Consider the following 54817-nt stretch of genomic DNA (forward strand, 5'->3'; position numbering starts at 1 on the left):
ATGCCGGCACTTAAAGAAGCAGTAGAAACTATTAAAGCTAGTGGATTAACTGGATTTAAAGTTATCGTTGGTGGTGCACCTGTAACTCCTGAATATGCAACTGAAATTGGCGCAGATGGTTATGCTCCTGATGCAGGTAGTGCTGCTGTAAAATCTAAAGAATTAGTAACAGCTTAAAAACCTAAATATAAGGAGGCATCGATATATGTTAACTAAGAGACAAAATTTAATAGAAACAATAAAAGGTGGTAATCCTGATAGATTTGTGAATCAATACGAATTTATGGAGTTGGTATTAGAATCTCGAATAGGAAAAAGTGTTCGACCAGGTCAAAAAATCGTAAATGACTGGGGTGTTACATTTAGCTGGCCAGAAGGCCAACTTGGAGGTTTCCCTGTACATGATAAAGAACATATTGTATTAAAAGATATTACAGAGTGGCGCAAGTATGTTAAAGCACCTCCTGTACCAACTTCTGATGAAGCTTGGGCACCAGCTATCGAACATGCAAATAAGATTGATCGCAATGAAGTATTTGTAGCTGCATTTGTTGCACCTGGTCTATTTGAAATGACCCATCACCTTATGAGTATGGAAGAAGCATTAATGGCATTCTATGAAGAACCTGAATCAATGCATGAACTAATTGATTATCTTGCTGAATATGAATTAGCATATGCTAAAGAAATGATCAATCGTATTCATCCTGATTGCATTTTTCATCACGATGATTGGGGTAGTCAAATTTCTTCATTCCTTTCACCTGAGATGTTTGAAGAATTCTTTGTACCAGCTTATAAAAAAATATATGGCTTCTATAAGGCTAATGGTGTTGAACTCATCGTTCATCATAGTGATACCTATGGAGTCAACCTAGTTCCTTCTATGATCGAAGTAGGCATAGATATTTGGCAGGGAGTTATGACTACTAACAACACTCCTGAACTTATAAAAGAATACGGTAGCCAAATAACATTCATGGGCGAAATTGATAGCGGTAAAGTTGATTTCCCTGAATGGACACCTGAAATAGTAGCTGAGCATGTGGAAAAAGCTTGTAAGTCATGTGGTAAGTTATATTTTATTCCAAACTTAACTCAAGGTTTGAATTTTAGCTCATTCCCAGGAGTATATGAAGAAACAAGTGCTGCAATTGATAGAATGAGTAAAGAAATGTTTTAATTAACACACTTAAATGGCTCTTTGTCAAATGGTGTTGGTGAAGAGAAAAACAAAGATTTATAATGACAGCTTAGGAATCATTTGATGATATGATCCTCCTTAAGTAGACAAGGTAAATAACCAAATCTACTTAAGGAGGTTTTTTATGTATCTGGTAGCACATATGCTGGTGTATATGATACTGTAAATGAAGAAATCTAAAGAGTAAGTAAGGAAATGTTTTGATTGCAATTGCTAATTAAACCTATCTAAAGTAAGCTGCAGTATCTTTAAGAAGTTTTTCTTCTAAGGGTACTGTTTTTTTGTGTTTCTATTTGAATATTAATATCCATATAATAGGGATATAAGGATGGTCAAAAAAATAACATCATAAGTGTATTTGGCTATTATTCAAGATTGAAGAGGGGGATTATAATGAACAAATGCAAGTATCCACGACTATTTACACCTATTACTCTGGGGAACACTTTATTCCGCAACCGTATTTTTGCTTCTCCTACTGGTTACCAGAATGTCAATGGAGATGGTTATCTAAATGATGGAGCTGCTGCGTATTATGAGAGGAAAGCAAGAGGTGGGGCTGCAAGCGTTGCTTCTTTTGAAGGAATTGTAGACGGTGAATTTGGAAAAGGAGGTTCTAGGCATATTTGTCTGGATACTCCAAATATTGATAGCAATCTGTCTAGAATTGCGCATAGCGTAAGTAGCTATGGATCAGTAGCATCTTTAGAACTTACCCATACTGGAATGTTTGCAAACCGAGACCTTGCATTTTTTGGGGCTACATCTCAGGGGATTGCTTATGGACCAGTAGAGTGTGAGTTAGGAGGTAGGATTATCCGCCCTATGGATGAAGATATAATAGATCGTACCATTAGGAAATTTGCAGCAGGGGCAGCCCTGGCTAAGAGATGCGGATTTGGAATGGTTACAGTACATGCAGGTCATGGTTGGTTGCTTCATCAGTTCCTATCCCCAAAGACGAACACAAGAACTGATAAATGGGGTGGTCCAGGCATTGAAAATCGAGCACGTCTTGTAGTAGCAGTATGTGACGCAATACGCAAGGAGGTTGGTCCAGGATTTCCTATTGAAATTCGGATCAGTGGTTCGGAGTGTTATAATGGTGGTTATGATTTAGATGATGGTATTGCTATAGCAAAACAATTAGATGGTCATGTGAATCTAATCCATGTGTCGGCAGGTAATCACGAAATAGAAGAAGTATTTGCAGTTACACATCCAAGTATGTTCCTTAGCGATGGTTGTAATGTTAAGTACGCTGCTGAAATAAAGAAACATGTAAAAACACCAGTAGCAACAATTGGTGCATTAAATGATCCACAATTAATGGAAGAAATAATTGCTTCAGGTAAAGCAGATGTTGTGGAGGTAGCACGTCAGCTTTTAGCAGATCCAGATTTCCCTAATAAGGTACGTAGTGGTAATGAAAATAAGGCTAAAAAGTGTATGCGATGTCTTTCATGTTTCTCAAGTGAATTGACAAATGGTGAACCTTACTGTGCTATCAATCCAGAAACTGGTCGAGAACTAGAAATGAAATACGATATTCCAACTGCTATAAAGAAAAAAGTTCTTGTAGTTGGTGGAGGTGTAGGCGGAATGCAGGCAGCTTTAACTTGTTCGCAAAGAGGTCATGATGTTATTCTTTGCGAAAAAAGCAGTCGTCTAGGGGGAGTTCTTCGATGTGAGGAAGATGTTGTATTTAAGAAACCTTTAGATTATTATCTAAATCAGCAGGCAAAAGCAGTATCCGACTCTAATATTGATTTGCGTCTTAATACAGAAGTAACTCCTGAATATGTAGAAAAACTAAATGTAGATGTTATTTTTGCAGCACTAGGAGCACAAGCTGTAAAACCTAAAATTCCAGGTATCGATGGTGAAAATGTAATGTCAGCACAAGATGCTTATACAGCAATTGATAAAATAGGAAATAAGGTTGTAATACTTGGTGCAGGTCTGGTAGGCATTGAATTAGGTTTACACTTGATTAGCAAGGGGAAGAAAGTTAAGATCATTGAAATGTTAGACCATATTAGTGATGGTGGTAATTTCCTACATATCTTAGGTTTGAAGGTAGAGATTAATAAGCGTGGACTAGATATAGATTTTAATACAAAGGCTAAAGAAATTTTAGAGGATGGAGTTATATGTGAATATGTAGATGGCCATAAGAAATTGGATGCAGATACTGTAATCTATGCAGTAGGCCAGAAACCTTTACGTGAAGAAGCCATATCAATGAATTTTTGTGCTCCAGAATTTTATCAGATTGGTGATTGCATTAATCCAAGAAATATAACAAGTGCCACAAGCGAGGCATTTATGATGTCAAGAAATATCGGTCGCTTTTAAAAATTTATAAATAAGTGATTCAAACTTACAAAAATAGCTCCAATCATTGGATTGGGGCTATTTTTTTACACTACTGTAACTACAAATAGGTAAAAAGTATTATTCATTTACATAATGAATATAAATATCGTTCATAGAGGATATAAGCTCTAAGTCTTTGGGAATTTTTATGTAGAGTAAACTCTCTCCATTAAATCCATGTCCAATATTGTCCATATGTGATTCACTAGTAAATTGGCTTATGGTGAACTCTTTCTTTAGTTTCGAAATTGTAATTTCAACAGTATCAGGCTCTTGTAATATCAAGGTGTTACCAGAAATTTTTGCATCTACAGAAGGGATTGTTTCTGTAAAATCTATATTATCAACGATCGTAGTATTTAAATAATTAGTTAATTCTATTACTTCGTCATTAGTATCTTTTTTTTCAACTACAATTGTAAGACTAAATTCTTCATCTTTATTAGCTGACACTTCAAGAGTATCGTCGGTATAATTAAAAGTAAACTTATCTCCAATTTTTATATTTTTGTCTATCATCCCTTCGTAGATGGCATCAAAAGATGTATTAGGTTGATATGACTCATGATTTTCTTTAAATTCCATATACTCATATTTCTCAGAAGGAATAAAAGCATATAGAATAATACCTACTAGCAGTAAAAAAACGTAACTAAATAAAATTGTATGTAAAATCTTTACTTTAAATATTTTTTTTCTTGGTTTTGCAGTATTGCCTTTAATCAAATGAAATGAAAGAAATAAAATAATGATAAATATAGTGATGTTTAGAAATGCTACCATAGAACTCATAATTATCTTACCTCCAATTTATTTGACATCAATGTAGCACAGGTAAATACAACTGCTACAATGGACAAAATTTTCAGGGTAAAAATAACAAACGAAGGTTCACTAAATAAAAATTCAAATAAATATGTTCTCAAGTCATAAAGACCTAAGGACTCAATAATAAATAATATTCCAAAAAAGCTTGCAGGTATGATAAATGTAAAAGATTTATGTAACTGAACTAATGTTCCAACTACATATCCTAAAGCACAAAAAAGTAAAACATAAAGAATTCCTGAGCCTATACCAATTATAATTTGCTTGGCATAATCAAATAGGCTCATGTCAGCTATAAAGTTAGTGCCACCAATATAATAAAGCACAGATTTTTGTAAAAATGTTGAAAGCATAGCTGTTATTCCAGCTATTATACTAGCCGTTAGTAAAAAAAGACCATTGGATATATTGCTGTTCACTCGATTTGTGACGAAGGAAAAATCGTCATTTCTATAATTTTTAGTTGTTAACTGTATTGCCGTAATAAATCCCCAAATCATCGTAAATACTATGACTATATCTACAGAAAAGTAGGTTATATTAATGTTCATTGTTGGAGTTCCTACTCCCATAGAATTAGCACCTGCAAAGGATAATAAAATTGAAATGACTTGTAATACTACAAGTGAAAAATATACATCGAGATAAGCCTTTGATTTATATTTATATTGTTTTTTAATGACAGATACAGTTGTCGGTTTAGCTAAAAACATCATCGATCCCTCCTTTGGTGTCGCTTGTTAAATATACACATAAGTCACTAGAATTAACTGGTGAAATATCAAGTCCTTCATGACGAGCATTGTCTAACTGTAGCAACACAGCTGAATTATTTTTAACAACAGCATATGTAGTTTCTGCCCCAAGGTCACTTCTATGAATTACTTCCTTGTTACGGATCCATTTTTCTAAAATCGTCCGTTTACCTTTGACACTTGTGGCATATTCTTTTAATTCTGATATAGGTATATGGAGGTGTAGTTGCCCATCCTTCATAAGTAGTACATCTTCAAGCAAATCTTCGACTTCATCCAAATGATGACTGGATAAGAGAATTGTACGTGGATAAGCAATATAATCTTTTAATAAAGCTCGATAAAAATCCTTTCTTACGGCCGCATCCATTCCCGTTGTTGGTTCATCAAAAATAGTTAATTGACATCTTGAAGAAAGTCCTAAAATCATATTAAAAGTACTCTTCATCCCTTTAGAAAGGTTACAGTGATATTGTGATGGATCGAGAGAGAAGTAATTAAATAGACCATCGGCAAGTGCCGTATTCCAATTTTCATAGAAATTACTAGCTGTTTTTAATATTTCTGCTAGAGTCAGTGAAGAAGGAAGAGTCATTTGGTCATCGATATAAATCGAGTTTGCAGATACCATGATATTATTAAAGGGTTTTTCATCAAATATCTTTACTTCACCACTTGTAGCCTCTAAAAAACCAGCGAGGATTTTTAAAATCGTTGTTTTACCTGCACCATTTCTACCAATTATGCCTGTGATTTTTTCGCCTTCTATAGTAAAAGATAAATTATTTAATGCTTTTTTTGAACGATAGTGTTTTGTCACGTCTTTACAGGTTATTACGCTCATATTTAATTTTTCCTCCTTCTTTTATTTGCTGTTTTAATCATGTTAAATAGATCCCACTCATCTACATTTAAACGTCCTGCCTCTAATACAATTTCGTCAATTAATTTTTGTAAGGTATGGGTTTTACGCTTATTAAGTATGAATTCTTGTGCAGTAGTAGATACAAACATACCTAAGCCTCTTTTTTTATATATGATGTTTTCGTCAACTAAAATATTTAGTCCCTTCGCAGCCGTAGCAGGATTAATGTTAAACATTTCGGCTAGTTGGTACTGAGAATATACTTTTTGATCACTATTAAGATCACCACGTAGTATTTCAGTTTCTATCCATTCTGATATTTGTATATAAATGGGTTTTGATCCATCAGTATTAAGAATCATATCCCGCCCCTTTCTTTATTTATAATTTAGATACACAGTGCACTACTCATGTAATGCAGTATACTAGTTTGTATGCAGAATTGCAATAGTTTTTTTAAAAGAATATTTTTTGAGCTGTTTTAAGAACAGTTTATAAAAATGTTTAAGTATATTCATTCTAAATTACATAATAATAATCTTACTATTTTAAATTAGTAAGTGGTAATGAGTATTGAATTTATAGAAAGAACTATAAAAGTGTAAATTCCAATATATGCTTAATAATTCATTTTACAAAAATTATGAAGTAACGATATAATGGATACATAGTATGTTTAGAATGGAGGAGTTTAATTGAAATTAGCGATTTTTGATTTTGACGGTACATTATTTCCTCAAGATACACTACCCTATTTACTGGCACAATGGAATAAACTAAACTATTCAAAAGCTCAATATATAAAGGTCTATGCTTCACTTATTATTTTGTATCTCAAATATAAGTTGGGCTTTAGTTCTAAGCTTTCACGGGAACAAATGAAGTTGATTGCTATGCAAAGATTTAACAATATTTTTGAAGGGATGACAGAAAATGAGTTTATAGAGTACTTTAGACTATGTTCAGATAGACTTAAAGGGCTGTTACATAAAACAGTTGTATCAGAAGTAAACGATGCTCGTATAAATGGATATCATACAGTTCTATTATCTGGTTCGTACGACTGTCTCCTGAAACATATTGGTGATTACCTTAATTTTGATACTGTCATTGGAACTAAAGTTCATTTTAATGATAATTTGTATGATTATAGAAAACAGCTAGAAGTTGTTAGTGGAAAATTAAAACTTAAGAAAATTCAGGAAGAGTTTAAAATAATTGATTGGAAAGATAGTCGAGCTTATGGAGACAGTTTTTCGGATATAGAGATACTTAAATCTGTAGGACAACCTATTGCAGTTAATCCCGACGCTAAATTAAAAACTATAGCAATTGAACTTGATTGGAGAATTATCTTTTAAAAACAAAAAAATTAGCTATTTAATTCGACAAAATAGACTTGTCAATACAGTTAATGTAATATGTAATAAAAAATAATAAAAACTGATAAAATTTATCCCGCATTAACAGGCACTAAGACTTTTAGTTGCTACAAGCCTCTCCAACCCTGATCGGGGAAATATCAATTCTAGTAATAGGGTAGTTGTTACTTAAATTTTATTTTAAAGATATAGGCGATATTACGTTTAATAATTTATGAATGTCTACATAGGGAATAATATATGGGTCAAACTGGAAGCCACTACAACTTTTTAATTCACATATGATAGCTTCAGTACTCAAAGCCTCACGATAAGGTCTAGATGAAATCATTGCATCAATAGCATCACAGATGCTAATAATTCTAGATCCAAGAGGAATTTTGTTTTTATTCAATCCATCAGGGTAACCGTCTCCATCCCATCTTTCATGATGAGATAACACAATTGTTGCAACTTCTTTGAGATCATTAGATTTGCTTAATATGTTATAACCTATGACAGGATGTTCTTTGATCTGCTCCCATTCGTGTTTAGTAAGTTTTCCACGTTTATTTAATATACGATCAGAAATACCAATCTTTCCTATATCATGGAGATGAGCAGCAATATGTATAGTCTCTAGTTCTAATCCTCTAATATTCAAAGTTGTAGATAATGCTAATGACATATCTGCAACTCGACTAGAATGTCCTTGTGTATAATGATCTTTTGCATCAAGTGCAGCTGTTAAGCATTCGATGGCATCGTGCAATATAATTTTTTCACATGGGTTATCCATTTAAAATCTCCTTATAAGTGATATTTACTATTAGATGATAATTGTTATTATATCATATATTGTAGTAAAGGTAATTATTGCCTACTTTATCCTCTGCAGATTATCCTCAACCCTTTGGGGTGACCGTCGTTGGCACTTGCTCATAGAAATCCTCTCATTTTTCGTGTTTGCATGAAAAATGAGAGGATTTCTATGAGCGAAGCATATAAAATGCAAGATGAATGTGGAGAGGGATATATGAAGCCTACGGGGATGGTATTCTGGAGTAAATTACAGTAATGTGATTTTATCCTAGTTTTCTAAATTCATTGGGTGTTAATCCAGTAGTACGTTTGAACAATACGGAAAAGCTAGAATGTTGTTTGTATCCCACTGCATTTGCCACCCTACTAATATCCCAGTCAGAGTTTAAGAGTATTTGCTTTGCCTTTTCAATACGGAGTGTTTGTATGCGCTCAGTAATCGTTATTCCGAAAGCTTGCTTGAATGCTCCTGTCAACTTATTTTGGCTCATACAGGCCATTTTCACTAGAGTATCTAAGGACACATGATTAGTGTAATGTTGGTTTAGATAAGTATAGATCTCATTTAAACTCTCCATTACCCATTCCGGAATATGAATACCCGTGGAATACATGGATTGATTTTCTTCCCATTGCATGATTAGTGAAATAATTTCTAACATTTTGCCTTCGTAATACATCTTGGCGGTCATGGTAGATGGTCGAGATGCACGAATTTGCTTCAGCACCATTTCCACCTCTGGAATCATGTCCACACCGTTTAATTTAGGTAGTATATTTTCTAATTCTTTAAAATTTTTTGAAAATCGATTTGGCAGGAATTTATTATAAAACTCCGGAAGTAAAGAAAGCCCTACGCTGTAAATTGGCGTATCTTTTTGTATTGTTTGATCATACCATTCTTCTTGCCTAGCATAACCAAGAAGGCTTTCTCTTTGTGAATGCAAACCGTCATATATTAGTTTTGAGGAAGCAGAGCTATAACTTCCCAAATTCAGAAATGCTGGATGTTCATATTGAAGTAAAAAATCTTCTTTGAATGTAAATTGATAAACACTTATAGCATACAGTGCCTCAACAGGATAAATCCAATAATAACCCGTTCCGATAGAAGAATCCAATTCATAGTACAGTCCGCAACGCTTGAAACTTGTTGGTGCTGTTGTTTCAAAAAAGCCTAATTTTGACAAATAAGGCAAGTAAAGTTGGTCCAGTATTGTTTGCATCTTTTAGCCTCCCTCTATTGCAAATTCACAAACTTCTTTTGCCATCTGTCATATACCTCGTGAATCAATTGACTGCACCTATAGAAGAATATAAAATCAAGTTAGTTATAACTAACTAATTATAGCATGCTTCTAGAAATTTTTAAAGTCAGTTCTCGCAAATTGTAATATCACAGAAAGGAAGGCTTTATTGATTAAATAATAATATTGATTCGTTGTTTTTATGCTCTACACTACTATATGCTTCAATAAAAAAGTTAATAATATCAAGGAGGAAAAATAATTGAAAAAATCAAAATTGATCCCCCGATTAATGAATCATGCAGGGAAATATAAATTTGCTATGATTCTGTCTTGGGTTTTTCCGGCTTTAGGCGGGATCGCCAGCTTAGGCCCTTATATCTGTATCTATTTTGTAGCACAGGAATTGTTGCTAGCTGGGAAGGATCTTACTTTACTGAATAGTGAGCTAATAACTCGCTATGGCTGGCTGGCAGTTAACCTGACTATGCTTTCGTTTATGTTGTACGGATTGGGATTGGTATTTTCGCATTTAACCGCATTTACTCTTATGGCGAATCTTAGAATTCAGTTGATACGGCATATTGGGGAGCTTCCGTTAGGATTCCATATTTTAAACCCCAGCGGAAAGCTTCGCAAAATTATTGAGAAAAATACTGAAAGTACTGAGAATTTTGTTGCACACCAGTTGCCAGATACGGTGCAAGCGATCATAACACCGATAGCCTTTCTTGTGAGTATGCTCTTTTTTGAATGGCGTCTGGCCTTGATTTGCCTAATCCCAATTGCTATAGGATTTTTTATATTAAGCTCCATGCTCAAGGGGGAGAGCAACGGTTTACTAGAGTATCAAAAAGCTCAGGTTGATATGAGTAATGCGGCTGTCGAATATGTACGGGGTATTTCGGTAGTTAAGGTCTTTGGACAAACTGTACACTCTTTCAAACGCTTTCACGATTCTATTATGGACTACAAAAAATTTGTAACACAATATGCACTGTCTATGGAAAAACCTATGAGCGGTTATATTGCTTCCGTTCATGGAATATTTTTTGTGCTGATTCCAGCCGGAATTGTTTTGTATAATCTGCTTAACAACCTACAAAATTTTATCCTGAGCTTTGTTTTTTTTATTGTATTTACCCCTTTGGTTGCCGTTATGCTGATGAAAATTATGTACAGTTCTTCGAATCAACTAATTACCACACAAGCGTTGGATACCATTGAGAATCTTTTAAATGAGAAGCCAATGTCACAACCTACACATCCACAAAGACCATCTTTCTATGATATTGTGTTTGATTCGGTCTCCTTTCAATACGAAAAGGATAGCGCAAAAGCCATTGATGATCTCTCCTTTACCGCAAAGGCGGGTACCGTCACAGCGTTAGTGGGTGCTTCGGGTGGGGGAAAGAGCACGGTCGCCAATCTAATCACTCGGTTTTGGGATGTGGATAGTGGAAGCATTTGCGTTGGGAGTGTGAATGTAAAGGAAATGAACTACAACGAGTGGATGAGCCAGGTCAGTTTTGTGTTTCAGGATGTAAATCTGTTTAAGATGAGTATTGCCGAGAATGTCGCTTTCAGTAAACCGGAGGCCACGGAGGAAAATATTTTAAATGCACTTCATCTAGCACAATGTGACGATATTCTGGCCAAGTTGCCTAATGGGATGCATACGGCAATTGGAGCAAAAGGAGTTTATCTTTCTGGTGGCGAAATGCAGCGGATCGCTTTGGCAAGGGCAATTTTAAAAGACGCTCCTGTTGTCATTTTGGATGAAGCTACTGCTTTTGCAGACCCGGAAAATGAATATAAAATTCAGAAAGCACTGGATGTTCTGATGCAGGGCAAGACTGTGCTGATGATAGCCCACCGCTTGTCGACCATTACGGGAGCCGATCAGATTTTGGTGATGGATAGTGGTAAGCTCATAGAGCAAGGCTCACATAAAAATTTGATAAAATCTGGTGGCGTTTACGCAGGCATGTATAGAGAATACCAGTCGGGCACGTCATGGAAAATAAGGGGTGAAGCACATGTTTAAAAATACATTTTCATTGACAGATAAGGGCTATGTAAATGTGATAAAGGGGATTTTGCTTACTGCACTGCACAATCTCAGCATTATGTTTCCCGTGGTATTGCTTCTTCTACTTGCATCAGATATGATTCAGAACTATCTTGGAGATAAAAAAGTGAGTATTTCCTTATTCCCATATTGGGGCGTGGCACTATTGTTGTTGCTGCTTATCTATTGGGTTTACCGCTGGACTTACAGGAAAACTTATGTAGCCGCTTATGAAGAAAGTGCGAATACTCGGATCTCACTGGCGGAAAAAATAAGGAGGTTGCCGCTTTCCTACTTTGGAAATAAGGATTTAAGCGATCTGACTAGTACATTAATGGATGACACTACAACTATGGAACATACATTGGCAACCGGAGTTTGCGAACTTTTCGGAGGCATTATTTCAAGTGCTGTCGTTTTACTCACCCTCTTCTTCTATGATTGGCGGATGAGCCTAAGCTTGTTTATTTGCTTGCCAGTGTCGTTGGCAGTACTGGCGATTTCTTACAAAGTCAGTTCCTCCTCCAACTGGAAAAACCGCCATGCCAAGCTAGGTGTAAGCGAAGCTATTCAGGAATATTTGGAAAATATTAAGCTAGTTCAAACCTCGCCCCAGAAGTATTCCTACCGAACGCAGGTAGAAAAGCGAATCAAAAAGGTTGTTCGTACCTCAATGATTTATGAATTGGTCATGGGTGTTTTCGTAAGCATCGCCTATAACATCCTACGCGTGGGTTTGGGACTGGTGGTGGTTACAGGATCCTATTTGATTACCCACGAAAAAATTGATTTAATTGGATTTTTGTTGTTTCTTTTTGTAGCGGCCCGTATCTATGATCCACTTACCACGGTTTTCTTTAAAATGGGAGAATTCTTTTATTCCCTTGTCAGTGCGTCAAGGATCCGAGAAATACAGGATTATCCAGTGCAGATAGGCGATTCGAATATAACACTTAACTCTTATGATATCACCTTTGACCATGTTTACTTTGCCTATAACACAGATACGGTCATTAGTGACGTTTCTTTTGTAGCAAAACAAGGGGAAATCACAGCCCTCGTCGGCCCCTCTGGTTGTGGTAAAAGTACGATGAGTAAGCTTGCATCTCGTTTTTGGGATGTAAGCAAGGGGAGAATTTTGATTGACGGCAAAAATATCAATGATATTGATCCCGAAACATTACTAGGTTATTTTTCTATCGTATTTCAGGATGTGGTACTTTTTAATGATACGATATACAACAATATAAAAATTGGAAAGAAGGATGCCACAGAAGAAGAAATCATCACGGCTGCCCGCATGGCACGGTGCGAGGATTTTATATATAAGCTCCCACATTCCTATGATACAGTCATAGGCGAAAATGGGAAAACCCTGTCCGGAGGAGAAAGGCAACGTATCTCCATCGCCAGAGCTTTTCTCAAGGACGCTCCTATTGTGCTTTTAGACGAAGCCACAGCTTCTCTCGACCCGGAAAATGAAACACTGATACAGGAAGCAATTGGGAAACTTATTCGGAATAAAACTGTGCTTATTATTGCCCATAGACTGCGTTCAATAGAGGATTGTGATAAAATTGTTGTCCTTAAGGCTGGAAAAGTGAAGGAAGTGGGGCGTCATCAAGAACTGATGGAATCAAACGGATTGTATCATCATCTGTTTGAATTGCAGAGGGAAAGCTCCGCATGGGGTGTTGGTAGTGTAAAACAAGTATGAGGAACATGACCTCTTGCAGCGTGGTATTTTCCTTTTTAGATTTTTGCAGATTCACATATTTCTTTTGCAATTTGTCATAAACAGGGCAAATCTATTGACCGATGAATCGTTCTACGTGATAATTAGCAATGCAGGTTAGTGTTGTCTAACTTAGGCGAATTTTGAAGTGGTTATGAAAAGGTTCTTTGATTTTTGCAACCACTTAGGAAGGAAGAGTTTTATTGACTCAACTAAGTAGACAAAGGGATACGACATTTTTAGGATTGTCTCCCAAGCATCAAATGATGATCACTATAACCAAATGGGAGGAATACTACTGTGATGAAAGTTGATACACGATGTGTACCAAGTGTGGCAAAATCTACAGATGCACTTTTAGTTGGTGATAGGCGAACGTTAGAGCCCAGAACAAAGCTTCTTATACTTCTTATTATAAATATAACTAGTTTTGTTCAGAGCAATGTGTTGTGTGAAACGATTTGCATTGCTATGATTATTTTCGCAATGCTGTATCATCGCAGCTATCGTTTGGCAATCAAAAATCTATTGCTTTTTATAGCGATGGCACTTCTGATTCTACTTACGCTACGGGTTGAAAATACGGTTGTGGGGATGCTATCGGTTGTACTGATTATGGCAAGGAAGATATTTCCTACATTTATGTTCGCTGCCCTACTTATGTCAACCACACAGGTAGGAGAGATGACGGCATCTCTCCAAACTATGCACACACCGCGCCAGATAACAATACCCATTGTAGTAATCATGCGTTTTTTCCCAACGATAAAAGAAGAAAGCAGGGGGGTTTTGGATGCGGCAAAGGTAAGGGGAATTCGCTTTACATTTTGGAATTTCCTAAGTGCACCAGGGAAAATGATGGAGTATATTATGGTTCCGCTAATGATGCAGCTTTCTGTTGTAGCTGAGGAATTATCTGCTGCGGCCGTTACAAGAGGAATTGACTCGGACAAGCAGAGGACATCTTTATATCAAACACGCTTTGGTATTGTAGATATTATTTTCATACTATTGTTCTCTGCCAATTTGATATTTGCTTTTATGGGAGGTGGAATATGGTGAGTAGCCCATTCGCTGTAAAAATGGAAAATGTGAACTTTAGATATTCAAGCTGTGCAGCAGAAGGTCTGCGTGACATAAACTTATCTGTGCGTCACGGTGAGTGTATTGTTTTGACTGGAGCAAGTGGTTGTGGTAAAACATCCCTCACTAGAATTGTGAATGGCTTGATTCCACATTTTTATGAAGGAGAGCTACGTGGTGACATCAGTATTGGTGGTAAAAACATCACAAGCTGGAAGCTGGATGAACTCTCTATGAAAGTAGGTTCCGTTTTTCAAAATCCCCGCAGTCAATTTTTTAATTTGGATACTACTAACGAGATTGCCTTTGGCTGTGAAAATTTAGGGATAAGTAGAGAGCAAATATTGCAACGCATCAACAAGACGGTAACAGATCTACATATTGAGAGGCTAATAAATCGTGACGTTTTTTCCCTCTCGGGAGGTGAAAAGCAGATGCTTGCCATCGCTTCTGCATACTCCTTGGGACCGGATATTTTTGTTTTAGATGAGCCGTCAGCAAATCTGGATGCCTTTGCGACCAATCAATTGCGAGAGGTCCTGGAAAAGTTAAAGGGAGAAGGAAAAACGATTCTGATTGCAGAACATCGTCTATATTATCTAGCAGACATCGCAGATCGCATCTTGTATATGGAAAAAGGGCGAATCGTGAAGGAGTGGAGTGTTAAAGAGTTTGGCGAAGTCAGTAAGGAACAGAGGACAGAATTGGGAATTCGCGCATGGAACTTATCACAAGTGAAAATTGAACATCATAGGAGCACAAGCAAGGAAGAAACAGGACTTTCTGTGGAACATCTCAGTGTGGCATATACTCCAAAATTGCCTATTTTGTGCGACATAAGCTGTACTATGCCAAGGAATAAAATAACTGCTGTAATTGGAAGAAACGGGCAGGGGAAATCCACTTTTGCCCGGTGTCTGTGCGGTCTTACCAAAGAAAACTCAGGGAAAGTCTCCTATGAGGGCAAGGAACTACCTTACAAGAAGCGGTGCGGCAAAAATTTTCTTGTCATGCAAAATCCTAGTTATCAGTTGTTCAGTGACAGCGTAATGGGAGAAGTGGAGCTATCCTTAAAAAGTGGGAAAAAAGGGGGGACCACCGAAGCATGGGATATATTGAGACTTTTATCCCTCGATGAATTTGTGGAACAACATCCTATGAGTTTATCAGGTGGACAAAAGCAACGGTTGGCCATTGCAGCTGGTATCGCACAAAATGCAGATGTAATAATTTTAGATGAACCGACCAGTGGATTAGATTATACGAATATGCTTCGTGTACATACACTTTTGGATCAAATTCAAGCAAGAGGAAAAGAAATTATTGTCATCACACATGATTATGAGTTTTTGGTCAATACCTGTGATTGCGTGATAGAGATTGAGGACGGTATCATCACCGATCAATATCAAATAAATACAGAAAATGAGAACAAGCTATTGCGTTTTTTTATGAACATATAAAAATTAAAGGAGAGATTAAGTTATGAATACCGAAGCTAAAAAAAAGGGGCTAGCAAGCAAAGATTTGATTAACATAGCTATTTTTACATTGCTTTATGCTATTTGCATGTTTCTGGTTGCAGGAATTGTGGGAATGATTCCTGCCGGGTTTATTTTCCACGGTGCAATAGCCGCCATACCGTGCGGCATTATTTACATGTACATGAGGGCAAAAACACCAAAAAAAAGCTCTGTCATTGTGCAGTCCATCTTATTTGCTATTATTTACTTTGTTATGGGTAATCCCATAACTGTGCCAATTGCGATTTTATTGGGAGGATTCCTTGCAGAGATCATCACGGCAACAGGAAATTACGTTAGTTTTTGGAGGAATTCCATTGGATTTGCTGTAACAACAGCAATTACTTGGCTAGGATTCATGGTAAATATGATTTTCCAAAAACAATACTATATGGAATACGCGACTGGAAGGGGATCTTCGGCATCATATGTAGAAAGTCTACTTGATCTCGCCAACGGGCCTATATTCTATGTCGCACTAGCCGTAACAATTATTTGTGCATTTTTAGGAGCACTTCTGGGGCGTAAATTACTCAAAAAGCATTTTGAAAAGGCAGGTATGGTTTAATATATTTAATATATTTTCGTATTATACATAGGTATTCTCATACAGCTATTGCCTTTTTAGGAGTAATTTGCTACACTTAAGTTAGAAAGTACTAACATTAAGAGTGAATCTAAATTGGTAGAGGAGTTGAATTCAGAATGATATCGTGCCTTGAAGATAAGGTTTTTTACGGAAATAACGTTGTTGTAATCAAAAGAGAAGAAGATTATGAAGTATACAGAATGGAAGATGAAAGTGGAGAAGGATATATGACTTGTTATCATGTATTGCCTGGTATTGATTTGATCTATAATGATTTTCATATGGAAAATTGCATTTCGCAGCTAAGACCTAATGTAGAGATGATTGGAATTGATCATTGTAGAGAAGGTCGTATTGAATGGGAATTTGAAAATGACTCCTATATGTACTTGCAGGAGGGTGACTTTCAAATTAATTCGAGAGAGCACCATGCTATAGGATTTGGGTTTCCTTTAAGACACTATCATGGGATTACAATTGCCATATACTTAGAAGAAGCATCAGGAATTCTATCTACTATTTTAGATGGTTTTTCTATAGATCTACAAGCTTTACGTACAAAGCTTTGTTCAGGTAAAACACCCTTTATTATACGTGGAGAAGACTCTATCGAACATATTTTTTCTGAGCTTTATACAGTATCTGATAAAATTCGAATGAACTATTTTAAAATAAAAGTGTTAGAACTTCTCTTGTTTCTAAGTGTGATAGATGTCCCTAGTACGTGTATAGAAAAACTGTATTTTTCTAAAGCTCAGGTTGATACCTTAAAGGCCATTATGAAGTACATGAGAGATCATTTAGAACATCATTTTACCTTAGAAGAGTTATCCTGTAAGTTTAAGATACCCTTGACTTCAATGAAAACTTGTTTTAAGTGTATTTATGGCACTTCTATTTATGCATATATGAGGGCATATCGTATGCAAAAAGCCGCCTTACTGCTACGTGAAACCAACGACAATATAATGACGATAGCTGGCAAAATGGGTTATGACAATTCAAGTAAATTTGCTAAAGCGTTTAAAGATGTCATGGGTGTACCTCCTTTTCAATATAGAAAAGTATCTGTATGAACAAATAATCTTTTCACGTACTAGAATAGCGGTATGTATCTAATCAAATCCCTCTTATCAATATTGAAAAAGCATATGTCTGAATGGATCGTATTTCGACTGAATGGAGTGGATTTCATTTTTTGTAAAAGATATACTCATACAATATTAACATGTGTTTATCTGTGTCGAAAGACGCTTTTATTTAGATGAAAATGTTAGAGTTTACTAACAGTATAAAGCAGGCTCTGTTAACGATGCTATGCGTATGCGAGGGGTTGGTTTTGGAACAGGAGTTTTTATGAAAACCCAATGGCTATGGTGGACTTGATTTACGTCATATGATAGAAGTCTCAAGTCATCTAAAACAACTACAAGAACAGAAAAAACTCTGTTCATTATTTCACATGATCTTGAACTAATCATGGCAAGTTGTACATATGTTTTGCATTTTGAAAAAGGTTGTATAATAGACAATTACCCACTTGATGAAGAAGGGGAAAAAAAGATATTATCATTTTTTACTTAGGAGGATTGTATGGATAACAAGTTAAAGACAAAAGATTTAATTAGCGCTGGTATATTTGGTGCCATGTATATCATTGTGATGGTGGCAACAGTAACTGTAGTTGGATTTATACCGATTACCTATATTTTTGCACCATTTTTTGCAGGAATCACATGTGGTACAGTCTATATGCTCTATATAATGAAGGTACCCAAAAGGGGAGCTATATTAATTTTATCTATTTTAGTTGGTTTGGTCATCTTATCAGGGACTTGGATATCTGGTGTATATGCTGTGATTTGTGGAATAATTGCAGAGATTTTGTTTGGAATGGGAAACTATAAATCAATGAAATTTGCTACTGCTAGTTTCTGTGCATTTGCTTGCACAACAGTTGGACCTTTTCTTGCAATCTTGATTGCAAAAGATTCTTTTCTTGCATCAGTTGTACAGTACTATGGTCAAGAATATGCGGATAAGTTGGATGCGCTTACGCCAAGTTGGATTATTCTAGTGCTCATTGCTTTGGGGATTATCGGTGGATTTATCGGTGCAACAATAGGTAAAAAGATATTAAAGAAGCATTTTGAAAAGGCGGGCGTCGTATAGTGGGGGATGCTTCATTTGGTTTTTCCAATAGACCATTCATCTGGATGGATCCTAGAAGCAAAATTGTTTTATTTATTGCTTCTAGCTTTACGTTAATGCGTGGAATATCAAAGGTGGTTTCAGAGATCATATTTTTTGTCTTTATATCGCTATTGCTCTTTAACGGCAAACAAATAAACTATACGATAAAAATGATTGTGACATTTGCTATTATGATGTACGTGGATATCAATGTTGCTTCAATGTTTAGTGGTACACTAGGAGTTTTGTTATTAACAGTAAGCAGAGTGTTCCGTATATTTCTTCCCATTGTAATGTCCTTGACATTAATTGTAAGGACGACAACTGTTAGTGAATTTATTGCAGCATTTGAGAAAATGCATATCACAAAAAAAATAGTGATCCCATTTTCAGTAATGTTTCGATTTTTTCCCACCATAAAGGAACAATGGGTATCGATCCAAAATGCTATGAAGTTCAGAGGAATTCATATATCTATTAGAACAGTAGTTTGTCAGCCTATGTTGACTATGGAATATGTTATGGTGCCACTTCTTATGTCAGCAGTTAAAATTTCAGATGAACTTTCAGCAGCATCTCTTTCTAGAGGCCTTGGGGGAGATAAAAAACGTTCTTGCATAACCAAGGTTGTTTTTGGTTATCTAGATTATTTTGTAGTACTAATTAGTATTGGATTTATGGCTTATTCCATGATGAATTGAGGAGGAAGCAATGATAAAACTAGAAAATGTAATATTTATGTATGGAGAAAAGGGAACGAAAGATAAAGGCGTTGTCGGCGTTAATCTCAATATACAAAAGGGAGAGTGTATTGTTTTATGCGGAAAGAGTGGATGTGGTAAAACTACAATTACACGATTAATCAATGGATTAATACCTCATTTTTACCAAGGAAGGTTAATGGGAAGTATTACTATTGATGGCAAGGATATATCTAATCAGCCTATTTCAAAGACCGCAGAGTTGGTAGGTTCGGTGTTTCAAAATCCAGGTTCTCAGTTCTTTAATGTTGATACCACAAGCGAGTTAGCATTTGGATGTGAAAATCAGGGTATGGTAGTAGAGGACATATTAGAACGGGTAGAAGAGACGAAGCAGTTATTTGATTTAGATCGGTTAATGAATCGCAGCATCTTTGAACTATCCGGTGGAGAAAAACAACGAATAGCCTGTGGGTCAATTTATGCAACGAAACCAGAGATTTTTGTTTTAGATGAACCATCTTCTAATTTAGATTCAAGGTCTATTGAAAACCTTAGAAAAATCATTGCTAAATTAAAACAACAGGGTAAAACCATAATTGTTTCCGAACATCGCTTATATTATCTGAAAGAATTAGCGGATAGGTATATTTATATGGAAGATGGAGTAATCAAGAAGGAAATAAACGCACAGGAGTTGAATGCTTTACATGGTAATGAAATTGCAGCCATGGGACTTAGAACACTTGATTTGAACCAGATTGAAGCTGAAATAAAAATCATACAAAGTACAGGCGACAAATTAGAGATTAAGAAACTGAACTGTAAGCGTGGAAAAAATACCATTCTTGATATTGTAGATTTAACCATATCACATGGAGAGATAATTGCTGTTGTTGGAGACAATGGCGCAGGAAAGTCTACTTTTGCAAACTGCCTTTGTGGGGTGATGAAGCATGAAGGGAATTATTTCATGGGAACTGAGAAGTTAAATAATAAGAAGCGAACGGCCAAAAGCTATATGGTTATGCAGGATGTGAATCATCAGCTATTTACAGAAAGTGTTACTGAGGAGGTTATCCTAAATCAAAACAGGGAAGTTTTAGATCACCTAGACGAACTATTACATAGTTTAAATCTCTTAGACGAAAAAGATACACATCCTATGGCGTTATCAGGTGGTCAAAAGCAAAGAGTGGCAATCGCCAGTGCTATTTGTGCCAATAAGGATATTCTAATTTATGATGAGCCTACTAGTGGACTTGATTACACAAATATGACAAAAATCTGTAAGTTGATTAAAAGAATGTCCCATGATATTTCTGCTACGATAATCATAACCCATGACTTAGAATTTATCTTAGGTTGCTGTACCAGAGTATTACATTTAGCAAAGGGTAAGGTAGAGGATTACTATCCATTAGATAAAGAGGGGATTGAAAAAGTAAAAGAATATTTTATTGAAGGGAGAGGTTAAAATGGAAAAAGTAGACACAAAAACTACGAGGACAAAAAACGGTACAGCAAGGCTTATGGAGCTAGCAGCAACAAAGAAACCACTAATGATTGCCTCAGTTGTATTGTCAGCATTGGCTTCCATTATTTCTTTTGTACCTTATATTTCTATTTATTATATTGTGGGAGAAATAATGAGCGTATATCCAAATTTCCAAAGTTTAGATGTACATAGAACAATAGGCTTTGGTTGGATTGCATTTGGAGGTATTTTAGGAAATGTTTTATTCTATTTTTTTGCTTTGATTTGTTCTCATCTTGCGGCATTTGGAACCCTTTATGAATTAAAGGTAAAGTTTGCATTTCATCTTGCAAAATTACCCCTTGGATTTCATCTAACAATAGGTAGTGGTAAGATGCGTAAAATAATGGATGAGAATATTGAAAAGGTAGAAGGATTTATCGCACATCAACTACCAGATATTGTAGCAGCAATTGTGGCACCAATTGTTATGGTTGCAATTTTGCTCATTTTTGATTGGAGATTTGGATTGGCAGCAATTGTTGGCATACTTGTTGCTTTTGGATTGGAATTTAAAGCATATGGAAATGCTGGTGCCAAAACCATGATGAACCAATATCAAAATGCAATAGAAGATATGAATAATGCCTCAGTAGAGTATATTCGTGGGATCACTGTGGTAAAAGCATTTAGACAGACGGTATATTCTTTTAGAAGATTGCATGAGACGATTAAGAGCTATACGAAATTTGTCATTCCCTATACTTTGAGTTGGGAAAATTATATGTCCGGATTTACCACTATTGTAAATAATATTTACTTGTTTTTAATACCAGTTGGTATATTTTTGGGTCTAAGGACCACAAATTATGAGTCTTTTGCAACAACATTTATATTCTACCTTATTTTTGTTCCCTCTATTTCCTCTGTTATGATGAAAATAATGTACGTATCCAGTAGTGGCATGCAAATAATTGGTGGTGTGGAACGTATGGACGATATACTACGTAATGAACCATTGGCTGAAACAGATACACCCGAAACATGTAAAGGTCACGATATTGTGTTTCAAGATGTTTCGTTTTCCTATGATGTAAATAAAGATGCTTCTGCTTTGACTAATGTATCTTTTCATGCAAATCAAGGAGAAGTGACAGCCATAGTTGGACCCTCAGGAGGAGGGAAAAGTACAATTGCTCATCTAATCCCTCGCTTCTTTGATGTGACAGAGGGCAGTATTCAAATTGACAATGTGGATATACGTAAAATGAATCTGGATTATTTAATGAAAAAGGTAAGTTTTGTATTTCAAGATGTGTTTTTGTTTAAGCAAAGTATTATGGACAATATTAGAATTGGAAATTTGAGTGCTACAGATGAAGAGGTCATAGCGGCAGCAGAGGCTGCTCAGTGCCATGAATTTATTAAAAGGCTTCCTCAAGGATATCATACAGTCATTGGTACGAAGGGGGTTCATCTGTCAGGTGGAGAACAGCAACGCATTGTTATTGCAAGAGCTATTGTAAAAAATGCACCTATTATTGTACTTGATGAAGCAACTGCATTTACAGATCCAGAAAATGAATACTTGATACAAAAGGCATTTGAAAAACTAATGGACAAGAAAACCGTTATTATGATTGCACATCGCCTATCAACAATTAGAAGTGCCAATAAAATAATTGTTATGGATAAAGGAGTACTTGTTGAACAAGGTAGTCACGATGAGTTAATGAAGAAGAAAAGCAAGTATTATGATATGTGGGAAATGTATACCAAATCCCTTGACTGGAAAATTCATAGCAAAGAGGAGGGGCGCATCAATGCTTAACTTAAAAGAAATGCTTTACTTAACACATAAAGGACATTCTGACTTAAAGAAAGCTATTTTTGCTTGTACCATAACCAATTTGTCTTTGATGTTACCTTTTGGTATCACCATTCAGATCTTTCTTGAATTATTAAAACCCCTTATGGGAGAGGAAATATCATGGTCGAGAATGTGGATGTATTTTGGTTTCGGAGTTATAGGAGCAGTTCTTGTTTTCATGGCGAATAAAAATGATTATAAAAAAACCTATGTAACATCTTATATGGAAGCAGAAGCTACTCGGATTCGTATTGCTGAGCATATCAGAAAATTGCCTATGAGTTTTTTTAATTCTAAAGATTTAACAGAATTAACCACCAATATCATGGGAGATTGTGCAACAACGGAGCATGTACTTAGCCATGTCATTCCACAACTTTTTGCTAATGCAATTTCAATTACAGCAATTAGTGTAATGCTTGCCTTTTTTGAGTGGAGATTAGCGCTCACTGTATTTTGTACAGTTCCTATTGCTTTCTTCATTATTTTTGCAAGTAAAAAGATTCAACTGAAATTAGGTGTAAAGCATATAGAGGCAAAATTAAAAGCGTCGGGACAGATACAAGAATACTTAGAGGGAATTAAGGTAATCAAAGCCAATGGTTTAGATGGAGATAAATTTGTTGCCTTAGATGATGCTCTTCGCCGCATGAAGAAATTGGCAATCCAGATGGAATTTACAACAGGTGTTTTTGTTACTGGTGCGCAAATTATTGTGCAAGCAGGTGTGGGACTCACTGTTTTTGTAGGCACATATCTCCTAACTGGAGGCAAAATTGAATTAGTACCACTACTCATGTTTTTTCTTATTGTAGTGAGAATATATGGGCCAATTCTCGTAGAACTTACTCTTCTTCCAGAACTCTTATATTTACGAGAGTCCACAAAGAGGTTGAGAACACTCATTTCAACACCAGTAATGGAGGGAGATGCGGAAATAGAACTAAAAGATTATACAATCGATTTTGAAAATGTAAACTTTAGTTACAATGAAGTAAATTCATTAGAGGAATCCGTAATCAAAAATATATCAGTATCTATTCCTGGAAATGGGATTACTGCTTTAGTAGGACCCTCTGGTTGCGGAAAAAGTACCATATCTAAATTAATCGCTCGTTTCTGGGATGTGAATAAAGGCACGATAAGAATTGGCGGTATTGACATTAAGACTTTAGATCCAGAGCATTTAATGAGTTATATGGCTTTTGTATTTCAAGATGTAGTGCTGTTTAATGATACCATCTTTAACAATATCCGAATTGGAAACATGAATGCTACAGATCATGAGGTTATGGAAGCGGCAAAAGTAGCTTGCTGTGATGAATTTGTCACCAATATGCCTGAGGGATACGGGACAATGCTTGGAGAAAATGGATATACCCTTTCAGGAGGAGAAAGACAGCGGATTTCAATTGCTCGAGCATTGCTAAAGAATGCACCCATTGTTCTACTTGATGAGGCTACATCTTCACTGGATCCGGAAAATGAAGTGCTCATTCAACAAGCAATCTCAAGATTAATTGCTGGAAAAACAGTTATCGTTATCGCCCATAGATTAAGAACAATAGTTGGTGCAGATAAAATTATTGTGTTAAATAATGGAGAGGTAGTTGAAGAGGGTACCCATGACACACTTATAGCCAATTGTGGATTGTATGAAAAGCTTTATTGTATTCAACAGCAAAGCTTAGGATGGAGTGTGTAGGTAGAGACAAAAAGTTTCAATAATCTAAATGTCTGTCTAAATGGAGCCGAAATAAACTTGCTGGAGTAGAAAGGTCATTTAATTGTATTTATAATAAAGGTTGATTAACTTAGGTTAATTGACCTTTATTATTGTTAAGAAGAAATTAGTGAGTTAAGCAGTTGTTGTTAATAAAGCATATGGGAGGAGTATGAAATGAAAGAAAAGAATTGGTTGGCAACGGTTTTGTCTTTTGCCACAGAGTGCAAGGTGAAAATGATTTTGTCAGTATTATGCGCCGTAATAAGCGTTGGAGGTGGTATGGTACCTTATATTGGCGTATACCAAATAATTATTTTGTTTTTTCATGGAACCCAAACAACAAGTAGCATTTTGTTTTGGGGGGGAATATGTATTGGAGGGTATATGGTGAAGATCGTATTTTATGGTATATCTACTACATTAGCCCATGTATCTGCATATAGCATATTAGAGAATATGAGGATAAAGATTGCGGATAAATTGATGAAAGCACCGCTAGGTACGGTGTTAAATCAAACAGTAGGGAAGCTAAAAAGTGTTATGGTAGATCGGGTAGAAACCATTGAATTACCTCTAGCTCATATGATACCAGAAGGCATCTCTAATCTACTTTTGCCTTTAGCTGTATTTGTATACATTATTCTCATAGATTGGCGTATGGCACTTGCGGCAATGGTCACTGTACCCATAGCAGTTGTAGCATATGGAATAATGATGAAAAACTATAATCAACAGTATGCTGAGTATATGGAATCCAGTAATTATGTAAATAGCGTAATTGTAGAATATGTGGAAGGGATTGAAGTGATCAAAGCATTTAACCAGTCCACCTCATCTTACCAAAAGTTTGAAAAAGCTGTAGAATCTTTTAAAGAATTTACGATGAATTGGTTTACGAGCACTTGGAAACTCATGAACTTTGGTGGGGCAGTTTTACCTTCTACCTTACTTGGTACGATGCCTATAGGGATGATCTTGTACATAGATGGATCATTAACTATCGCGGAACTTACTATGTGTATGATATTGTCCATGGGAATTGTAGCACCATTAACTAGCTTTACAGTCTTTGTTAATGATCTCAAATCTATTGAATATGCAGTAAAAGATGCAAATGAATTTTTGCATCTTGAAGAGCTACCTGATAAACATAAACAAGTTCATCTTGAACAATACCATATCGACATTCAGCATGTTTCCTTCTCATATGATACGCAGCATACTCAGAACGTAGAGAAAATGGAAAACATCGTGTTAAGTGATATTAGCCTCAAGCTCAAGCAAGGGACTATCTCAGCTTTGGTTGGCCCCTCAGGGGGAGGCAAATCTACAGTTGCTAGATTGATTGCCCGGTTTTGGGATGTAGGCAGTGGAGCCATTAAAATAGGTGGTTGCAATATTAAAGATATTCCTTTATCACAACTTGCGGATATAGTGAGCTTTGTAACCCAGGATAATTTTCTTTTTAACTGCTCCCTTATGGAAAATATACGACTTGGGAATCCAATGGCATCTGATGAAGAGGTAATAGAAGCAGCAAAGGCCGCTTGCTGTGACGAATTCATTACTGCACTAGATAAGGGATACCATACCAATGCGGGGGAGGCAGGAGGAAGATTATCAGGAGGAGAAAAACAAAGGATTGCCATCGCGCGAGCGATCCTAAAAGATTCACCAATCGTAATACTTGATGAGGCTACTGCTTTTACAGATCCAGAAAATGAAGATAAGATTCAAAAATCTATTGCTGCCTTAACGAAAGGAAAGACTTTGTTGGTTATCGCTCACAGGCTTTCAACTATAAAAAATGCACACCAGATTATCGTTATGGAAAAAGGACATATAGCTCAAACAGGGACCCATGAAGAATTACTAGGGGAGTGCGTGACCTATAAGAATATGTGGGAAGCACATATTGGTGCAAAAAAATGGGCTGCCCATAGCGTGAAAGGAGAGAGGAAACAATATGTTTAAATCATTAAAAAGAATTATCTACTGGACAGGTAAGCGTAAAAAACGTTTATACAAAGGATTTGTCTATTCTTTCTTTCATGCCATGTTTATCGCTATGCCTATTATGGCCACTGCATATGGATTAAATCTAATTTTAGAGGATATGAATGGAATGGGCAAGCTGACAACAGATTATGCCTTCTATATGTTAGGGTTTATGGTGATTGCTGTTTTAGGGAGATTCATCTTTGCCTATCTTCGAGCTGTTGCACAGGATAGTATCGCATATGAAGTAACTGCACAGCAAAGAATATCTATTGGTGATACGTTAAAACGAGTATCGTTAGGATTTTTTACCAAAACCAATACTGGAGAAATTACGTCAGCAGTAACTACGGATTTATCCTTTATTGAGATGCTAGGAATGAGAATGATCGACGTTGTGATAAATGGTTATATTAGCGTATTTACCATGACCATATGTTTACTGTTTTACAATGTATGGGTAGGTTTGATTACCTTAACAGGAATATTCTTATCTGCTATATTTCTGAGATTATTGGGGAAGAAAAGCAATGAAAATGCGCCAATACATCAGGAAGCCCAGGATAATATGGTTGCAGCTACAATTGAATATATAAGAGGTATTGCAGTGGTAAAGGCCTTTAAACAAGACGGGGTTTCAAGGGAAGGCATTCGTAATGCGTATAAAATGAGTAAGGACATTAATGTAAAAATAGAAAAGAATTATGTTTTGTATAACTGTCTACATTTATTTGCCCTTAAGTCCTCATCAATAGGAATCGTTTTGGTATCGGCGATTCTAACGGCAAATGGAAAAATGGACATTCCCACTATGTTAATGATGACTATTTTCTCTTTTGTGATCTTTGGACATATCGAAGCGGTAAATGGAGCAATCCATGTTTTAGAAATCATCGATGTGACAATGGATAAATTAGAGGCTATAGAAAGTGCCCAGTTTATCGATAAGGATAGCGCAGATATAAAATTATCAGCATATGATATTCAGTTTGAGGACGTCACATTTGCATATGATCATCAGGAGGTATTAAAAGATATATCCTTCAAGATTCCAGAGAACACTACCACGGCAATTATCGGCCCCTCAGGAAGTGGCAAGTCCACTATATGTAATCTCATTGCCAGATTCTACGATGTAAATAAGGGGCGTATATCCGTAGGAGGAGTAGATGTTAGAAGTATGACCTGCGATGGTCTTCTTAAGAACGTGAGTATGGTGTTTCAAAAGGTATATTTATTTCACGATACAGTCCTTCAAAACATTCGATTTGGAAAACCAAATGCAAGCTTTGAAGAGGTTGTGGAAACAGCAAAAAAAGCTTGCTGTCACGATTTTATTATGGATCTCCCAAATGGATATGATACGGTTATAGGAGATGGTGGTTCAACCCTATCTGGAGGAGAAAAACAGCGGATTTCTATAGCCAGAGCAATGCTTAAAAATGCACCTATCATTATTTTAGATGAGGCAACAGCTAGTGTAGACCCTGAGAATGAACATGCCATACAACAGGCCATTAGCGAATTGGTACATGGCAAAACAATGATCATTATAGCTCATCGACTTGCCACCATTCAGAATGCAGATCAGATACTTGTAGTAGATCAAGGGCGTATTGTGCAAAGAGGTGGACACGAATCATTACTAAAAGAAGAGGGCATTTACAAGAGGTTCCTTGCTATTCGACAGGTTGCAGAAAAATGGAGTATCTAGTGAAATAATCTTATTGCTATAGAAGTAAATGAATTCTATACATCATAGATTCATTTACTTTTAATTTTGTTCATAAATGACTCCATAGCAGAGATAGAATCACTACTTATTACATGCTCAATGGCACATGCATCTGCATCAGCTATAATGGAATCGATTTTAAGTATTTTTGTAAAAAAATCATGTATGACTTGATGTTTTTTCGAGGTCATTTCAGCTAGTCTTAATCCCTCGGGAGTTAAAAAAATTTCTTTGTATTTTTCATTGGTGATTAGTCCCTTTTCAGCTAGAGTTGACATAGCATTGTTTGTACTTGCTTTGGTAACACCAAGTCTATGTGCAATATCTGAAACTCTTGCACCTGTTCCTGGGCTTGCAAGTTCATAAATAGCTTCTAAATAGTTTTCCATAGTATAAGAGAGTTTTTTTGTCATAATTTCCTCCAATATTATTAAGGTTTTATTATTATATTATATTCTTTTAAGAAAAAAAACAAATAATACATAATAAAATTATATACATTAAATATAATTCTTGTAATACTTGAATTGTTTATAGTCTTATAAACTTATTAGTAAATAGGTTATTTAAAGTAAAGTTCATATCAGTATCACTTTACTTTTTAATTTGTAGTATATGTATGTTAATGTATAATAGAAAAATAAATTTATTTGAGGTGATCATATGGATGTTATAGAAGCCATTAAAACAAGAAGGAGTATTAGAAAATTTGATACAAATAATTATGTAAGTGATGATCTTATTAAGAAGATTATTGAATGTGCAGGATGGGCTCCTTCGGCACATAATCAGCAGCCATGGCATTTTATTGTGTTTAGAGATTCGAATAGAAAGATAAAGATTGCTGAACGCTCAAAGTGGGCAAAATTTTTTGAACATGCGCCAGTAGGAATTGTAGTATTAACTGATTTTAGTTTGGCTAGAGAATCAAAAGGTGATAAATTATTAAAATATTACTGTTTACAAGACTCAGCTGCGGCTGTAGAAAACTTGTTACTTTCCGCGTGGAACTACAACTTGGGAACTTGTTGGATCGGAGACTTTGATGAGGAACAGCTATATGATTTGTTTAATATCTCAAAGAACTGGGTGCCTGTAGGTATTATAGCCATGGGATATCCAGATCAACAATGGAGTGGAAAGGCAAGTCCAAGAAGAAATGTTGAAGAAATAGTGGATTTTGTTGAATAGTTATAAAAAATACTTAATAATGAACGTTTGTTAAGTATTGATTTTTAATAAGATTTTAATATTTACAATGAGGATACTAAAGTATATTCTGATACAAATTGTTAAATTTGTTAAAGGGAGTGTTCTTATGAAAAGTTACATAGAATTTAAAAAAGTAAATAAGGAGTATAAACTGGGTAAGAATAGATTTTTAGCGGTTAATAATATAGATTTTACTATTGGTAAGGGTGAGTTCGTTGTTGTGCTTGGACCTAGTGGCGCAGGAAAAAGTACAGTCTTAAATCTATTAGGTGGAATGGATACTGTTACAAGTGGAACGATTTTAGTGGATGGAAAAGACATCACTAGTTGCAGTGATAGAGAGTTAACTGATTATCGTGCTACTGATGTTGGGTTTATATTTCAATTTTATAATCTTATTCCTAGTCTTACTGTCCGTGAGAATGTTGCACTTGTAAAGGAAATTGTAAAAAGCACTTTAGATGTAGAAAGTGTATTGGAGTCTGTGGGATTAAATGACCATAGATTTCAATTTCCCACGCAGCTATCAGGTGGAGAACAGCAAAGAGTATCTATTGCAAGGGCAATTTTTAAAAATCCGAAATTGCTTCTGTGTGATGAGCCAACTGGTGCATTGGACTCAGATACTGGTGTTGTAATATTATCATTGTTGCAAGATATGAGTAGAATTGAAGGACGTACAGTGATTATTGTAACTCATAATGCTATTTTAGCTGAGGCTGCAGATAAAGTAATTAAACTTAAAAATGGAAAGGTACAAGAAGTGATTTTTAATAATAATCCTATACCAGTAAATGAGGTGAATTGGTAATGTTATTTAGAAAGATGCTAAGAGATCTCAAAAGTAACATTGTTCAATTTACATCCATTTTTATTATGATATTCTTGGGGATATTTATCTTTACAGGTATGCACGCAGTAGGTAATGGTATGGACCAATCTAGCAAGGTGTTTTATAAAGAGACTAACCTTGCTAACGCTACAATATACGGATTAGATTTTACTAAAGAAGACGTAAAACAACTAGAATCTAAAGATGGTGTTGAAAAAGTTGAGAGAAGGTTTCAGACAAATGCTTCACTAGAGAATGATACTAAAACGACTATACAATTAAATATTGTAGAGAGTAATGCTATATCTTCAAATCATCTAGTTGAAGGAGAGGCATTCCAAAGGAGCAAAGACGGGATTTGGTTAAATAGCCTTTTTGCCAAAGCAAATTCCATCAAAGTGGGAGACTCTATCAAATTGTATGTACAGGGACAAATAATGACTAAGAGGGTTAAGGGACTTATTATAAATCCAGAGTATGTCTATGGTGTAAAAGATGAAAATGAAATGATTCCTGATCACAATAACTATGGTTACGCATTTTTATCCTCTCAAGATATAAAATTTGAAATACCATTTAATCAACTGATTATTGTAACTGACTTAGATAAGAAGATATTAGAAGACATCAAATTAAGTCTCTTTAAAGAAAAGCAGAGTGTACTTGTGATGCAGGAAGATTATTCTAGTGTACGAATGTTTCAAAATGAAATAAATCAAATGAAAGCTATGGAAACAATTTTTCCAATTGCATTTCTTTTAATAGCTATTTTAACGACACTTACAACTATGACTAGGATTACGGTAAATCAAAGAACTCTAATCGGTTCATTAAAAGCATTGGGATTTTCTAATGGAAAGATTTTAAGGCATTATACAAGTTATGGTACATTTATTGGTATTCTAGGTGGTGTGTTAGGAATGACTACGGGACCAATCATTTTGCCAGATATAATCTTTAGTTTCCAAAAGGGTTTTTATACACTACCAGAATGGAAAGGAATAATTGAACCAACTGTAGCATTGATTGTATTCTTCTGTATTAGTTGTTGTGGATTAAGTGGTTTTTTTGCTTGTCGTATGGAGCTTCAAGGGGTAGCGGCTGACATTTTAAGGCCCAAAGCGCCTAAAATTAATAAGCATACAAAGCTTGAAAAAAGTAGATGGTGGAATTTAATGAAATTTGACTATCAATGGAATATACGAGATTTGCTAAGAAATAAACTTCGCTGTGCGGTTGCTATTATTGGTATATTTGGTTGTATGTCATTAATCATTTGTGCATTTGGATTAAGGGATACGGTACATGGGATTACAGATACTGCCTATAAGAATATTAACACTTATGATACTAAAGTAGGGCTATCTGAAAAAATAACACAAGAAAAATTTCTAGAGATTGAGAAAAATGGATATCGCCAATTTATACAGGAGTCTGCCATTGAAATTGATGATAATGGAGAAATGGTTAGTTTAGCAATGACAGTAATCGGCGAAGGTGACTATTTGAAGTATAAGGGAATAGATGATAAAAGTATTACTTTACCAAATTCAGGAGTTGCTATAACCAATAAGATCGCCAAACTTTATGATCTAAAAATTAATGATCAGCTTAAATGGAGACTATATGGTACAGATAAATGGTTTACGAGTAAAATCATGCGCATAATCAAAAATCCTGTAGGTCAAGGAATATATATTAGTGAGGATTCTTATAAAAATATGAATCAGATAATGGTTCCAACAGCTATGTTAACTAATGAGGAAACTTCAAAATTCACACAAGAAGAATTTAGCTTTGTACAATCCAAAGACGATCTTATTAATAATATGGATGTAATGATGGAGACAATGAATGCTATGATTGCATTATTGATTTCAGCAGCAGTTATATTAGGTGTAGTTGTCTTATATAATCTCGGAGTATTGTCTTTTAACGAAAGAATTCGGGAGCTAGCCACCTTAAAAGTGTTAGGATTTCAATACACTAAGCTAAGGAAAATTTTACAAATACAGAATATCTGGATTACATTACTTGGAACCCTATTAGGGGTACCAGGAGGGTATCTATTACTCAATTACATGCTAAAATATATGGGTGATAGCTTTGACTTATCAGTTAATATTTCGTACTTTTCATATGCTTTTTCTATTATAGGGACACTGATGTTATCGATTGGAGTTAATAGATTATTGAGTCGGAAATTAAAGAAAATTGATATGGTTTCTGCTTTAAAAGGAGTGGAGTAAACTTTATTTTTTAGGAATGGGCATAGGCATTCCTAGGACCATTACCTTTATATAGGTGATTAATTCATTTTTTCCTTCTTCCATATTTTTTTTATTTTTTCCGATGAATAAAAGTGACGAAAGAAAACCATGAGCGACTGACCTAGCGAGAAATGATTTACCTTCAACATTTAAATGAATAGCTATATGTTCTTGAAAAAGATCTAGAAATGTTTCTCGATATGATTCATATTTAGTACCTTCACATCCTTCCATTAAGATTAAAAGAGAGTTGCTTAGTAAGAGGTCTAGAGGAAAAAAATTAGGCATGTAGGTCATTATTATATCTTGAAAGTTTAATTCCATTTCTTCCTTAGTAATATCAAAAGTTGATATGGCAGATTCATGTTCTTTTATTACATTTAAAATCTTTGTCGGAGTATTACCGATGATGGTGTCTAAAATAGCTTCTTTATCATCAAAATAAGTATATAGATTACCAAGAGTAGTATGAGATTTTTTTGCAATAGTTCTCATAGAGGAGTTTTTAAATCCACGCTTTAAAAACTCTTTTTCAGCAGCAGACAGAATATCTTCTCGAACTGATTCTTTTTTTATTTGCATCTATTATCACCTAACGTTAATTTTTTAAATATGTTCATATAAAAAATTATACCATATTTATTTCTTTTTTATAATCGATTAATTAATAAGCAAGACTTTCATTTACAATAGTATTTACATAAATATTAAACTTCTTTATCAATATAAAGGATAAGAAATAGAAAATAGATTTGTTCAATCTCGATACTTAAGTCGTGTTTACAATACTCCATAATGGGAATATATGAAACTATAAGGATTTAAAATAGGAGGTAAATTAAATGAAGTTAAAAGGAAAAGTTGCAATTGTCACAGGAGCAAGTTCGGGTATGGGAAAAGAAATTGCATATTATTATGCAAAAGAAGGTGCTAAAGTTATGGCTGTGGCACGTCGTATTGAAAAGTTAGATGTACTTGTAGAGGAATCAAAAAATCTTGATGGTAAAATTGTACCACTTGTAGCTGATGTGTCGTATAAAGATCAAATAGAAAAAATGATAGACGAAACTATAAAAGTGTTTGGAACTCTAGATATTTTAGTTAATAATGCCGGTATTATGGATGATTTTAGTCCTGTTGGTGATGTAAATGATGATATGTGGGAAAAGGTGTTAAATGTAAACTTAAATGGTCCATTTTATGCTACTAAAAAAGCAATTAATTATTTTAAAGAAAAAGGTAGTGGTGTTATTATAAATACTGCATCCATTGGTGGACTTCATGGTGGAAGGGCTGGCGCTGCATACACAGTATCAAAACATGGAATTATAGGTTTGACAAAAAATACTGCTATTATGTATGCTAAGCAAAATATAAGATGCAATGCAATTTGTCCAGGAGGTATCGAGACTGATATAGGTAATGGAGCTTTTATGAAAAATATAAATGAAGATGGAATGAATCTAGTAATGGCAGGTTCTGGTACAAATCCTCGTACAGGTAAACCTAATGAAATAGCCACAGTTGCGGTATTCCTAGCAAGTGATGATGCTGGATTCATAAATGGACAATGTATAGCCGTAGATGGTGGATGGACAGCATATTGATAGTTTATGAGTAGTAAGCATATAACAGTTGTAGAAGATTGACTTGTGTTTTAAAATAAGTGATATATACATATTTGTAGAGGTATCCTAGTTTTATTAGTATAATAAGATTTTATCTTTTTTATAAGCTAATATAAACATTTATGGGTACCTTTTTTTCTTTGTTTTGCTTTATCGCGAAATATCAATTTACATTCTATTAATATATTCATATTTAAATATCATGGATATAGTTGAGCTTTACAAAAATTAAATAAAATATTATCAATGTTTGTGACTTAGTCACATATAACGGTTTAGATATCGTTTACAATATAACAGTAAACTAATTTGTATTCCTATAGTGTTAATTAAGGAAAAAAATTAAAAGGAGAATGTAAAATGAAAAAGTATTTATTATTAGTTATTTTAGGGGGGATCATTTTTAGCCTGATAGGGTGTAGTTCACCTACAGCAGGTAGTAGTACAGAGTCTGATGTTAATCTAGAATCAGTAAATGAGTTTCTTAATAATAGTGGTGATTTAGGACCAGGGTCTATTGCAAATAAGGTATCAATTATACCTTTTCAACATATTGATGGTCCTAAAAATGAATCAGACTTCTATGCTTTCGTAAATTTTGAGTATAAAGCACGCGATTATATTAAATATCAAGTTACTTATTTATCTTGTACTTGTCGTTCAGCAGCAGAGAATTATTGGCAAACTGCTTATGTAGAACTTAGTCTACCAAATACGAACAATCCTGATGATGTGGTGATAAAATATCTTTCTTACGATCAAGACCCATCAGAACATTATTTAGGAGGATTTTGGGGTGATAGCAGTCCTACTCCAGCAGGAGTAACCTATGATATTTTTAAAGATCAATACATAGATTACTTTCAAGGAAAAGAAAGTTCATATATTCAAACATTGAGTACTATGTGGGATATTGAAACAAGTGATTATACATTAGGAGAAGGAAGATCAGATTTAACTATTGATACATTTACTGGTTCTTCTGTTTCAGCAAATAATATTATTAGAATTATAAATTCATTATTAGACTATCATTCTCAAAATGAATTTTTCCATGAATAAATATTAAAAATATTAGGGGGATTAAAATGAAAAGAAAATTGTTATTAATTACCGTAGTGTTAATTACATTAAGTATTTTGTTTTTTACAGGATGTTCTTCAAATGAAACTGATCAAGTCGATGGTGAACCAAGTGATGATTTCGTACTACAAGAATTACCAGCACCAATAAATCTTGAAGGGAATTATACAACAGAAGATGGCGATGAAGTAGTTTGTCAAGATGGTGATTATTCAGCAACCTGTTCATCAATCAATGTAAATAATCTAGATCAATATTTAAATAGGAGTGATGTTGTTTATATTGACTTGAGAGACTATGATAACTATGCACAAAAGCATTTTAAAAATTTTGAGGTAGTACCTTATTTTGGATTTATTTTCAACGAGAAAGCACATACAGATGAAACAAACATTCAATTATTTGGAGGTTCACCACAAGAACCTATAGCAGTTTATGCTGAGTCAGAAGCTATTTTAAACTCAATATTTCCAAAAGATAAAACCATCTTTGTAATGTGTCAATCTGGTGCTCGTGTTACATGGATGATGCAAATTCTAGACGCTAATGGATATGATATGAGTAAAATATACAATGTTGGTGGGTTAGGGCAATATACAGATGCAAAATATTCTGCGTATATTACAGATACTGCTGAATTTAAAGTGGAAGTAAACTATAGTATGGACGGTGCAACAAGAAATTAAAATATATCAACAAATGAATATCATGATCTTTTAATAGAACATGATATTCATTTTATAAAAGAGCATAATAAGTACTAATTTTCTATGATATTAAAATATTAAGAAAATTTTTCTAACCCGGTTTCATTGACTATTGTTATTTCTCCTCTAGACAATTTTATCAGGCCTTCTTTAGCGAAATAACTTAACATTCTTGATACTACCTCTCTCGCAGAACTAAGATGTTTTGCAATTTGATCATGGGTAAGATATACAATATTACTATTATTTCTAGAAATTTCATTGAGTAAAAAGAGTGCAAGTCGTTTATCAAACTTCATAAAAAGAATTTGGTCCATAGTCCACATAACATCAGAAAAACGCTTAGCTGCTTCTTTGTACAAGAAATTTTCAGCATAAATATTTTTAGATGCAATTTTTGAAAAAACTTTTGGATTTATAAGTAGAACTTCACTTTCTACTTCAGCAGATAGATTAACGTCAAATGTAATATTTTCAAAGATACATGTGGCAGATAGTACACAGATATCACCTTTTTCAAGGCGAAAGAGTGTTATCTCACGACCATCTTCAGATAGCAAATATATTCTGAAACTACCACTTTTAATAATTAATATTCCAATACAATCATTTTCACCACTATAAAAATTACCTTGTTGGTAAGTAGTATTGATAGTGTGATCCACAATTAAATTTTTGTCTTTAGATTCTAATTTGTCCCAGAATGTTAATACTTGAGATAAAATTGATATATTGTCATCTTGTATCATAATGATAACCCCTCCAAAGATTATTAATATCATAAATTGGGATGGAATTATGTAGGAAGCTACTTAAGTCGTAGCAGATTCACTTCAGCATCTACGCTGAATTCGGTCATTGGCACTTGCAATCTTGAGAAGTGAGAAGTAATCCCCAATTGCATCCAATCTGCTACTTTAGTATATCATAAATTATTGTGAAGGTATGTAGTGTCTGCTTTTATACTGAAGATTAATTCATTAAATTGTAACTTCTTCCACAGTTTTGATAACATCAGTCACGATGACATTGAAAAGCATTAAAATTAATGCTATACTAAGCTTAAGTTAATAACTAAAACGGAGGGTATAAAATAATGACAAGACATATTACAATTAAGCTTGCAGATGAATATCATCAAGAAATTAAAGAAATTTCAGAAAAAACTGGTATTACATTAACTGCAATTATTAAACAGGGCTTGAAACTTAGAGTAGAACAGTTGAAAAAAGAAAAATAAATTGTTTCAAAATAATCTGCATTCTAAATAAGCTACTTCTTGAAAAGAAAGAAGTAGCTTATTTAGTTTTTTGGAAACTGATGATATGAATTATTATTATTGACATTGAGGTTTTGGGCTATCTACAATAGTTGCAATTAGCTTTGAAGAAAAAGCACCTACATTTCCGACAAAACCTCCACCGCCAATTGTAATAACTACAATATAGGTGCAACAATCATTAAGACATAAATCGCAATCACATGTAAAAAATGAAAAATCACTAGTGATAAGTTGAGGGACTGTTACTTCATAAGTGAACTCAGGACTAATAGGTATAGGTCCTTGATTATTACAAGTCCTAAATATTTGGAAATTTAAAGTGCCTGCAAAACCTAAACCAATTATTTGAGTTATATAATCTAATTTAATACAGGGATTGACATAGTTAGATAAATTGATAGTTAAGGCCGCAGCAGTAACGGTAGTTCCTACTGGACCGGCAGGAATAATAACTCGGCTATTCTCTCCACATTTTAGTGCAAATTTATATGATTTATTACTATAATTATTTGTCTTCGGAACTGAAATCAAATTTTTTCCTCCTTTTATAAATAATTGAAATTATTATATTGATCAATAAATCTTTAATACAGTGTATTAAACTATATGAATAATAGTGAAGAGTTTCTTTCGCTATTAAAATATAAATTGCGTATTAATGCAAAGATTAGATAAATTGATTGTCTTTATTAGCTATCAAAAGGATCATTTGTATTTTGTCTTTTAATAAATAAAAATGTCTTATATTTAATTGTTACCCTAAGTAAACTTTTTGGCTGTAACGCATATATTGTAGTAGTTATTTAATATCAATAGAAAATTCAAATGAATTTGAAATTTTAGCCAAAGGAGTTAACCTAAGTGATCGATTATTTTATTAATCTAAATCCAATGTATCAAGCCTTAATAGGCACGTTATTTACGTGGGGGATGACGGCTGTTGGAGCTGCATTGGTATTTACAACTAAGACAATGAATCAACGACTGATGGATGGAATGTTAGGTTTTGCTGGTGGTGTTATGATAGCAGCGAGTTTTTGGTCTTTACTCTCACCTGCCATAGAGATGGCAGAAGGAAATTTTTTACCTAGTTGGTTCCCTGCTGCAATAGGTTTTTCATTAGGGGGTATTTTCTTATGGGGGATTGATAAAATTATTCCTCATTTACATCCAAATGCACAAATTATTGATGCTGAAGGTATGCATCCTACTAGAAAACGTAGGAGTACGCTTCTTGTTCTTGCCATTACTTTACACAATATTCCTGAAGGCCTCGCAATAGGAGTAGCTTTTGGAGCAGTTGCTGCTGGTTTTCCATCTGCTAGCTTAACAGGAGCCATTGCGTTAGCAATTGGTATAGGAATTCAGAACTTTCCTGAAGGTACGGCTGTTTCAATACCCCTACGCAGAGATGGGATGTCTCGTAGAAGAAGTTTCTTTTATGGGCAATTTTCAGGAATGGTTGAACCAATCTCAGCTGTAATCGGAGTTATAGCTGTTACATTAATGCAGCCTCTTCTACCATATGCATTAAGTTTCGCAGCAGGAGCGATGATTTTTGTAGTAGCGGAAGAAGTTATTCCTGGTTCCCAAGAAAATGGAGATAGAGATTTTGCATCTATGATGTTGATGATAGGTTTTACAGTAATGATGATATTAGATGTTGCACTTGGTTGAATTACCATAGGTAAGAAAGAATATACTTAAATATGTGAAACATATGACATTAAATGTATCTTAAATAAGTAAGAATTGTAGAAGCATATGAAAAATCCAGTAAAGACGTTTATAAGTTGTCTTTACTGGATCTTTTTTATAAAATAGGAAAGTTCGAACACCTCTAGATATAAAAAAAACTTTTTATGATTATTTCGAAATAGTCATTTCAACATCTCTTGGTAGCGCTAAATTACACTCAACCTCAATAGCTTTTATAATTGCACTTGGTACTGGGCAAGCTAAGTGTAAGCCACATTTAGAACTTAATTTATATACAAGAGATGTGGAGAAATTGTTAAAACACTCTTCTAATCCATTGACTTCTTTTAATTCTTTAGCAAGTCTTTTGATATTATCCGATTCACTCTCTATGCGGATTTCAACTAAATAACTATCTTGATCATTATCTTTTTTAGTAACTACAATTTTTGATTCTAGACCACAAATCCCAGGTTTTACTATTACTGTCGACAAAATTATTCTCCCCTTTTATACACATAATTTTATTCAGAAATTTATATTGACTGCTAGTAGTTGAAAATCAATTACTATTTTATTCGATGTAAAATATGTACCCATGATAACCAATAAATAAACATAAATACTAAGTGTACTAAGAAACAGTTATTATGAGTAATTCATCTGTTTATAGCCTATATAATACAGAAATTTCTTCTAATCAATTTTGGGACTATTCGTTTTCATGTACATTTGAACTATCAAGAATTTTATTTAGAAAATTCAGCTATTTTGATTCTAATTATGCTAAGGTTATAGTAAAATAGTATATATTTATAAAATATTTATCATACAATTATGTGAAAAATAATTAGGAGGTAAATTACAATGATAAAATCAAAATTAACACCAAAAGAAAATTATATGCGTATCGTAAGAGGTGAAATGCCAGAATGGGTTCCAATACATACTATGGGTATGCCAGGTTATAAAGGTGATACAGCATATAAAATGTGTGGTCCATTTTTGTGGCCCAACCCCCATATACCAACACCAGAACCTAGGTACGACATTTGGGGAGTAAAATATGTAACAAATGAAGAAACAGGTTATGCTGCTATACCTGAACCAAACAATTTTTTATTGGAAGATGTTACAAAATGGTATAAAGCAATAAAAAATCCTGAAATGCCTGATGTTGATTGGGAGCAACAAGCTAAGAAAGATTTTGCATTTGCTGAACTTGACCGTAGTACTACTGCAGCTATGGCGCCTATTGAATTAATGCCTTTTCAGCAATTGATCGCCTTTATGGGTTTTACCAATGGCCTTTGTGCAATGTATGAAGAACCTGAATCAGTAAAAGAATTACTTAATTATTTAGCAGATTTTATTGTTCCTATTGTTGAAAAGACAGTGGAATACTATCAGCCAGATATGGTTTATGTACTTGACGATACTGCTGCTCAAATGAATCCTTTTGTTTCTGTTGAAATGTATAGAGATATTTTAAAACCAATTTACGTGAGGTTAACAAAACCAGCCATCGAAAGAGGTATTCCTGTTCAGTTTCATAATTGTGGAAGATGTGAAGATTTTATTGATGACATGCTTGATTTTGGCGTTAGAATGTGGGATCCTGCTCAGACTACAAATGATCTATTAGGGATTAAAGAGAAATACAAGGGTAAACTCGCTATAGCGGGAGGTTATGACTGGGTAGTACCGATTACATGGCCAGAGGTTGACGAAGAAATGATTAGACAGACAGTAAGAGATTCTATAGATAAATTTGCTCCTGGTGGAGGATTTGCAATATCACCTTTTGCTTTAGGACCCGTTGATGATCCTATTATAAGCAAAGTTAATGAGTGGCTTTTGAATGAGGCTTATTATTACGGTAGGGACTACTATTTATAAATAGTAATTTTTAATAGTAGCAAAGAACCGAGTGACTCATCACATTTGAAATAAAACAACAGCCAATACATAATTGTACTGGCTGTATAGTTTGGTTTTTATTTATGCCTCGTCTGTAACGACTTGTTTAGACATTCTCTCGGCATTTACTCGTGCATATTTAGCTGCATCTTCATCTGTTATTTTGTAACCGAATAACATTATAAGTGCTGCTGAAATATAAAAGACTGCAGGGAAAGCGCCTATTAGCCACATGAATTTAGAGATAAAATCTGGATTAGGTGCCATACCTGGAGTGTATCCAACAAATGCTAGACCGTATCCTCCTAGCGCACCACCAAGTGCCAAGCCTACTTTCATTGGTATATTCATCACACCTATTGCTACAGCACGATTGTCTTTTCCTGTTTTATAGAATCCATATTCACCAATATCGAGCACATAGTTTGCTCCAAAACCCATATAGAAATACATACCTAGTGCATTAAAACAACTTAAAACTATAAAAACTATCAAAGAGGTCCTTGCAAAGAAGGTTATAGCAATGCTACCTACTGCATAAACTAGTAGTCCAACGACCATAGCATTTTTCTTGCCCAACTTTAAACCGAATTTTGGGCCTATTATACTAGCTACTAACCCAAAAACTGTTGTAGAAGTCATAGCTACTGACATCAATATTAGATTCCCTAGTACAAACATAAAGTAATATGCCATAATACCTTGGACAAGCATCATACCTACATAAAAAAGTATACTTGATGATATGTACACTAATAATTGATTATTAGTAAAAACTGAATTTATCATGTCTTTAACTGTTACTGTAGGTGAATTTATATCTGACTCCTTTGATTGTGGAAGATCGTAGGGTGCAGAGGCTCTTGTCAACACTGTAGCGCCAATAAGGTAAACGAGTCCGAATAATATTGAAGCGATTAAATATGAGCTGTTATTACCTACAATAGGTGTTAGAAATTGTATTAAAGGAAGAGCTATAGCAGATGTTATTATCATTGCTGCCGCCATAAATTGAGAAGTTCTAATTGATAGTTTTGCACGGTCTTCCATATTTGTACCTGCCATAGCTGAAAGAGTACCAAATTGAGCTATTTGAAGGAAGTTCATAGACCAATGTAACATAGCATAACCTATGATAGTAATTATCATTTTAGGTATGGTAGAAAGTGCTGAAGTATCAATAAATTGAATAATACAACCGAGAAATACAACAAAACGTAAGATTAAAATCCAAGAACGAAATTTACCCCATTTAAACCTTGATTTTTCGACAACGCCTCCTGAAATTAAACCAATCAAAAAGTCGAAGATACGTGCAATTAATAAGGTGGTTCCCATTAATGCTGCACTATAATATAAATTTTCTGTCATAAAAATTGTGAGATAACTCATAGGTATTGCGATACCTACACTTACTGAAAATCCATAAAATGCATACGAATTAACTTGACCTTTAGTTAAACTAGCCATTTTGTAGCCTCCTATTATTTATGATATGATAGAATATTTATTTGTTATTTATATATTACGATATTTCGATCCCTCCTTTAAATTATAACTGTAGTACTGCAATGTTCGTTTAGAATAATATTACCTATACGATGCATTTCTACATTTTATAAATAAATAACATATTATAATAATATTATAAATATCTATCGTTTTATACAGGCTAATAATACAAAAAATTAATATGTATTTCATATGATTAATACTAAAATTTTATAAAAATAAATTAGGATGATGGTGGATTTATGAAATTAAGTATGTGGATGATTGCAAATTGTTTAGAGGATTATTCAACAGAAATTAACATTAAAGAGAATGCTTTAGCAACATTGAAAAGTGTCAGATTAGTTCCTATTGATCATTGTGTACATTTGATGCAAAAAGATCAAGACGTGGTTTGTACCGGAGAAGGCGATACTATTATTTTATATAAGATGAGTGTTGAAAATGCTTTTGAAATTTTAGCTGAAATTTTTGATTTCTACGATGAGTGGGATGATAAAATGAGGGAGTATGCGGAAAAATTTGATTTTGATACAATAATAGAAGAATGTTGGCACATTATTAACAATCCTATTGCTTTTATAGGTAATAACAAAAAGGTGATAGCAAAAACAAAACAGTATGGTATAAATGATGTAAACGATGAATGGAGATATATTAGTCTACACGGCCATGTTTCAATTGAGTCCCTTAAAAAAGCTGTATTTGAAACTCAAAATATGTATACGTGTCAAACATACCGTTTTGATTCTGATAGTGATTTGGATTTTATGACATGTCCAGTAGTGTACGATAATATTGTATACGCGCGTTTTATTGTTGTACAAAGAGATAGAAGAATAAATTTAGGAGATGAGCAAATCCTAAAACACTTGTCAAAAATTATTGCACATATAATGATGAGATTAGAATCCAATGAAAAAGGTTTACAAGGGCAAGACACTTTATTTAAGATTTTAAAAAACTATTCCGTTAGTAGTGACGAAATAGAAATGTTTTTAAAATATCATTATTGGAATAAAAATGATCCCTTAAGAGTATGTGTATTAACACTTAAGCCAGAAGATACAATGGAAAAGAGCTTGTTGCTAATTCAACAGGATATCAATAAATTGCTTCCTGAGTGTCCTTCTTTAATATTTCAAAATAGAGTGATGATAGTAGTTAATGAGGCTATAACACCAATTTTTAACAAAATCCATTCTTTGGATCTTGAAAATAAGATGATTGCAAGTATTAGTTTGCCATTTATAAATTTAAAGTATTTGAAGATGTACTGGTTACAAGCACTATATGCAATTGAATATGGGAAAATATACAATAAAAAATCAAATTTATACGAATTTTATGATTATGCTATAGATTATATTATCGATTCTGGAGTTGCAGAAGAAAAAGTATGCGCTTGTCATCCAGATATTATGGATATGCATATAAATAAATCAGATTCAATTAAAACTATTGCTACGTATTTAAATAATAACTGTTCATTATTAAATACATCAAAGGAGCTATTTATACACAGAAATACCTTGGTTTACCGTATTAATAAAATTATTGATGGAATGAGATGTGATATTGAAGATAGCTACACTAGAGACTACATGTCCTTATCAATTAGGATACTTGCACTTTATGACCAAAAAATAAAGCAAACAACTCTTGATATTAATGCTGTATTATAATATATAGTAATATTATAATAGCAAAATTTACAATATAATAAAATAATCATTACTCTGTTAGTATTTGGAATATATAAATTATTAGAATTATAGCCATACATGTATTTATGCAATTTCATTTGCAATTTGTACATGTTTTTATATTTATTTTTCTCTTGATAATGTATAATAAATAGTAATGTAATTAAATTGTAGGGGGAATAATTAATGAGAAGAAAACAAATTTTAGTTATGGCATTAATAATTGCTGTTGTTATGTTAGCGGGATGTTCAGGAAGTTCACCTGATGATACTGTTTATAAAATTGCAACAGACACCACATTTGCACCATTTGAATTTCAAGATAGTTCTGGTAATTATGTAGGAATTGATATTGAAATTTTAGAAGCAATTTCTGAAGATCAGGGATTTAAATATGAACTTAATCCTCTTGGCTTTAATGCGGCAGTAGCTGCTCTTGAATCAAATCAGTCTGATGCAGTAATTGCAGGTATGAGTATCACAGAAAAGCGCGAGCTTGTATATGATTTTTCTGCACCTTATTATGATTCTGGTGTTGTAATGGCTGTAAGTGCTTCAAATGAGGCTATTAAAAAATATGAAGATTTAGATGGTAAAAAAGTAGCTGTAAAAGTTGGTACAGAAGGAGCTACATTTGCTGAATCAATACAAGATACATATGATTTTGAATTAGTTTATTTTGATGAGTCACCATTCATGTATGAAGATGTAATTACAGGTAATTCTGTTGCGTGTTTTGAAGATTATCCTGTAATGGGATATGGCATATCTCAAGGTAATGGGCTTAAGATGGTAACAGAAATGGAAAAGGGCTCGTCATATGGTTTTGCAGTACTTAAAGATAAAAATACAGAATTATTAGAAATGTTTAATACAGGACTTGTGAACATAAAAGAAAATGGAAAGTATAAGGAAATTATTGACAAGTATATTTCCGTTGAATAATGAGGTATTAATATGAATTTAGGTAAAGTATTTAGCGAAGTTAGTCCTTTATTATTTAAAGGAGTACAGGTAACATTAGAAGTGACGATATTGTCACTTCTAATAGCATTTATGTTGGGATTAGTTTTGTCTCTAATGGGATTATCAAAGACACCTCTTCGTTGGATTTCTAAAATATACGTTGGAATTATCAGAGGAACACCATTGATGGTACAGGTTTTTTATCTTTATTTTGCAATACCCCAGCTTCTTCAGTTTTTAGGTTTTGATGTACGTTTTACTTCTTTTACTGCTGGTCTTATTACTCTAACGCTTAATGCTAGCGCGTACATGTCAGAAATATTTAGAGGTGCAATATTAGCCGTAAACTCAGGTCAGATGGAAGCAGCTAGAAGTCTAGGTCTGTCAAGAGGACAAGCTATGAGGAAAGTAATTTTGCCACAAGCTATGCGTATATGCTTACCTTCACTGGTAAATCAGTTTATTATTACATTAAAAGACTCTTCCATTATTTCCGTAATAGGTTTTGCTGATATTATGTACCAGGCAAAAATTTATGTAGGTCGATCAATGCAGGCTTTTGCTACATATACTTGGGTAGCGATATTTTATTTAGTCGTAATTACTATTCTGACCCAAATAGCCAAGATTGTGGAGAGGAAGGTGCAAATATGACAGCACAAATAAAAGTAGATAACTTACATAAATACTTTGGTAAATTAGAAGTACTAAAAGGTATTAATATAGAAATTTTCAAAGGAGAAGTTGTCTGTGTTATAGGGCCTAGTGGTTCAGGGAAGTCAACTTTTTTACGGTGTTTAAATCGTCTAGAGGAACCAACAGAAGGTGATATTTCTGTCGATGGAAAGATAATAACAAATAAGGATGCTAACATTAATAAAATCAGAACTAATATCGGAATGGTGTTTCAGCAATTTAACTTATTTCCACATCTTAGTGTTAAGAAAAATATTATGATGGCACCTCTTGAATTAAAATTGAAAACTACAGAGCAAGCTGAAAATAAAGCTCTTGAACTTTTAAAACGAGTTGGTTTATTAGATAAGGCAGATGTAATGCCTAGACAACTTTCAGGTGGACAACAACAACGTGTGGCTATTGCTAGAGCACTTGCAATGGAGCCAGCTATTATGTTGTTTGATGAACCTACTTCAGCTTTAGATCCAGAAATGGTAGGAGAGGTTTTATCAGTAATGAAAGAACTTGCATCAATGGGGATGACAATGGTTGTTGTAACTCATGAGATGGGATTTGCTAAAGACGCAGCTGATAGAGTTTTGTTTATGGATGAAGGTATTATTATGGAGGAGGCTCCTCCATCAGAAATGTTTACAAATCCCAAAAATCCAAGAACTATAGAATTTTTGAACAAGGTTTTATCAGCGTAAAACATGGTAATTAATTGTGGATATTATTATTACATTATGCATTATTAAGTTGGTTAGAAATTAACTGTTAAGGTGCAATTATTGCCATAAAAACATGAATACATTAAGAATAAAAACTTGTAAATGATATGAATATTGGTTTGCTATAATATAAGTGTGGAAGGAATGTAGATCGTCTAATTAAATGATCTATATTCCTTTTCTATTATATAAACGTATACGATGTTATTATATTAAAAATTACATTGAGCATAATTATTTTAGTAAGAATATGGTATTATTATATATATATATATATATATGTAATAGAGAAAGGAAAGACAATAATGAGTGGAATTATTACAACAAAGGATTATTTAGTACATAGTTATGAAGTCGATAATTTTTATAATTTGCTACCAGAAGTTCTATTAAGATATTTACAGGATATTGCAATGGAACAGAGTGAAAGAATAGGTGTTGGATTAGAATATATAAAGGAGCATAGGCTAAATTGGATTATAACTAGATATCATGTAAAGGTACATAGTTATCCTAAATACAACGATAAGATTAGTGTTACCACAAATGCTGTTGGCTTTAATAAAGTATTTGCATACAGAGATTTTAACATCTCAAATAATAGTGGAGAAATTTTAATTACTGCTAATTCCCAGTGGCTACTCATTGACGGTGATACACAAAGGATGTTAAAAATAGGTGATCAATTTTACCAAGCATATGGTATTGATAAGAATAAAAAAATAGTTGTACCATTTAATAAGTTAGTAACACCTCAGAAAAGTTTAATAATAAGAAGTTTCAAATCAGGGCGTTCGGATATAGACTTTAATGGTCATGTAAATAACACAAGATATATTGCATGGACTTTAGACGCTACACCAGAAGAGACACTAAGAGATTATACATTGTGTGAATTTGATATTGTATTTAAGAAAGAAGTGCTATTAAATAATGAAATATCTGTAACCACAGACATTGTAAAGTTAGACGAAAGATTAGCAGGTTACCATGAAATCAAAAATGACCAAAATGAGGTAGTATGCTGTATTAATACTATATGGGATACTAAGTAGTTAGTATGTGACATAATAATAAAGTGATCCATAAAAAACAAGTAAATTACAGAATTTAAATAAAAGGATGTAGTAGATGATTAATTTATTATGGCTTATTTTGCTACCAATTACAGTTTCAGCTTCTTATACGATACTGCCATCAAAAATATCTAAATACATAATGGTGATACTACAGTTAGTTTTGGTAATCATAGCATCAGTGAACTTTGCTTACGTAAGGTTCAATGGGACAGTATTACAAAACATAGGTGAGTGGCCAAGATATGTAGCTATTACATTGAGAGCAGACTTACTTGCGACTGTAATGGTACTATTAACAGTTATCTTATTTTTGGGTATGGTTTTGTATAATGTGAAAGAAAAGTATTGTGATAACTTATTCATGTTTCTATTTATTGTACTAGAAGGTTTAATTATAACTTTGTTTTTATCAAATGACTTGTTTAATATATTCGTGTTAATCGAAGTAGCTACTGTTCTAATTAGTGTGCTTATTATGTTTAAAAAAGACAGTCAGTCAATATACGATGGTATGCTTTATCTACTTATAAATGTTGTTGCTATGTCATTTTTCTTATTAGGGGTAGGTATATTATATAAAGTATTAGGAGTTATCGATTTATATGGTATTGAATCAGCTATAAAGGTCTTAGATAGTCCAGCTAGTATTATACTTCCATATGCTTTTATAATAACTGCTGTAAGTTTGAAAGCAGCTTTGATGCCATTGTTTAGTTGGCTACCTAAAGCTCATGGAACTCCTAGTGCACCTTCTGTAATATCTGCAGTGCTTTCAGGGCTCTATGTGAAGAGTGGAATATATTTATTTATAAGAGTACAGCAGGCATTTTCATCTCAGATAGATACTACAGATTTTTTCTTAGTAATGGGATTTATTACTGCAGTAGTAGGATTTATTCTCGCAATTGCACAAAAAGACATAAAACTTATTTTAGCATACCACACAGTTTCACAGATTGGGCTTATAATGATGGGCCTTAATATGAATCATATCGAGACAAATTGGGGAGCGATTTATCATATTATAAATCATGCATTTTTTAAGTCAGCACTTTTTCTCACTGCTGGAATGATTATAGATGAATACAAAACGAGAGATATATATAAGATAAAAGGTGCTTTTAAGAGAATGCCTTTTGCTTCTATTGCCTCAATATTTGCTATTTTAGGAATAACAGGAGCCCCTCTTTTTAATGGGAGTGTTTCAAAGTACTTGATAGCATATGGGACAAGTGGTAGTTGGGCTGAGTATGGATTGATTCTAGTTAACTTAGGAACTATTATATCATTTGTAAAGTATTCTCAAATGTTTTTTGGTGTAGACACTGGCAAAAAATGCAAAAGTGATATTTTTAGAAATTCTGTTGTATTGGCGCTAGGTATTATATGTTTTATAGGCGGAATATTTGGAGAAGAATTGATAGAATTATTATTTGATGTAAAAATACCGGTTGATCCTTTATTATATGGTTCAAAGGTTATCATGTTTATAATAACTCTTTTTTTCGGTGTTCTCATATATCATGGATGGTTAAAAAAGAGTAATTTCATGAGTAAATTAAATAAATTTGAGTTAAGTTTTAATGGCGTATGTTTAACTATAACTTTATTCTTTTCTTTTACCCTAGTATATTTAAAAATGACACATTAATTTGATCAAATATTAATTATATAAAACCTATAATAAGGAGGAAAAAATGATTACTATTATTGCACGATTTAAAATTAAAGAGGGAAAAATTAAACTAGCTAAAGAAAAATTGTCCGAATTGGCAAATGCCTCTAAGTTTGATAAGGGGTGTGTTTCGTATCAATTATTTGAAGATGTAGGTGATAAGAAGGTATTGGTGTTTATAGAATCTTGGAATACGATTGAGGAGCAAACTGCACATATGGATACGCCACATATAAAAATTTTCAATGATATTGCCAGTGATATTATATTAGATGAACCTACAGTTACAATTTTAAAACCAATATAAGTATGATAATGAGGGAAAATCAAGACAAAAATCAAGACAAAAATCGATTAATAAATGATATGTCCATTAACATTAACATAGGATGTTGATATAAAAAATGGAGGAGATTTAATGAAATACACAATTGAAAAATCAGTTTTTAACCTTAATCAAAATATCAAATTTGGGATAATAATAGGTAAAAATATTAGAAACACTCAGACAACTTTAAAAGATGAACAAAGGTTGAGAAATGCAGAAGATAAAATGCGTGAAATATATAAGGCTGAACAAGTTCGAGAATTAACAAATGTTGCTTCATATAGAGAAGTTATGACAAAGGCAGGAATAAACCCAAATAAATTTCCAGCATCTGTTGAAGCTATGTTTAAAAGAATTTTAAAAGGAAGCCAACTGCCTACAATTAATGCATTAGTTGATTTATGTAATGCTGTATCAATTGAAAATGTTATTTCTTTAGGAGCCCACGATTTAATTGATCTTAAAGATGATCTAGAAGTTAGAATCAGTAGGGATGGAGATGTATTTTTGCCATTTGGTGCCGAAGAATATGAAAATGTCGAAAAAGGGGAACTAGTATTTACAAGCGGAAATAAAGTTCAGACTAGAAAATGGGTGTGGAGGCAGAGTGAGCTAGGGAAGACTACGTTAAATAGTAAAAATGTATTTTTCCAGATAGTTGGGTTTGATGACAAACAAAAATCATCATTATGTAAAACAATGGAGGATATCGAACACCTCGTAATAAATCGTTTTCATGGAACTTGTGAAAAGTATATTGTGGATTTACAGACTCAAACTATAAATTTTTAATCATATCATCTTAATATAGGGAAGTTGTATATGATACTCTGTCATATATATAATTTAAGGAGGAAAAGTATGAGATTAGATGACCCAGGAGGTATTGATATGATCTTGATCGGTGCTAATATTATTAATATATTTATCATATTATTCTTTTTAAGTATATCAATATACGCTTTTATTATTTTTGTCAAATTATCTAGAAGAGGTATTAAAGTGCTAGACATATACATAGAGAAGAACAAAAACAATAATAAGCCCTAAATTAATAAAATACATTTTAAAAATATGATTATGCTTATTACATAACATGAGGTAAGGACATCTTTATGAAAAGCACGTCTATTTTTAACATTATATTTTATTATAAGCTACTGTATAATAGGACTGATACTTAAGTATTTACAGTAAATGTATATGAAAGGAATGAGTAGTATGTATAAATTAAAGCCTGTACCAATAAAAGTTTTAAAAATGCGAGATAAATATCGTAATACAATACCAAAAGTGTGCACTTCAAGGTTAAAAATAGTCACAGATTTTTATCAAAATAATCCTAATATTACAGGTATTTTGAAGAGAGCTATGGTGTTTAAAGAAATCGCAGAAAAGACGCCAATTCTTATCAGTGAAGATGAAGTTGTCGTAGGTAGTATGGCTTCTACATATCGTGGTTCTGCTTTATTTCCAGAAAATGATATTACGTGGATGCAAGCTGATTATGACAATGGAAAGTTATTTAATAGAGAACTTGATCCATATATTATTGATGAAGAAGACTGGGAATACATAAAAAGCGTTATACCATATTGGAAGAAGAATTCTTTAAGTGCTATGGTTGACCAGTATATTCCAGAGGGATATTTTTCTGCAGTTGGCAATCAGGTTACTGTTTATAATAGTGAGGGCATTTGTGCTGCACCTGTAGGCCATTTCTGTTCGAATTATGATAAAGCAATTCGTAAAGGATTTGGTGCGGTAAAAGCAGAGGCTCAAGCTAAGATGGCTGAAATGGAAGGACATATGGAAACTGATACGATTAAACAATACAACTTTTATCGTTCAGTTGTAATCGTTTCAGATGGTATGATTGTTTTATCAAAACGATATGCTGCAGAAGCAGCACGACAAGCTGCAGAATGCACGAATTCTGAAAGAAAAGCAGAGTTAGAAATGATGGCAGACTCCTTAAACTGGATTATGGAAAATCCTGCTCGTACTTTCTATGAAGCTATTCAGGTAATGTTCTTGTATCAAATTGGAATGTGCTTACATAATAATATGCATGGGATTAGCTTTGGACGTGTTGACCAATACCTAGGAAGTTTCTACGAAGCTGATCTGAAAGCTGGACGTACCACACCTGAAAAGGCGCAAGAAATTTTTGATTTATTTGCTTTAAAAGTAGCAGAGATGAATAAGATATGGTTTAGTGGAACAACACTTACAGTTACTGGATATACAGTCGGTCAGCTGATGACACTAGGTGGTGTTGACAAGGAAAATAATGATGCAACTAATGCAGTTACATATATGATGCTTCAGACAGCAGGGCGTTTGATTCTACACGATCCACCAATGGCATTGCGTATCAATAAAAATACACCAAAAGAATTATGGGAAGCGGCTTTAGAAACTACCAAAATATGTGGTGGTGTACCCACTTTTGAAAATGATGATGTCATTATCCCTGCACTAATGAAGAATGGACGGATGAACCTTGAGAGTGCAAGAAATTATTGTTTGATAGGATGTGTTGAACCTGGTGGTACTGGGGATGAGTGGCCAGCTTGTGGTGGTTCAGGTGGAGAGGCTTACTGGAATATGCCTATGGCTATTATCCATGCTATTAACGATGGTAATAATCCTATGACTGACCGTTATGGAAACAAAAGTGATAAAAGAACTGGAGCTCACACAGGTTATCTTTATGAGATGGATACATTTGATGATGTTCTAGAAGCTGTTACAACACAATATAAATACTTTTTAGAGTGGCAGATGACAATGGTTAATATGTTTGAGGTAGTTGCTGCAGAGCATATGGCTCAACCACTTATTTCTTGTATGATGGATGGATGTATGGAGTCTGGGAAAGATGTAATGAATGGTGGCGCAAAGAACAATAGTTGTGGAGTGCCTGGTGTTGGTATTGGAAATGCAATTGATTGCTTGGCTGTAATTAAATATATGGTATATGACCATAAGCTATGTACTGCGAAAGAATTGTATGAGGCTGTTATGAACAACTGGGAAGGAAAAGAAGATTTGCATCAGTTCATATTGAACAAGGTTCCACACTATGGTAATGATAATGAATACTGCGACGAGTGGGCTAAGTGGCTTTTAAATCTATTTGCAGATATAGTTTCTTCATTTACTAACATTCGGGGATGCAAATTTGCACCGGGATTATATCCAGTAGCAACAAATGTCTTATGGGGACTACTTACACCTGCGACACCTGATGGACGAAGAAAGCATGAACCTTTATCTGATGGTATTTCTCCTGTACAACAATTGGATAAAAATGGACCTACTGCTTTACTAAAATCTCTTGCAAATATTCCACAAGAAAAATATTCAAATGGTACACTATTAAATATGAAATTTCACCCTACAGCACTCAGCAATGAAACTGGAATGGCTAAGCTTGAAGCGTTGATGAAAACTTATTTTAGTATGGGCGGTATGGAGATGCAGCTCAATGTAGTTAGTGGAGAAACTCTACGTAAGGCACAAGAAAATCCAGAAGAATATAAGGATTTGGTAGTTCGCGTTGCAGGTTATAGTGCATATTTTGTGGAACTTTTTAAAAATTGCCAAGATGATCTGATTCAACGTACGGAATTAACATTATAAATAAATTTATAGGAGTATTGCTATGAGTGGGATAAATTTAAAAGGCAAAGTATACGATATTCAAGGATTTTCTATTCAAGATGGACCAGGTATAAGAACCACAGTATTTTTGAAGGGATGTCCTCTTAGTTGTCCTTGGTGCCATAGCCCAGAGTCACAGGCTTTTGGCTCACAATTAAGTTGGATGTCAATGAGGTGCATAGGAATAGAACAATGTGGTAAGTGTTTAAATGTGTGTGAAAAGGGAGCTATTACACCGGGAGAAGTAACGAAAAAAAGTGGAACTGATGAGGATATCCAGTATGTTCATATTAATAGAAAAATATGTGATAATTGTGGAAGCTGCACTGAAGTTTGTTATCCAGGCGGATTAAGTATGTGTGGTGAAGAATACACAGTAAATGATTTAGTAGATCGAGTTTCTAAAGATACACCTTTCTATGAACAGTCAGGTGGTGGTGTTACGATTTCTGGTGGAGAAGCACTCTCTCAACCACAGTTTGTATTTGAAGTGCTTAAGAGCCTCAAAGAGATAGAAATACATACTGCTCTTGATACCACAGGATTTACTGATGGTAAGAATATTGATGCTGTATTGCCCTATACAGATTTATTTCTTTATGACTTAAAGCATATGGATAGTGTCCAACATAAGCAGGTAGTTGGAGTAGCAAATGAGAAGATACTAGAAAATGCAAAACGTATAGCAAAAGCAGGTGGAAAAATTCAGGTACGTATTCCAGTAATTCCACACTTCAATGATTCACAAGATAATATTAGGCAAACAGGGGAATTTTGTAAATCATTAGGAGAAGCTGTTGTCCTAGTTCAACTATTGCCTTACCATAATTTGGGAATTACAAAATATCAGAGGATATTTGACGATGTTAAAGTATTAGAAGCAGAGCCACCATCAGATGAGAAGATTCAGAAATTAAAAGAAATTCTTGAAGATTTTGGTTTAACAGTTACTATCCATTAAATGCAATTTAAGTGTATTTTGAAAGGAAAATAGTTTAATTTATATCAGTAAAACTAAAAATATTAGTATAAGTACCCTATAGAAGACAGCAAAGTGCTATATAGGGTACTTTTAGATAGGAAAGTTTGACTAACTCGCGAAACTAACTTATCATTTGAATCAATATAGAGGCATTAGAATTGAGTTGAGTTCCTCCTGCTAAGGTTTGTAAAGTAACTGCAGCACTACTTGTATGGTTTCTTAAAGTCAATACATCACCTGCAGCTGCTGTGATAATTACCATACCTGGATTAGGTTGAGTACCCGCTCCTGAACCATATATAGCACCATCAACGGGAGCACCATTTTGGAACAGAGTAAACTGATTTGGTTCAACACCCGCTACATTAAACCAAACTGCATAGTCTCCTGCATTTACAAGGGAGATAGTAGTTGTACCAGGTGCGTGAATGATACCTGGTGTGATTATACCATTATTACTAAAGGGAATATCTTCTTCTAATGCAATTACGCCAGCATCGGTATTATAAATATAGGCATACTCTGCTAATCCTTGTAAACCAGCAGGTCCAGTAGGGCCAGTATCACCAGTAGGCCCAATAGGGCCAGTATCACCAGTAGGCCCAATAGGTCCAGTATCACCAGCAGGCCCAATAGGTCCAGTGTCACCAGTAGGCCCAATAGGTCCAGTATCACCAGCAGGCCCAATAGGTCCAGT

At 34.0% G+C, this 54817-nt stretch carries 50 protein-coding genes and 1 pseudogene; 37 read left to right on the plus strand and 14 right to left on the minus strand.

Going from position 1 to position 54817, the window contains the following annotated elements:
* The 3 genes and pseudogenes from GC105_RS17260 to GC105_RS11750 form a co-directional block, all read left to right on the plus strand.
* Positions 1–177: pseudogene (locus GC105_RS17260) on the plus strand (cobalamin-binding protein); the annotation flags it as partial.
* A 28-nt stretch (positions 178–205) separates the two neighbouring features.
* Positions 206–1183: a uroporphyrinogen decarboxylase family protein gene (locus GC105_RS11745; RefSeq protein ID WP_152805004.1), complete on the plus strand. Its 978-nt coding sequence runs from the start codon at positions 206–208 to the stop codon at positions 1181–1183.
* Positions 1184–1597: 414 nt separating this feature from the next.
* Positions 1598–3562: an oxidoreductase gene (locus GC105_RS11750; protein ID WP_152805006.1), complete on the plus strand. Its 1965-nt coding sequence runs from the start codon at positions 1598–1600 to the stop codon at positions 3560–3562.
* A 99-nt stretch (positions 3563–3661) separates the two neighbouring features.
* Here GC105_RS11750 and GC105_RS11755 read toward each other — a convergent pair whose 3' ends face one another.
* From GC105_RS11755 to GC105_RS11770, 4 genes are read right to left on the minus strand one after another with little or no spacing between them, the layout of a single operon-like run.
* On the minus strand, positions 3662–4375 hold the full coding sequence (locus GC105_RS11755; RefSeq protein ID WP_152805008.1) for a hypothetical protein: 714 nt from the start codon (positions 4373–4375) through the stop codon (positions 3662–3664).
* A gap of 2 nt (positions 4376–4377) precedes the next feature.
* Positions 4378–5124: a hypothetical protein gene (locus GC105_RS11760; RefSeq protein ID WP_152805010.1), complete on the minus strand. Its 747-nt coding sequence runs from the start codon at positions 5122–5124 to the stop codon at positions 4378–4380.
* Positions 5111–6010 carry an ABC transporter ATP-binding protein gene (locus GC105_RS11765; RefSeq protein ID WP_152805012.1) on the minus strand — a complete coding sequence of 300 codons (900 nt, stop codon included), beginning with the start codon at positions 6008–6010 and terminating at the stop codon, positions 5111–5113. Before GC105_RS11765 ends, GC105_RS11760 begins: the two co-directional genes overlap by 14 nt.
* Positions 6011–6012: 2 nt before the next feature.
* On the minus strand, positions 6013–6393 hold the full coding sequence (locus tag GC105_RS11770; RefSeq protein WP_152805014.1) for a GntR family transcriptional regulator: 381 nt from the start codon (positions 6391–6393) through the stop codon (positions 6013–6015).
* A gap of 333 nt (positions 6394–6726) precedes the next feature.
* Here GC105_RS11770 and GC105_RS11775 point away from each other — a divergent pair, with 333 nt between their 5' ends.
* Complete coding sequence (locus GC105_RS11775; RefSeq protein ID WP_152805016.1) at positions 6727–7392, plus strand: HAD family hydrolase; 666 nt, start codon at positions 6727–6729, stop codon at positions 7390–7392.
* 196 nt (positions 7393–7588) lie between these two features.
* Here GC105_RS11775 and GC105_RS11780 read toward each other — a convergent pair whose 3' ends face one another.
* Both GC105_RS11780 and GC105_RS11785 read right to left on the minus strand, forming a co-directional pair.
* Positions 7589–8191 carry an HD-GYP domain-containing protein gene (locus GC105_RS11780; protein ID WP_152805018.1) on the minus strand — a complete coding sequence of 201 codons (603 nt, stop codon included), beginning with the start codon at positions 8189–8191 and terminating at the stop codon, positions 7589–7591.
* Positions 8192–8477: 286 nt separating this feature from the next.
* Complete coding sequence (locus GC105_RS11785) at positions 8478–9440, minus strand: helix-turn-helix domain-containing protein (protein ID WP_152805020.1); 963 nt, start codon at positions 9438–9440, stop codon at positions 8478–8480.
* A 283-nt stretch (positions 9441–9723) separates the two neighbouring features.
* Between GC105_RS11785 and GC105_RS11790 the strand changes: the two genes are divergently transcribed.
* The 6 genes from GC105_RS11790 to GC105_RS11815 all read left to right on the plus strand — a co-directional run bounded on the left by GC105_RS11790 (position 9724) and on the right by GC105_RS11815 (position 17538).
* On the plus strand, positions 9724–11508 hold the full coding sequence (locus tag GC105_RS11790; protein WP_152805022.1) for an ABC transporter ATP-binding protein: 1785 nt from the start codon (positions 9724–9726) through the stop codon (positions 11506–11508).
* Positions 11501–13249: an ABC transporter ATP-binding protein gene (locus GC105_RS11795; RefSeq protein WP_152805024.1), complete on the plus strand. Its 1749-nt coding sequence runs from the start codon at positions 11501–11503 to the stop codon at positions 13247–13249. The genes GC105_RS11790 and GC105_RS11795 overlap by 8 nt, the downstream gene beginning before the upstream one ends.
* A gap of 321 nt (positions 13250–13570) precedes the next feature.
* Entirely contained in the window at positions 13571–14329 is a 759-nt protein-coding gene (locus GC105_RS11800) for an energy-coupling factor transporter transmembrane component T (RefSeq protein WP_246169829.1), read from the plus strand.
* Entirely contained in the window at positions 14323–15813 is a 1491-nt protein-coding gene (locus GC105_RS11805) for an ABC transporter ATP-binding protein (protein ID WP_152805028.1), read from the plus strand. The genes GC105_RS11800 and GC105_RS11805 overlap by 7 nt, the downstream gene beginning before the upstream one ends.
* Positions 15814–15835: 22 nt before the next feature.
* Positions 15836–16441, plus strand: a complete 606-nt coding sequence (locus tag GC105_RS11810) for an MptD family putative ECF transporter S component (protein ID WP_152805030.1) — start codon at positions 15836–15838, stop codon at positions 16439–16441.
* A gap of 137 nt (positions 16442–16578) precedes the next feature.
* Positions 16579–17538: a helix-turn-helix domain-containing protein gene (locus GC105_RS11815; protein ID WP_152805032.1), complete on the plus strand. Its 960-nt coding sequence runs from the start codon at positions 16579–16581 to the stop codon at positions 17536–17538.
* A gap of 207 nt (positions 17539–17745) precedes the next feature.
* Here the strand turns inward: GC105_RS11815 and GC105_RS11820 are convergent, their stop codons facing one another.
* Positions 17746–17994: a hypothetical protein gene (locus tag GC105_RS11820; RefSeq protein ID WP_152805034.1), complete on the minus strand. Its 249-nt coding sequence runs from the start codon at positions 17992–17994 to the stop codon at positions 17746–17748.
* A 61-nt stretch (positions 17995–18055) separates the two neighbouring features.
* Here GC105_RS11820 and GC105_RS11825 point away from each other — a divergent pair, with 61 nt between their 5' ends.
* From GC105_RS11825 to GC105_RS11855, 7 genes are all read left to right on the plus strand, one after another.
* On the plus strand, positions 18056–18634 hold the full coding sequence (locus GC105_RS11825) for an MptD family putative ECF transporter S component (RefSeq protein ID WP_152805035.1): 579 nt from the start codon (positions 18056–18058) through the stop codon (positions 18632–18634).
* On the plus strand, positions 18634–19356 hold the full coding sequence (locus GC105_RS11830; RefSeq protein WP_152805038.1) for a CbiQ family ECF transporter T component: 723 nt from the start codon (positions 18634–18636) through the stop codon (positions 19354–19356). Before GC105_RS11825 ends, GC105_RS11830 begins: the two co-directional genes overlap by 1 nt.
* A gap of 10 nt (positions 19357–19366) precedes the next feature.
* Positions 19367–20833: an ABC transporter ATP-binding protein gene (locus GC105_RS11835; protein ID WP_152805040.1), complete on the plus strand. Its 1467-nt coding sequence runs from the start codon at positions 19367–19369 to the stop codon at positions 20831–20833.
* A 1-nt stretch (position 20834) separates the two neighbouring features.
* Positions 20835–22664 carry an ABC transporter ATP-binding protein gene (locus GC105_RS11840; protein ID WP_152805042.1) on the plus strand — a complete coding sequence of 610 codons (1830 nt, stop codon included), beginning with the start codon at positions 20835–20837 and terminating at the stop codon, positions 22662–22664.
* Positions 22657–24408 carry an ABC transporter ATP-binding protein gene (locus tag GC105_RS11845; protein WP_152805044.1) on the plus strand — a complete coding sequence of 584 codons (1752 nt, stop codon included), beginning with the start codon at positions 22657–22659 and terminating at the stop codon, positions 24406–24408. The genes GC105_RS11840 and GC105_RS11845 overlap by 8 nt, the downstream gene beginning before the upstream one ends.
* Before the next feature lie 195 nt (positions 24409–24603).
* Entirely contained in the window at positions 24604–26403 is a 1800-nt protein-coding gene (locus GC105_RS11850; protein WP_152805046.1) for an ABC transporter ATP-binding protein, read from the plus strand.
* A complete protein-coding gene (locus GC105_RS11855) occupies positions 26396–28141 on the plus strand; it encodes an ABC transporter ATP-binding protein (RefSeq protein WP_152805047.1) in 1746 nt (581 codons plus the stop codon). Before GC105_RS11850 ends, GC105_RS11855 begins: the two co-directional genes overlap by 8 nt.
* A gap of 50 nt (positions 28142–28191) precedes the next feature.
* Here GC105_RS11855 and GC105_RS11860 read toward each other — a convergent pair whose 3' ends face one another.
* Positions 28192–28575 carry a metal-dependent transcriptional regulator gene (locus GC105_RS11860; RefSeq protein WP_152805050.1) on the minus strand — a complete coding sequence of 128 codons (384 nt, stop codon included), beginning with the start codon at positions 28573–28575 and terminating at the stop codon, positions 28192–28194.
* Positions 28576–28825: 250 nt separating this feature from the next.
* On the opposite strand from GC105_RS11860, the gene GC105_RS11865 reads away from it, so the two are divergent.
* The 3 genes from GC105_RS11865 (at position 28826) to GC105_RS11875 (ending at position 32455) form a co-directional block, all read left to right on the plus strand.
* Positions 28826–29353 (plus strand): nitroreductase family protein, encoded by a 528-nt coding sequence (locus GC105_RS11865; RefSeq protein ID WP_152805052.1) that lies wholly within the window; start codon positions 28826–28828, stop codon positions 29351–29353.
* Between the two features lie 127 nt (positions 29354–29480).
* Entirely contained in the window at positions 29481–30185 is a 705-nt protein-coding gene (locus GC105_RS11870) for an ABC transporter ATP-binding protein (RefSeq protein WP_152805054.1), read from the plus strand.
* Positions 30185–32455 (plus strand): FtsX-like permease family protein, encoded by a 2271-nt coding sequence (locus GC105_RS11875; RefSeq protein WP_152805056.1) that lies wholly within the window; start codon positions 30185–30187, stop codon positions 32453–32455. Before GC105_RS11870 ends, GC105_RS11875 begins: the two co-directional genes overlap by 1 nt.
* Positions 32456–32458: 3 nt before the next feature.
* Here the strand turns inward: GC105_RS11875 and GC105_RS11880 are convergent, their stop codons facing one another.
* Complete coding sequence (locus tag GC105_RS11880; protein ID WP_152805058.1) at positions 32459–33058, minus strand: TetR/AcrR family transcriptional regulator; 600 nt, start codon at positions 33056–33058, stop codon at positions 32459–32461.
* Between the two features lie 260 nt (positions 33059–33318).
* Between GC105_RS11880 and GC105_RS11885 the strand changes: the two genes are divergently transcribed.
* The 3 genes from GC105_RS11885 to GC105_RS11895 all read left to right on the plus strand — a co-directional run bounded on the left by GC105_RS11885 (position 33319) and on the right by GC105_RS11895 (position 35873).
* Positions 33319–34083: a glucose 1-dehydrogenase gene (locus tag GC105_RS11885; RefSeq protein ID WP_152805060.1), complete on the plus strand. Its 765-nt coding sequence runs from the start codon at positions 33319–33321 to the stop codon at positions 34081–34083.
* A 381-nt stretch (positions 34084–34464) separates the two neighbouring features.
* On the plus strand, positions 34465–35166 hold the full coding sequence (locus GC105_RS11890) for a hypothetical protein (protein WP_152805062.1): 702 nt from the start codon (positions 34465–34467) through the stop codon (positions 35164–35166).
* Between the two features lie 26 nt (positions 35167–35192).
* A complete protein-coding gene (locus GC105_RS11895) occupies positions 35193–35873 on the plus strand; it encodes a rhodanese-like domain-containing protein (RefSeq protein WP_152805064.1) in 681 nt (226 codons plus the stop codon).
* Positions 35874–35971: 98 nt separating this feature from the next.
* Here the strand turns inward: GC105_RS11895 and GC105_RS11900 are convergent, their stop codons facing one another.
* Positions 35972–36643: a Crp/Fnr family transcriptional regulator gene (locus GC105_RS11900; protein WP_152805066.1), complete on the minus strand. Its 672-nt coding sequence runs from the start codon at positions 36641–36643 to the stop codon at positions 35972–35974.
* 347 nt (positions 36644–36990) lie between these two features.
* Here GC105_RS11900 and GC105_RS11905 point away from each other — a divergent pair, with 347 nt between their 5' ends.
* On the plus strand, positions 36991–37134 hold the full coding sequence (locus tag GC105_RS11905) for a ribbon-helix-helix domain-containing protein (RefSeq protein ID WP_152805068.1): 144 nt from the start codon (positions 36991–36993) through the stop codon (positions 37132–37134).
* Positions 37135–37230: 96 nt separating this feature from the next.
* On the opposite strand, the gene GC105_RS11910 is transcribed toward GC105_RS11905, so the two are convergent.
* Positions 37231–37707: a DUF4489 domain-containing protein gene (locus tag GC105_RS11910; RefSeq protein WP_152805070.1), complete on the minus strand. Its 477-nt coding sequence runs from the start codon at positions 37705–37707 to the stop codon at positions 37231–37233.
* Positions 37708–38040: 333 nt separating this feature from the next.
* Between GC105_RS11910 and GC105_RS11915 the strand changes: the two genes are divergently transcribed.
* Entirely contained in the window at positions 38041–38853 is an 813-nt protein-coding gene (locus GC105_RS11915) for a ZIP family metal transporter (protein WP_343030023.1), read from the plus strand.
* 189 nt (positions 38854–39042) lie between these two features.
* On the opposite strand, the gene GC105_RS11920 is transcribed toward GC105_RS11915, so the two are convergent.
* Positions 39043–39369: a DUF6951 family protein gene (locus tag GC105_RS11920; RefSeq protein ID WP_152805072.1), complete on the minus strand. Its 327-nt coding sequence runs from the start codon at positions 39367–39369 to the stop codon at positions 39043–39045.
* Between the two features lie 372 nt (positions 39370–39741).
* Between GC105_RS11920 and GC105_RS11925 the strand changes: the two genes are divergently transcribed.
* A complete protein-coding gene (locus tag GC105_RS11925) occupies positions 39742–40773 on the plus strand; it encodes a uroporphyrinogen decarboxylase family protein (protein ID WP_152805073.1) in 1032 nt (343 codons plus the stop codon).
* Between the two features lie 102 nt (positions 40774–40875).
* On the opposite strand, the gene GC105_RS11930 is transcribed toward GC105_RS11925, so the two are convergent.
* Positions 40876–42264: an MFS transporter gene (locus GC105_RS11930; protein WP_152805075.1), complete on the minus strand. Its 1389-nt coding sequence runs from the start codon at positions 42262–42264 to the stop codon at positions 40876–40878.
* 284 nt (positions 42265–42548) lie between these two features.
* Here GC105_RS11930 and GC105_RS11935 point away from each other — a divergent pair, with 284 nt between their 5' ends.
* The 11 genes from GC105_RS11935 (at position 42549) to GC105_RS11985 (ending at position 54099) form a co-directional block, all read left to right on the plus strand.
* The gene (locus GC105_RS11935) at positions 42549–43991 is read left to right on the plus strand and encodes a PucR family transcriptional regulator (protein WP_152805077.1); all 1443 of its coding nucleotides are present in this window, start codon (positions 42549–42551) and stop codon (positions 43989–43991) included.
* A 207-nt stretch (positions 43992–44198) separates the two neighbouring features.
* On the plus strand, positions 44199–44957 hold the full coding sequence (locus GC105_RS11940) for a transporter substrate-binding domain-containing protein (protein ID WP_152805079.1): 759 nt from the start codon (positions 44199–44201) through the stop codon (positions 44955–44957).
* A gap of 12 nt (positions 44958–44969) precedes the next feature.
* The gene (locus tag GC105_RS11945; RefSeq protein ID WP_152805081.1) at positions 44970–45632 is read left to right on the plus strand and encodes an amino acid ABC transporter permease; all 663 of its coding nucleotides are present in this window, start codon (positions 44970–44972) and stop codon (positions 45630–45632) included.
* Positions 45629–46366 carry an amino acid ABC transporter ATP-binding protein gene (locus GC105_RS11950; RefSeq protein ID WP_152805083.1) on the plus strand — a complete coding sequence of 246 codons (738 nt, stop codon included), beginning with the start codon at positions 45629–45631 and terminating at the stop codon, positions 46364–46366. Before GC105_RS11945 ends, GC105_RS11950 begins: the two co-directional genes overlap by 4 nt.
* A 326-nt stretch (positions 46367–46692) precedes the next feature.
* Entirely contained in the window at positions 46693–47442 is a 750-nt protein-coding gene (locus GC105_RS11955) for an acyl-[acyl-carrier-protein] thioesterase (protein WP_152805085.1), read from the plus strand.
* 76 nt (positions 47443–47518) lie between these two features.
* Complete coding sequence (locus GC105_RS11960; RefSeq protein ID WP_152805087.1) at positions 47519–49117, plus strand: complex I subunit 5 family protein; 1599 nt, start codon at positions 47519–47521, stop codon at positions 49115–49117.
* A gap of 46 nt (positions 49118–49163) precedes the next feature.
* Positions 49164–49448: a putative quinol monooxygenase gene (locus tag GC105_RS11965; RefSeq protein ID WP_152805089.1), complete on the plus strand. Its 285-nt coding sequence runs from the start codon at positions 49164–49166 to the stop codon at positions 49446–49448.
* A gap of 111 nt (positions 49449–49559) precedes the next feature.
* Complete coding sequence (locus tag GC105_RS11970) at positions 49560–50261, plus strand: B3/B4 domain-containing protein (protein ID WP_152805091.1); 702 nt, start codon at positions 49560–49562, stop codon at positions 50259–50261.
* A gap of 69 nt (positions 50262–50330) precedes the next feature.
* Complete coding sequence (locus GC105_RS11975) at positions 50331–50519, plus strand: hypothetical protein (protein WP_152805092.1); 189 nt, start codon at positions 50331–50333, stop codon at positions 50517–50519.
* Positions 50520–50690: 171 nt separating this feature from the next.
* Positions 50691–53117, plus strand: a complete 2427-nt coding sequence (locus GC105_RS11980; protein WP_193708405.1) for a glycyl radical protein — start codon at positions 50691–50693, stop codon at positions 53115–53117.
* Positions 53118–53139: 22 nt separating this feature from the next.
* The gene (locus GC105_RS11985) at positions 53140–54099 is read left to right on the plus strand and encodes a glycyl-radical enzyme activating protein (protein WP_152805096.1); all 960 of its coding nucleotides are present in this window, start codon (positions 53140–53142) and stop codon (positions 54097–54099) included.
* A 142-nt stretch (positions 54100–54241) separates the two neighbouring features.
* Here GC105_RS11985 and GC105_RS17500 read toward each other — a convergent pair.
* On the minus strand, positions 54242–54817 hold a 576-nt coding region (locus GC105_RS17500), incomplete at its 5' end, for a BclA C-terminal domain-containing protein (RefSeq protein ID WP_152805098.1).

This window comes from Alkalibaculum sporogenes (assembly GCF_009362815.1).
Classification (GTDB): domain Bacteria; phylum Bacillota; class Clostridia; order Eubacteriales; family Alkalibacteraceae; genus Alkalibaculum_A; species Alkalibaculum_A sporogenes.

What these genes read in the sequence shown, in the direction of transcription:
- GC105_RS11745 (WP_152805004.1), top strand. Translation starts at nt 206, where the DNA reads ATGTTAACTAAGAGACAAAATTTAATAGAAACAATAAAAGGTGGTAAT.
- GC105_RS11750 (WP_152805006.1), top strand. Translation starts at nt 1,598, where the DNA reads ATGAACAAATGCAAGTATCCACGACTATTTACACCTATTACTCTGGGG.
- GC105_RS11755 (WP_152805008.1), bottom strand. Translation starts at nt 4,375, where the DNA reads ATGAGTTCTATGGTAGCATTTCTAAACATCACTATATTTATCATTATT.
- GC105_RS11760 (WP_152805010.1), bottom strand. Translation starts at nt 5,124, where the DNA reads ATGTTTTTAGCTAAACCGACAACTGTATCTGTCATTAAAAAACAATAT.
- GC105_RS11765 (WP_152805012.1), bottom strand. Translation starts at nt 6,010, where the DNA reads ATGAGCGTAATAACCTGTAAAGACGTGACAAAACACTATCGTTCAAAA.
- GC105_RS11770 (WP_152805014.1), bottom strand. Translation starts at nt 6,393, where the DNA reads ATGATTCTTAATACTGATGGATCAAAACCCATTTATATACAAATATCA.
- GC105_RS11780 (WP_152805018.1), bottom strand. Translation starts at nt 8,191, where the DNA reads ATGGATAACCCATGTGAAAAAATTATATTGCACGATGCCATCGAATGC.
- GC105_RS11785 (WP_152805020.1), bottom strand. Translation starts at nt 9,440, where the DNA reads ATGCAAACAATACTGGACCAACTTTACTTGCCTTATTTGTCAAAATTA.
- GC105_RS11795 (WP_152805024.1), top strand. Translation starts at nt 11,501, where the DNA reads ATGTTTAAAAATACATTTTCATTGACAGATAAGGGCTATGTAAATGTG.
- GC105_RS11800 (WP_246169829.1), top strand. Translation starts at nt 13,571, where the DNA reads ATGAAAGTTGATACACGATGTGTACCAAGTGTGGCAAAATCTACAGAT.
- GC105_RS11805 (WP_152805028.1), top strand. Translation starts at nt 14,323, where the DNA reads ATGGTGAGTAGCCCATTCGCTGTAAAAATGGAAAATGTGAACTTTAGA.
- GC105_RS11810 (WP_152805030.1), top strand. Translation starts at nt 15,836, where the DNA reads ATGAATACCGAAGCTAAAAAAAAGGGGCTAGCAAGCAAAGATTTGATT.
- GC105_RS11815 (WP_152805032.1), top strand. Translation starts at nt 16,579, where the DNA reads ATGATATCGTGCCTTGAAGATAAGGTTTTTTACGGAAATAACGTTGTT.
- GC105_RS11825 (WP_152805035.1), top strand. Translation starts at nt 18,056, where the DNA reads ATGGATAACAAGTTAAAGACAAAAGATTTAATTAGCGCTGGTATATTT.
- GC105_RS11835 (WP_152805040.1), top strand. Translation starts at nt 19,367, where the DNA reads ATGATAAAACTAGAAAATGTAATATTTATGTATGGAGAAAAGGGAACG.
- GC105_RS11840 (WP_152805042.1), top strand. Translation starts at nt 20,835, where the DNA reads ATGGAAAAAGTAGACACAAAAACTACGAGGACAAAAAACGGTACAGCA.
- GC105_RS11845 (WP_152805044.1), top strand. Translation starts at nt 22,657, where the DNA reads ATGCTTAACTTAAAAGAAATGCTTTACTTAACACATAAAGGACATTCT.
- GC105_RS11850 (WP_152805046.1), top strand. Translation starts at nt 24,604, where the DNA reads ATGAAAGAAAAGAATTGGTTGGCAACGGTTTTGTCTTTTGCCACAGAG.
- GC105_RS11855 (WP_152805047.1), top strand. Translation starts at nt 26,396, where the DNA reads ATGTTTAAATCATTAAAAAGAATTATCTACTGGACAGGTAAGCGTAAA.
- GC105_RS11860 (WP_152805050.1), bottom strand. Translation starts at nt 28,575, where the DNA reads ATGACAAAAAAACTCTCTTATACTATGGAAAACTATTTAGAAGCTATT.
- GC105_RS11865 (WP_152805052.1), top strand. Translation starts at nt 28,826, where the DNA reads ATGGATGTTATAGAAGCCATTAAAACAAGAAGGAGTATTAGAAAATTT.
- GC105_RS11870 (WP_152805054.1), top strand. Translation starts at nt 29,481, where the DNA reads ATGAAAAGTTACATAGAATTTAAAAAAGTAAATAAGGAGTATAAACTG.
- GC105_RS11875 (WP_152805056.1), top strand. Translation starts at nt 30,185, where the DNA reads ATGTTATTTAGAAAGATGCTAAGAGATCTCAAAAGTAACATTGTTCAA.
- GC105_RS11880 (WP_152805058.1), bottom strand. Translation starts at nt 33,058, where the DNA reads ATGCAAATAAAAAAAGAATCAGTTCGAGAAGATATTCTGTCTGCTGCT.
- GC105_RS11885 (WP_152805060.1), top strand. Translation starts at nt 33,319, where the DNA reads ATGAAGTTAAAAGGAAAAGTTGCAATTGTCACAGGAGCAAGTTCGGGT.
- GC105_RS11890 (WP_152805062.1), top strand. Translation starts at nt 34,465, where the DNA reads ATGAAAAAGTATTTATTATTAGTTATTTTAGGGGGGATCATTTTTAGC.
- GC105_RS11895 (WP_152805064.1), top strand. Translation starts at nt 35,193, where the DNA reads ATGAAAAGAAAATTGTTATTAATTACCGTAGTGTTAATTACATTAAGT.
- GC105_RS11900 (WP_152805066.1), bottom strand. Translation starts at nt 36,643, where the DNA reads ATGATACAAGATGACAATATATCAATTTTATCTCAAGTATTAACATTC.
- GC105_RS11905 (WP_152805068.1), top strand. Translation starts at nt 36,991, where the DNA reads ATGACAAGACATATTACAATTAAGCTTGCAGATGAATATCATCAAGAA.
- GC105_RS11925 (WP_152805073.1), top strand. Translation starts at nt 39,742, where the DNA reads ATGATAAAATCAAAATTAACACCAAAAGAAAATTATATGCGTATCGTA.
- GC105_RS11930 (WP_152805075.1), bottom strand. Translation starts at nt 42,264, where the DNA reads ATGGCTAGTTTAACTAAAGGTCAAGTTAATTCGTATGCATTTTATGGA.
- GC105_RS11935 (WP_152805077.1), top strand. Translation starts at nt 42,549, where the DNA reads ATGAAATTAAGTATGTGGATGATTGCAAATTGTTTAGAGGATTATTCA.
- GC105_RS11940 (WP_152805079.1), top strand. Translation starts at nt 44,199, where the DNA reads ATGAGAAGAAAACAAATTTTAGTTATGGCATTAATAATTGCTGTTGTT.
- GC105_RS11945 (WP_152805081.1), top strand. Translation starts at nt 44,970, where the DNA reads ATGAATTTAGGTAAAGTATTTAGCGAAGTTAGTCCTTTATTATTTAAA.
- GC105_RS11950 (WP_152805083.1), top strand. Translation starts at nt 45,629, where the DNA reads ATGACAGCACAAATAAAAGTAGATAACTTACATAAATACTTTGGTAAA.
- GC105_RS11955 (WP_152805085.1), top strand. Translation starts at nt 46,693, where the DNA reads ATGAGTGGAATTATTACAACAAAGGATTATTTAGTACATAGTTATGAA.
- GC105_RS11960 (WP_152805087.1), top strand. Translation starts at nt 47,519, where the DNA reads ATGATTAATTTATTATGGCTTATTTTGCTACCAATTACAGTTTCAGCT.
- GC105_RS11965 (WP_152805089.1), top strand. Translation starts at nt 49,164, where the DNA reads ATGATTACTATTATTGCACGATTTAAAATTAAAGAGGGAAAAATTAAA.
- GC105_RS11970 (WP_152805091.1), top strand. Translation starts at nt 49,560, where the DNA reads ATGAAATACACAATTGAAAAATCAGTTTTTAACCTTAATCAAAATATC.
- GC105_RS11975 (WP_152805092.1), top strand. Translation starts at nt 50,331, where the DNA reads ATGAGATTAGATGACCCAGGAGGTATTGATATGATCTTGATCGGTGCT.
- GC105_RS11980 (WP_193708405.1), top strand. Translation starts at nt 50,691, where the DNA reads ATGTATAAATTAAAGCCTGTACCAATAAAAGTTTTAAAAATGCGAGAT.
- GC105_RS11985 (WP_152805096.1), top strand. Translation starts at nt 53,140, where the DNA reads ATGAGTGGGATAAATTTAAAAGGCAAAGTATACGATATTCAAGGATTT.